The sequence below is a fragment of the Exiguobacterium sp. SH31 genome (assembly GCF_001816105.1).
GTDB classification, from domain to species: Bacteria; Bacillota; Bacilli; order Exiguobacteriales; family Exiguobacteriaceae; genus Exiguobacterium; species Exiguobacterium aurantiacum_A.
Window position 1 is genome coordinate 1 of the sequence record NZ_LYTG01000033.1, and the last position, 50,592, is coordinate 50,592.

At 51.2% G+C, this 50,592-nt stretch carries 51 protein-coding genes; 14 read left to right on the plus strand and 37 right to left on the minus strand.

Translation table 11 applies throughout. The features are described 5' to 3' along the window. Nucleotides 1–1,277, plus strand: a 1,277-nt coding sequence (locus A6395_RS05625; RefSeq protein WP_149038973.1) for a putative bifunctional diguanylate cyclase/phosphodiesterase, incomplete at its 5' end; no start/stop codon positions are given. Between the two features lie 38 nt (nucleotides 1,278–1,315). Here the strand turns inward: A6395_RS05625 and A6395_RS05630 are convergent. The 5 genes from A6395_RS05630 to ganS form a co-directional block, all read right to left on the minus strand. Continuing rightward, a complete protein-coding gene (locus tag A6395_RS05630; protein ID WP_071398254.1) occupies nucleotides 1,316–2,320 on the minus strand; it encodes a LacI family DNA-binding transcriptional regulator in 1,005 nt (334 codons plus the stop codon). A 127-nt stretch (nucleotides 2,321–2,447) separates the two neighbouring features. Continuing rightward, nucleotides 2,448–4,505: a beta-galactosidase gene (locus A6395_RS05635; protein ID WP_071398255.1), complete on the minus strand. Its 2,058-nt coding sequence runs from the start codon at nucleotides 4,503–4,505 to the stop codon at nucleotides 2,448–2,450. Nucleotides 4,506–4,531: 26 nt separating this feature from the next. Beyond that, on the minus strand, nucleotides 4,532–5,374 hold the full coding sequence (gene ganQ / locus A6395_RS05640; protein ID WP_071398256.1) for a galactooligosaccharide ABC transporter permease GanQ: 843 nt from the start codon (nucleotides 5,372–5,374) through the stop codon (nucleotides 4,532–4,534). Continuing rightward, complete coding sequence (ganP, locus tag A6395_RS05645; RefSeq protein ID WP_071398257.1) at nucleotides 5,374–6,630, minus strand: carbohydrate ABC transporter permease; 1,257 nt, start codon at nucleotides 6,628–6,630, stop codon at nucleotides 5,374–5,376. The genes ganQ and ganP overlap by 1 nt, the downstream gene beginning before the upstream one ends. Before the next feature lie 59 nt (nucleotides 6,631–6,689). Beyond that, on the minus strand, nucleotides 6,690–7,955 hold the full coding sequence (ganS, locus tag A6395_RS05650) for a galactooligosaccharide ABC transporter substrate-binding protein GanS (RefSeq protein WP_071398258.1): 1,266 nt from the start codon (nucleotides 7,953–7,955) through the stop codon (nucleotides 6,690–6,692). Nucleotides 7,956–8,146: 191 nt separating this feature from the next. On the opposite strand from ganS, the gene A6395_RS05655 reads away from it, so the two are divergent. Further along, on the plus strand, nucleotides 8,147–9,172 hold the full coding sequence (locus A6395_RS05655) for an aldose epimerase family protein (protein WP_071398259.1): 1,026 nt from the start codon (nucleotides 8,147–8,149) through the stop codon (nucleotides 9,170–9,172). 93 nt (nucleotides 9,173–9,265) lie between these two features. Here the strand turns inward: A6395_RS05655 and A6395_RS05660 are convergent, their stop codons facing one another. From A6395_RS05660 to A6395_RS05685, 6 genes are all read right to left on the minus strand, one after another. Beyond that, a complete protein-coding gene (locus tag A6395_RS05660; RefSeq protein ID WP_071398260.1) occupies nucleotides 9,266–10,750 on the minus strand; it encodes a UDP-glucose--hexose-1-phosphate uridylyltransferase in 1,485 nt (494 codons plus the stop codon). After that, nucleotides 10,747–11,745, minus strand: a complete 999-nt coding sequence (gene galE / locus A6395_RS05665) for a UDP-glucose 4-epimerase GalE (protein ID WP_071398261.1) — start codon at nucleotides 11,743–11,745, stop codon at nucleotides 10,747–10,749. Before galE ends, A6395_RS05660 begins: the two co-directional genes overlap by 4 nt. Next, entirely contained in the window at nucleotides 11,742–12,914 is a 1,173-nt protein-coding gene (locus A6395_RS05670) for a galactokinase (protein ID WP_071398297.1), read from the minus strand. Before A6395_RS05670 ends, galE begins: the two co-directional genes overlap by 4 nt. A gap of 224 nt (nucleotides 12,915–13,138) precedes the next feature. Beyond that, a complete protein-coding gene (locus tag A6395_RS05675) occupies nucleotides 13,139–13,549 on the minus strand; it encodes a hypothetical protein (RefSeq protein ID WP_071398262.1) in 411 nt (136 codons plus the stop codon). A gap of 128 nt (nucleotides 13,550–13,677) precedes the next feature. Beyond that, nucleotides 13,678–15,264, minus strand: coding sequence for an FMN-binding glutamate synthase family protein (locus A6395_RS05680; protein WP_071398263.1), 1,587 nt, complete (start codon nucleotides 15,262–15,264; stop codon nucleotides 13,678–13,680). Nucleotides 15,265–15,366: 102 nt separating this feature from the next. Further along, nucleotides 15,367–16,215 carry a MurR/RpiR family transcriptional regulator gene (locus A6395_RS05685; RefSeq protein ID WP_071398264.1) on the minus strand — a complete coding sequence of 283 codons (849 nt, stop codon included), beginning with the start codon at nucleotides 16,213–16,215 and terminating at the stop codon, nucleotides 15,367–15,369. Nucleotides 16,216–16,345: 130 nt separating this feature from the next. Between A6395_RS05685 and gnd the strand changes: the two genes are divergently transcribed. From gnd to A6395_RS05705, 4 genes are all read left to right on the plus strand, one after another. Then, a complete protein-coding gene (gene gnd, locus A6395_RS05690) occupies nucleotides 16,346–17,230 on the plus strand; it encodes a phosphogluconate dehydrogenase (NAD(+)-dependent, decarboxylating) (protein WP_071398265.1) in 885 nt (294 codons plus the stop codon). An 82-nt stretch (nucleotides 17,231–17,312) separates the two neighbouring features. After that, nucleotides 17,313–18,656 carry a GntT/GntP/DsdX family permease gene (locus tag A6395_RS05695; RefSeq protein WP_071398266.1) on the plus strand — a complete coding sequence of 448 codons (1,344 nt, stop codon included), beginning with the start codon at nucleotides 17,313–17,315 and terminating at the stop codon, nucleotides 18,654–18,656. A gap of 16 nt (nucleotides 18,657–18,672) precedes the next feature. Continuing rightward, nucleotides 18,673–20,172, plus strand: a complete 1,500-nt coding sequence (gntK, locus tag A6395_RS05700; RefSeq protein WP_071398267.1) for a gluconokinase — start codon at nucleotides 18,673–18,675, stop codon at nucleotides 20,170–20,172. Nucleotides 20,173–20,387: 215 nt separating this feature from the next. Then, nucleotides 20,388–20,684, plus strand: a complete 297-nt coding sequence (locus tag A6395_RS05705) for a hypothetical protein (RefSeq protein ID WP_071398268.1) — start codon at nucleotides 20,388–20,390, stop codon at nucleotides 20,682–20,684. Nucleotides 20,685–20,734: 50 nt separating this feature from the next. On the opposite strand, the gene A6395_RS05710 is transcribed toward A6395_RS05705, so the two are convergent. Then, nucleotides 20,735–21,250 (minus strand): dihydrofolate reductase family protein, encoded by a 516-nt coding sequence (locus tag A6395_RS05710; RefSeq protein ID WP_071398269.1) that lies wholly within the window; start codon nucleotides 21,248–21,250, stop codon nucleotides 20,735–20,737. A 66-nt stretch (nucleotides 21,251–21,316) separates the two neighbouring features. On the opposite strand from A6395_RS05710, the gene A6395_RS05715 reads away from it, so the two are divergent. Then, on the plus strand, nucleotides 21,317–22,216 hold the full coding sequence (locus A6395_RS05715) for a helix-turn-helix transcriptional regulator (protein WP_084812961.1): 900 nt from the start codon (nucleotides 21,317–21,319) through the stop codon (nucleotides 22,214–22,216). Nucleotides 22,217–22,252: 36 nt separating this feature from the next. Here the strand turns inward: A6395_RS05715 and A6395_RS05720 are convergent, their stop codons facing one another. Then, on the minus strand, nucleotides 22,253–22,483 hold the full coding sequence (locus A6395_RS05720; protein WP_071398271.1) for a type II toxin-antitoxin system Phd/YefM family antitoxin: 231 nt from the start codon (nucleotides 22,481–22,483) through the stop codon (nucleotides 22,253–22,255). A 172-nt stretch (nucleotides 22,484–22,655) separates the two neighbouring features. Between A6395_RS05720 and A6395_RS05725 the strand changes: the two genes are divergently transcribed. After that, the gene (locus A6395_RS05725; RefSeq protein WP_071398272.1) at nucleotides 22,656–22,928 is read left to right on the plus strand and encodes a hypothetical protein; all 273 of its coding nucleotides are present in this window, start codon (nucleotides 22,656–22,658) and stop codon (nucleotides 22,926–22,928) included. 47 nt (nucleotides 22,929–22,975) lie between these two features. On the opposite strand, the gene A6395_RS05730 is transcribed toward A6395_RS05725, so the two are convergent. Beyond that, nucleotides 22,976–23,386: an Lrp/AsnC family transcriptional regulator gene (locus tag A6395_RS05730; RefSeq protein WP_071398273.1), complete on the minus strand. Its 411-nt coding sequence runs from the start codon at nucleotides 23,384–23,386 to the stop codon at nucleotides 22,976–22,978. Between the two features lie 118 nt (nucleotides 23,387–23,504). On the opposite strand from A6395_RS05730, the gene A6395_RS05735 reads away from it, so the two are divergent. The 3 genes from A6395_RS05735 (at nucleotide 23,505) to A6395_RS05745 (ending at nucleotide 25,703) form a co-directional block, all read left to right on the plus strand. Beyond that, entirely contained in the window at nucleotides 23,505–24,266 is a 762-nt protein-coding gene (locus A6395_RS05735) for an MBL fold metallo-hydrolase (RefSeq protein ID WP_071398274.1), read from the plus strand. A 122-nt stretch (nucleotides 24,267–24,388) separates the two neighbouring features. After that, complete coding sequence (locus A6395_RS05740; RefSeq protein WP_252100517.1) at nucleotides 24,389–24,850, plus strand: GNAT family N-acetyltransferase; 462 nt, start codon at nucleotides 24,389–24,391, stop codon at nucleotides 24,848–24,850. 136 nt (nucleotides 24,851–24,986) lie between these two features. Then, the gene (locus A6395_RS05745) at nucleotides 24,987–25,703 is read left to right on the plus strand and encodes a polysaccharide deacetylase family protein (RefSeq protein WP_071398276.1); all 717 of its coding nucleotides are present in this window, start codon (nucleotides 24,987–24,989) and stop codon (nucleotides 25,701–25,703) included. A 34-nt stretch (nucleotides 25,704–25,737) separates the two neighbouring features. Here A6395_RS05745 and A6395_RS05750 read toward each other — a convergent pair whose 3' ends face one another. The 4 genes from A6395_RS05750 to A6395_RS05765 form a co-directional block, all read right to left on the minus strand. Next, on the minus strand, nucleotides 25,738–26,136 hold the full coding sequence (locus A6395_RS05750; protein WP_016507888.1) for a cytidine deaminase: 399 nt from the start codon (nucleotides 26,134–26,136) through the stop codon (nucleotides 25,738–25,740). Between the two features lie 133 nt (nucleotides 26,137–26,269). Continuing rightward, nucleotides 26,270–26,620: a cyclophilin-like fold protein gene (locus tag A6395_RS05755; protein WP_071398277.1), complete on the minus strand. Its 351-nt coding sequence runs from the start codon at nucleotides 26,618–26,620 to the stop codon at nucleotides 26,270–26,272. Between the two features lie 134 nt (nucleotides 26,621–26,754). Then, nucleotides 26,755–27,315 carry a DapH/DapD/GlmU-related protein gene (locus A6395_RS05760; protein WP_071398278.1) on the minus strand — a complete coding sequence of 187 codons (561 nt, stop codon included), beginning with the start codon at nucleotides 27,313–27,315 and terminating at the stop codon, nucleotides 26,755–26,757. 2 nt (nucleotides 27,316–27,317) lie between these two features. Next, nucleotides 27,318–28,049 (minus strand): SDR family oxidoreductase, encoded by a 732-nt coding sequence (locus tag A6395_RS05765; protein WP_071398279.1) that lies wholly within the window; start codon nucleotides 28,047–28,049, stop codon nucleotides 27,318–27,320. A gap of 104 nt (nucleotides 28,050–28,153) precedes the next feature. Here A6395_RS05765 and A6395_RS05770 point away from each other — a divergent pair, with 104 nt between their 5' ends. After that, complete coding sequence (locus A6395_RS05770) at nucleotides 28,154–28,777, plus strand: LysR family transcriptional regulator (RefSeq protein WP_084812963.1); 624 nt, start codon at nucleotides 28,154–28,156, stop codon at nucleotides 28,775–28,777. Then, complete coding sequence (locus A6395_RS15695) at nucleotides 28,770–29,018, plus strand: type 2 periplasmic-binding domain-containing protein (RefSeq protein ID WP_159429450.1); 249 nt, start codon at nucleotides 28,770–28,772, stop codon at nucleotides 29,016–29,018. The genes A6395_RS05770 and A6395_RS15695 overlap by 8 nt, the downstream gene beginning before the upstream one ends. Here A6395_RS15695 and A6395_RS05775 read toward each other — a convergent pair. Next, nucleotides 29,015–29,572 (minus strand): TetR/AcrR family transcriptional regulator, encoded by a 558-nt coding sequence (locus tag A6395_RS05775; protein ID WP_071398280.1) that lies wholly within the window; start codon nucleotides 29,570–29,572, stop codon nucleotides 29,015–29,017. The two genes, A6395_RS15695 and A6395_RS05775, sit on opposite strands and share 4 nt — an antisense overlap. Before the next feature lie 138 nt (nucleotides 29,573–29,710). Here A6395_RS05775 and A6395_RS05780 point away from each other — a divergent pair, with 138 nt between their 5' ends. Continuing rightward, entirely contained in the window at nucleotides 29,711–30,460 is a 750-nt protein-coding gene (locus A6395_RS05780; RefSeq protein ID WP_071398281.1) for an SDR family oxidoreductase, read from the plus strand. Nucleotides 30,461–30,505: 45 nt separating this feature from the next. Here A6395_RS05780 and A6395_RS05785 read toward each other — a convergent pair whose 3' ends face one another. The 18 genes from A6395_RS05785 to A6395_RS05865 form a co-directional block, all read right to left on the minus strand. After that, nucleotides 30,506–31,537 carry a FecCD family ABC transporter permease gene (locus A6395_RS05785; protein ID WP_071398282.1) on the minus strand — a complete coding sequence of 344 codons (1,032 nt, stop codon included), beginning with the start codon at nucleotides 31,535–31,537 and terminating at the stop codon, nucleotides 30,506–30,508. After that, nucleotides 31,534–32,553, minus strand: a complete 1,020-nt coding sequence (locus A6395_RS05790; protein WP_071398283.1) for a FecCD family ABC transporter permease — start codon at nucleotides 32,551–32,553, stop codon at nucleotides 31,534–31,536. Before A6395_RS05790 ends, A6395_RS05785 begins: the two co-directional genes overlap by 4 nt. A gap of 4 nt (nucleotides 32,554–32,557) precedes the next feature. Continuing rightward, nucleotides 32,558–33,595 carry an iron-siderophore ABC transporter substrate-binding protein gene (locus A6395_RS05795; protein ID WP_071398284.1) on the minus strand — a complete coding sequence of 346 codons (1,038 nt, stop codon included), beginning with the start codon at nucleotides 33,593–33,595 and terminating at the stop codon, nucleotides 32,558–32,560. A gap of 167 nt (nucleotides 33,596–33,762) precedes the next feature. Then, nucleotides 33,763–34,260 (minus strand): hypothetical protein, encoded by a 498-nt coding sequence (locus tag A6395_RS05800; RefSeq protein ID WP_071398285.1) that lies wholly within the window; start codon nucleotides 34,258–34,260, stop codon nucleotides 33,763–33,765. 170 nt (nucleotides 34,261–34,430) lie between these two features. After that, entirely contained in the window at nucleotides 34,431–35,375 is a 945-nt protein-coding gene (locus A6395_RS05805; protein WP_071398286.1) for a glycoside hydrolase family 43 protein, read from the minus strand. Further along, entirely contained in the window at nucleotides 35,372–36,319 is a 948-nt protein-coding gene (locus tag A6395_RS05810; protein ID WP_071398287.1) for a glycoside hydrolase family 43 protein, read from the minus strand. Before A6395_RS05810 ends, A6395_RS05805 begins: the two co-directional genes overlap by 4 nt. Beyond that, on the minus strand, nucleotides 36,316–37,485 hold the full coding sequence (locus A6395_RS05815; protein ID WP_071398288.1) for a sn-glycerol-1-phosphate dehydrogenase: 1,170 nt from the start codon (nucleotides 37,483–37,485) through the stop codon (nucleotides 36,316–36,318). The genes A6395_RS05810 and A6395_RS05815 overlap by 4 nt, the downstream gene beginning before the upstream one ends. Next, nucleotides 37,482–38,471 (minus strand): aldose epimerase family protein, encoded by a 990-nt coding sequence (locus A6395_RS05820; RefSeq protein ID WP_071398289.1) that lies wholly within the window; start codon nucleotides 38,469–38,471, stop codon nucleotides 37,482–37,484. The genes A6395_RS05815 and A6395_RS05820 overlap by 4 nt, the downstream gene beginning before the upstream one ends. Before the next feature lie 15 nt (nucleotides 38,472–38,486). Continuing rightward, on the minus strand, nucleotides 38,487–38,717 hold the full coding sequence (locus A6395_RS15875; protein ID WP_131504895.1) for a DUF6171 family protein: 231 nt from the start codon (nucleotides 38,715–38,717) through the stop codon (nucleotides 38,487–38,489). A 10-nt stretch (nucleotides 38,718–38,727) separates the two neighbouring features. Next, nucleotides 38,728–40,227 carry an alpha-N-arabinofuranosidase gene (locus A6395_RS05825; protein ID WP_071398298.1) on the minus strand — a complete coding sequence of 500 codons (1,500 nt, stop codon included), beginning with the start codon at nucleotides 40,225–40,227 and terminating at the stop codon, nucleotides 38,728–38,730. 68 nt (nucleotides 40,228–40,295) lie between these two features. Next, nucleotides 40,296–41,783 carry an L-arabinose isomerase gene (araA, locus tag A6395_RS05830; RefSeq protein ID WP_071398290.1) on the minus strand — a complete coding sequence of 496 codons (1,488 nt, stop codon included), beginning with the start codon at nucleotides 41,781–41,783 and terminating at the stop codon, nucleotides 40,296–40,298. 33 nt (nucleotides 41,784–41,816) lie between these two features. Next, the gene (gene araD / locus A6395_RS05835) at nucleotides 41,817–42,515 is read right to left on the minus strand and encodes an L-ribulose-5-phosphate 4-epimerase (RefSeq protein ID WP_071398291.1); all 699 of its coding nucleotides are present in this window, start codon (nucleotides 42,513–42,515) and stop codon (nucleotides 41,817–41,819) included. Next, the gene (araB, locus tag A6395_RS05840; RefSeq protein ID WP_071398292.1) at nucleotides 42,509–44,206 is read right to left on the minus strand and encodes a ribulokinase; all 1,698 of its coding nucleotides are present in this window, start codon (nucleotides 44,204–44,206) and stop codon (nucleotides 42,509–42,511) included. Before araB ends, araD begins: the two co-directional genes overlap by 7 nt. 281 nt (nucleotides 44,207–44,487) lie before the next feature. Next, nucleotides 44,488–45,798 (minus strand): arabinan endo-1,5-alpha-L-arabinosidase, encoded by a 1,311-nt coding sequence (locus A6395_RS05845; RefSeq protein ID WP_071398293.1) that lies wholly within the window; start codon nucleotides 45,796–45,798, stop codon nucleotides 44,488–44,490. Between the two features lie 16 nt (nucleotides 45,799–45,814). Next, nucleotides 45,815–47,215 carry an arabinan endo-1,5-alpha-L-arabinosidase gene (locus tag A6395_RS05850; protein ID WP_084812966.1) on the minus strand — a complete coding sequence of 467 codons (1,401 nt, stop codon included), beginning with the start codon at nucleotides 47,213–47,215 and terminating at the stop codon, nucleotides 45,815–45,817. Between the two features lie 71 nt (nucleotides 47,216–47,286). Next, nucleotides 47,287–48,129: a carbohydrate ABC transporter permease gene (locus tag A6395_RS05855; RefSeq protein WP_084812969.1), complete on the minus strand. Its 843-nt coding sequence runs from the start codon at nucleotides 48,127–48,129 to the stop codon at nucleotides 47,287–47,289. Between the two features lie 72 nt (nucleotides 48,130–48,201). Next, entirely contained in the window at nucleotides 48,202–49,098 is an 897-nt protein-coding gene (locus tag A6395_RS05860) for a carbohydrate ABC transporter permease (RefSeq protein ID WP_071398295.1), read from the minus strand. 68 nt (nucleotides 49,099–49,166) lie between these two features. Beyond that, the gene (locus A6395_RS05865) at nucleotides 49,167–50,516 is read right to left on the minus strand and encodes an ABC transporter substrate-binding protein (RefSeq protein WP_071398296.1); all 1,350 of its coding nucleotides are present in this window, start codon (nucleotides 50,514–50,516) and stop codon (nucleotides 49,167–49,169) included. Nucleotides 50,517–50,592: the final 76 nt, after the last annotated feature.

Sequence of the window (50,592 nt, forward strand, 5' to 3'; positions counted from 1 at the left end):
CGCCCGTCTCAATCGGAGTCAGCCGCTATCCGCATGACTCGACCGTCGCCGAAGAGCTATTGCAGTACGCCAACACGGCACTCGGTCGGACGAACTTGCCGGGGATGGACCGATTCGTCTTTTACGCCTCGAGCTTTAATATCGACTCGTATCGGCGACATCAGCTCGGCAACGATTTGCGCCGCGCCATCGAAGAGGACGAACTCTTCCTCGAATTCCAACCAAAAGTCGACGCCTGGTCGGGCCGGATCGTCGGGGCCGAGGCGCTTGTCCGCTGGCAACACCCGGAATGGGGACGGATTCCGCCGAACGACTTCATCCCGTTGTCTGAAGAGAGCGATCTCCACATCCAACTCGCCGATTGGGTGCTCCATCATACGTGCGCCTGTCTTCGGGACTGGCAGGACAAAGATTTACCCGTCGTCCCGGTGTCGATTAACGTGTCGCCGAAACGGCTGTTGCATGGGAACTATGCTGAGACGGTCACACGGGCGCTCCGTCGTTATACGCTCACACCGTCGCTTCTCGAAATCGAGATATTAGAGACCGATGTCTTGAGCGATAATCGGAAGATTCACGACACGCTCGAACAGCTCGACGCCGCCAAGATCCGTATCGCCTTAGACGACTTCGGTACCGGCTACTCGTCGCTGTCATATTTGCAACAGTATCCAATCAAGACGATTAAGATCGATCAACAGTTCGCCGCTGACTTGCATGAGAACAAGAAAACACAGGCGATCGTGCGGACGATCCTGTTCATGGCCGAGGAGTTTGCGATGGACGTCGTCATCGAAGGCGTTGAGACGCTCGAGCAACTTGATGTCGTCCGACGCCTCAACTGCCGCATCGTCCAGGGTTACTTGTTCAGCCGTCCGCTCGGTGCCGAACAATTCGAACAGGCACTCGATTACCGCTTCTTAGCGACGACGGAGACGGTCGGACCAGTCGTCACGAGACAGGCATTCTCACTCGAAGCGAGCGTGACGATCCACAAGTTCCACGACAGGGAGCTGTCGATCGGCTCGACCCCAATCCTCGTAACGAAGAGCGGGCTGCAAATCCTGCATTTTTACGCCCAGGTCCGCCTGCCGGTCACCGATGCCATCGAATTGAAGATCCTATTGCCGCAAGTCGGTGACAAGACAGAAATCCGCGTCCGACTCGTCCATGTGACCGAGCTCGAAAACGGCTTGTTCGAATACGAGGCGAGCTATCTCGATGCACGTGAATCGCACCGCGTCGTGATGGCGCTTCAAGAGCGAATGCAGCCGTAAAAAAACCCTCTGTGGTCTGTACCATAGAGGGGTTACGTTTACGTTTCTTTAACTTTATTGACAACTTGGTGACTCTCTCGAAGCACTAGTTCGCTCGCAAGCGTGACAGTCTTACTGATTTCACGACCGCCTACGCGTTCGAGAAGAAGAGAGACTGCTTCTTCCCCCATCATTTCAGTATGAATACGCACCGTCGACAATCGAGGTGAGACGTATTTCGAGACACTGATATCGTTAATACTGATGACAGCAACATCGTTCGGCACATTGTAACCTGATTCTTGAAGCGCTCGAAGCGCACCGATGGCAAGCGTGTCACTAGCAATGAAAAATGCTTCGGGCAACTCACTTTTCACGAGTTCGTGCATCATTTTATAACCGTCTTCTGATAAAAACACGCCGGTACGGTGCCATTTCTTCTCATACTTCCCCCGAGCTTTCATGAATTCGACGTATGTGGTTTCACGCGGGTCAACAAACATTTCAGCCTTATCTTTAGACGATTCTCGTCCTCCGATGTAACCGATTGTATTAATTCCTTCTGATTCAAGATGAAGTAATACTTTCTCAGTCGCTCGTCTCAAATCTGTCAATACAGCATCAATCATTTCATCTTTCGGATCGTAGTCGACAAAAATCAGATGCGGCTGTAGACCTTTCAAATACTCTACTTCTTGGCGACTATATTTACCGATGACAATCGCTCCATCAAATCCACTTAAATCGTGATCAGCAATTTCAGGAAATGTCATCTTTTGAAGTTGGATATGCTGTTGGCGACAGCCACTCTCAACCCCATGCCGAATCGCCATATAATACAAATCATTTAATTCTTCCTCATCTGTCAGCCAATAAATCATCGCAAATGAGCGCGCCTTCCCTTTTTTAGCGCCTTTTTTCCGATAATCAAGAGCTTCGGCAACTTCAAAAATCCGCTGTTTCGTCTCTTGTGTCACAGAAAGCGTCGGATCCATGTTCAAGACACGTGAAACTGTCGCAATCGATACGTTCGCCCCTTTGGCGATATCTTTAATCGTAGCCATTTTACTCACTTCCTATCTATCTTCCATTTAACGATATATCAACCCCAAATTCAATTGCCATCCAATGAACATCCAGACTTTATAACCAGAAAGGGACTCCAACCCAAACAGGTCGGCGTCCCTTTCATCAACGCTTGGCTTTAAAGACGTGTGAAGCATAACGCTCAAGTTCAAGTTTCCCCATATGCTTGACTCCGGTGATAATATTTTCCATTTCGTATGGTAACTCAATCGCTTGGGTCGATTCAGTAAAGTTCATTACGAAGATGTAGTCCATATCGTCGGCGCGGCGGACTTGAACGGAGACGCCACCACGATGTTTAATTGCGACCGGACGGACGATTTTCAGCTCGTCTAGTAATTGAATGTAAAACGTACGATGGAAAGCTTCGTCAAGTCTAGCTCCGATATAATACGCAGCTCCTTTCCCATGTTTTTGTTTTGTCACGACTGAAGTCCCAGCATAAAACTCATCTTCATATGTCGCTAGTGTATCAGCCGTCCCAATACGAAGTGGAGTTGCATAATCCTTCAATTCAAAACGTTGTTCCCCGTAGCGAATGGATTGACGTTCCGAAGGATAAAGCGTATCGGTTTCGAGCGGCATGATGCCAAATGTTGTTTGAAGTGACTTCAACCAACCATTCGGATGCACCAAATCGTGACGATCGACAAGACCTGACATATATGTCATAACGAGCGTCCCACCCGCTTTAACGAATTGTTCAAAGCGCTCTGCAAGTGCTTCCTCCATCAAATAAAGCATCGGCACGAGAAGAAGTTGATACGATGAAAATTCCTGTTCTTTCGTAATGACGTCGACTGGAATGTCTTGCTCCCAAAATGTGCGGTAGTGGTCTTGAAGTGTTTGAGGATATCTCTTCGAATCGAGACCGAATCCTTGGGCATCGTCGAGCGCCCAATTGCTCTCCCAGTCATATAAAATCGCGACAGTAGCTGGACGGACCGATCCGACGACTTCTTCTAATTTCTCAAGTGTCGCTCCTACATCCGCTACATCTTTGAATACACGATTGTCCGGATTGTTATCATGGTCGACAACGGCCCCGTGGAACTTTTCTGATGACCCTCTCGATTTACGCCATTGGAAATAAAGGACACTGTCAGAACCATGAGCGAGCATCTGTAGAGAAGACAATTTGTGCATACCCGGTCGCTTCGCTTTATTAACTGGGTGCCAGTTGACCGCACTCGGTGTTGACTCCATGAGCAAGAACGGTTGTTGTTTCAAGCTCCGATACAAGTCATTGATCATCCCAACTTTCATCGCAAGATTGGCTGTCGACTCCCAATCGTTATGCCATGCTGGATAGGCATCCCAACTGATTACATCGACATACTTGGCAAATTCGCTATAATCGAGTGATTGAAACGGAATCATATCAAACGTATCTGCCATAAAATTTGTCGTAATTGGGATATCAGGTGTACTTTCCCGAAGTGGAGCAATCTCGTGCTTATAAAAGTCGATAGTCTGGTGTGTGACAAATCGTTTCCAATCGAGATTCATACCATGAACGGCACTCTCACCAATTGGCGATGGAGATTCTACTTGAGACCATTCTGTGTATGTATGACTCCAAAACGGTCCCCACCATGCGTCATTTAATTCTTTTAATGAGCCATATTGCTCTTGTAGCCACACTCGGAATGATTCTTGACACAAATCACAGTGGCAGTCGCCACCGAATTCGTTTGAGATATGCCACATAATGAGTGCCGGATGGTTCCCGTATCGTTTAGCAAGAAGTCGATTCATTTGTTGCGTCTTGTCACGATAAATAGGTGACGTGAAGCAATGGTTGTGACGTGCACCGTGTAACTGTTTGACACGACTCGAATTGGTGCGTAACACTTCAGGGTATTTGGCAGACATCCAAGTTGGACGCGCTCCACTAGGCGTAGCAAGAATGACGTGCCCATCTATTGATGCGATGCGTTCAATAACATCGTCTAGCCACTCAAAATTGTAAACTCCTTCTTCAGGTTCTAGACAATGCCATGCAAAAATACCGATTGAGAACGTATTCGTATGAGCGAGTCGCATAAGACGAACATCATCCTCCAAAATCTCCGGCTGATCGAGCCATTGATCCGGGTTATAGTCACCCCCGTGTAACATTCGCTTCGTTTTCGTTGTATATATTCTCTCGTAAGATGTCATCGCAGTCTTTCCTCCTATATCGCTCTTTATCCTTTCGTTCCTCCTGTCGTAAGTCCTGCCACAAAGTGTTTCTGTAGCATGATAAATATGACAGCAACCGGAATACTAATCAAAATCGCCCCAGCCGCAAACGTCGTATAACTCGCCCCCATCACGTCATTGACAAGGTTGTACAGACCAATCGGGAGTGTATAAGCATCCTGCGTCCGAAGAATTGTCGATGATAATACAAAATCACCAAGCGGTCCTGTAAAACCATTCATCGCTACAACTGCTAGCATCGGTCGACAGAGCGGCATCAAAATTTGTAAGAAAATGCGGGTATTTGAGGCCCCGTCTAGTTTAGCACTCTCATCGAGATCTATTGGAATCGAGTCCATATACCCCTTCATCAAATATGTGTTCATCGGGATTTGTCCTCCGATATAGAGCATAATCAGGAGCCAATGACTGTTCATCATGCCTAGCATTTGAGCAAGGACAAACAGCGCAATTAACGCCGAGAACTGTGGGATCATTTGTAACAGCAAAAACAATGTGAGCGCGCGTTGACGACCTTTAAATCGAAAACGAGAAAATGCATAGGCTGTGAACGATACACTGACAAGTGTCCCGAGCATCGTAAACACACTAATCTTCAACGAATTCATGTACCAATTGACGTATTGAAGATTTTCTTTTCCCGCAAACAACTCTCGGTAATGATCGAGTGTAGGATTCTTCGGGATGAGCGATGTACTGACAAGACTATTTCCCGGGTTAAAACTAGCACCAATCGTCCAAAGAAGCGGATAAACAATGATGGCGACGACCGACAGCAATAGTGCATACGACAGAAAAATTCGTAAGTTGAATCTTCTCATAGCCATCACTTCCCTTCCTTAAATGAGTTGGTTTTTCTGAATTGCCAAAGCGCAATCGAGATGACGAAGATTGACAACAAGATCGTCAACGCTGCCGCAAGTGCGTATTGACCTGATTGCATCGTCAATTTGTAAATCCACGAGACCAAGATATCGGTCCCACCGGCGTTCGACCCTGGCACGGCTGGTCCACCACCGTTAAATAAGTAAATGATATTGAAGTTATTAAAATTGAATGTGAATTGCGTAATAATAATGGGTGCCATCGCAATCATAATCATCGGCATCGTGATATGACGGAACTTTTTATAGGCAGATGCCCCGTCAATCGTCGCCGCCTCATACAAATCTTGAGGAATCGATTGCAATACACCGGTCGTCACGATAAAGACATATGGGAAACCGAGCCAGCCCTGCATAAAGACGAGAGCAACTTTCGTCCAGGCTGCCGACGTTAACCAGGGGATTGGATCAATCCCAAAGGTAGCGAGAATATCATTGTTGATTGCACCGAAACTATCGTTAAACAGTCCAGCGAAGACGAGAATTGTGACAAACCCTGGAACGGCCCATGGTAAGACGAAGAACGTTCGAATCGTCTTTTTGAACCGAATCTCTTTTTGGTTGACGACCACTGCAAGAAAAATCCCGAGTGAGACTTGCAGTGTCGATGCAAGTACCGTCCAGATCACTGTCCACGACAGCACATCGAGGAACGTCGAACGCCAAATGTCGACCGTGAATATTTGCGCGAACGTATCAAACCCAACCCAATCAGCTAAATTTGCTGGAGGCGAATGATATAAGTCATAGTTTGTAAACGCCAAAGCGAAGCTGAATAAGATTGGGAAGATAACAGCAAAAACGAGAATGAACAGCGACGGCGCGCTAATCAAATAAGGATAACCCGCATCTTTCATAGCTAGGTAATCTTGTCGTAGTGAGCCGAGTGAGAATCCATCATCTCGTCTTTGCCCATTTCGATACGCGTCTCGAAGGTTGAATCCGTAGAATGCCACACCGAATGTTAAGACGATAATGGCAATAATTCCTTCTGCGAGTAAGAATATCGAATTGTCTCGCGGAACCTCAGTACCAAGTGTGATAATTCCCCACAGTCCCATATTTAGTAAATCGGCGAATACGACTGCATATGAAATGCTTAGAATTAAAAACAGCCCACCCTTCAGCCACTGACGATTATACAGTTGTCCCAGTCCAGGAATGACAGATAAGAGTGTACTCAGTTGACGATGTTGCACAGTTTTCACCTCACGTTCTAATGTTCAATAAAATCGGCAGGACGAGCCTGCCGATTGCATCATTTATTATGTTTGGCTTCAATTTGACCAGTAATCGTTTCGACCGCTTGTTTCATCGCTTGTTCCGGCTTCGCTTTGCCGGTCGCAATCGTCTGGAGCGCAGCATCGACTGGTTGCCATACTTCATTCATTTCTGGAATGTTCGGTGTCAACTCTGCGAACTGAGATTGCTCAGCAACGGCTTGAGCGACTTCACTTTCTGTAACGGCCGGATCACTCGCGAGCGATTTAACAGCTGGTACTTCTTGCGTCACTTCAAAGCGAGTGCGTGAATTTTCTTCGTCGCCAAGGAATTTAACAAGTTTCTCGGCCATTTCAGAATTCCTACTGTACGAGCTCACGTTATAACTCTTTACACCGAGGAACGAACTCATGTTATCCCCATTTGTCAACTCTGGCAACTTAACGACGCCATAGTCAATACCAGCTTTTTTAAATGGTTCTACGTTCCATGGTCCCGAAATGATAGCGGTGGCTTTCCCTTCAGTAAATAGTGATTCTAAGACATTAATCCCTTGCTCACCGATGATACCAGCTGGGAAAAGTTTGTCCTGATAGAATTTTTGAATAAGCGCGGCGCCCTTTATCGCTCCGTCATTCGCTAATCCGATATCAGATGTGTCATAATTCCCGGCATCATCACGCCCGAAAATGTAACCGCCCGATCCGCTCATCACACTCTGCGCGTAATAGATTTGATCGAACAATGCCAAGAATCCGAATTGCTTGCCGGTTGTCACTTCTTTCGAATAGTCGTACCATTCGTCGAGTGATTGTGGCAGTTCCTCCTCTTTAATTAGCGCTTTATTATAGTAGAGAACGGTCGATTCAACTGCTTTAGGTACGCCATATACTTTCCCATCTACAATTTGTGATTGAATCGCGACGTCTGTATAGATTGACTGCTCGTCCGATGTCAATGCGATTTCTTTAATGAGCCCTTCCGTGACTGCTGTTCCGATTTGATCTCCCGGCATCGTCAATACGTCTGGACCGGTCCCGGCAGGTCCGTCTAAACGTAAATCCTCAATCTGCTGTGCATAGGTTTTCTCAATAACTTTTACTTTAATATCATTCTCTTTTTCAAAACGTTCGACCGCTTCTTTAATGCCTTCACCTTTTTCAACATCTTCCCATACAATCAACTCATTCGAAGCTGCTTCCGTTGACTCCCCTGAAGTCTCTTCCCCCGGTCCGCACGCAACGAGAGCCGAACTCATGACGAGTCCCCCTACTAACAATGAATATTTGCCTGTCGATTTCATAAAACGTTCCTCCCGAAACTGTTATTGTAAGCGCTTTTACAAATCAAATATAGCACCATCGGTAAAAATAGTAAATAAATTTTAGTAAATTTTTATCGTTTTATTTACCTATTTGTTTTGCAACACTCTTTTAGTTTGTATTATGCTAATAGTAAGATTAGTCACCTTACATATAAGGAGAGCGATTCAATATGTATTTTTCCGAAAAATCAGTAAATGGATTGACAGAGTTTACCCTCCTACACCCAAACGGTCTGTCTTTAAAGGCACTTAATCGAGGGGGCATTCTCACCCATCTATTTGTTCCTGATCGATCTGGAACGATGGAAAACGTACTGTTGACATACGAAAACTACAATCAATACATGGATGACCCAAACTATATGGGCGCGCTAATTGGACGTGTGGCGGGGCGGATCCGTGATGCCCGTTACAAAACGGGTAACACCGTTCATCAGCTCGAAGCCAATACTCGGAACCAACTACACGGTGGGAATGGCGGGTTGCATCAAGTTATGTTTGAAGTTACTCCATTTGAAGACAGTGACGACGTCGGTTTGAGACTTCAAGGTTTACTCTCAAACGAAAGCGGACATGTCGGAACAGTTAAAGTGATTATCGAATATCGATTGACGGACACTCACGAGTTCATCATCCGCTATAACGCCACAGTAAGTGAACGCACACCGCTCACTTTAACGAATCATGCCTATTTCAATTTGAGCGGAAACGCTAGAGAAGCGATTCACTGTCACGAACTCGAATTCGATGCCTCTACCTATATCGAACTTGATGAAAGGTTGTTACCGACTGGACGTATAAATGATGTGACAGACACGCCGTTCGACCTCAGGAAATCAAAACGTCTCGCATGTGTTTTATCTCATGACACACAGCAACAACAGTTCGCTTCAGGCGGGATTGATCATTACTTCTTATTCGACACAAAATCCAGTCCTCACGTCACCTTGACGCATCGAAAAAGCGGGCGACGACTTCAGATGACAACGACTTATCCTGGGTTCGTTCTTTATACCGGTAACTCTTTAAGCGCCGAAACACCATTAGCCACTGGTCCGAATGCTGCTCACATGGGAATTTGTCTAGAAACCCAACATCCAGCTGCCGCCCTAGAAATGGAACAATTGCCGCCCATATGGTGCACCCCTACGCAACCATATATCCATCAAACAGTGTATCGATTTGATACCATCTAAAAAACCGCCTGAGTGAACAGTTCCATAAAAATCGGATTTTCATGCCCGACTTTATTGGTTCAGTTCAGAGAGGCGGTTTTTTGTCCACTCTATTCAACTAGTAGTCTTCTGCACTGGTTGACACGTCTCAACAAAGCGGCGAAGTCCCGCATCACCTACATCCGTCAATTTAAAGACGCCACAATCCTCAAGTCCTCGCACAAACTTCTCACCGACCGCTTCATAAACAAGCACACGCGCTTCCGTTATCCCGTCATATCGAGATCGGAGCTCTTCTGCCCATAGTCGATGAACAGAGGCGACCTGATGAGTGCCCGACTCTACAAATGCAATGACTGACTCAAGCTCTTCTTTTAATCGAGCCGGTAAAACGGCAAGACCCATCACCTCAATCAAACCAATATTCTCACGCTTGATGTGATGGATGTCGGCATGAGGATGGAAAATGCCAAGCGGATGATCTTCAGTCGTCCGATTGTTGCGCAGCACAAGATCAAGCTCATAAAAACCGTCACGCATTCTAGCAATCGGAGTGATCGTGTTATGTTGTGCGTCTGTCTCAGCCAATATATCGTTGACTGGGTCCGAGTAGCGGCGCCACGTCTCAAGGATATGCGTAGCACAGGAGACAAGCTCTGTACGGTCAGTCCCTTTCAGACGGATGACAGATAGTGGCCATAGAAGAGATGTTCCTATGACAGATGGATAACCCATGAATGTGAACGATTCCCGCTCTTTTGCATCAGCCATCGTAAATGTATAACATCCTCCTTGATAGTGATCGTGGGACAAGATTGAACCCCCGACAATTGGCAAATCTGCATTTGATCCGGCAAAATAATGCGGGAACTGGCTGACAAAATCAAGTAGTCGGATAAACGTGCCATCGTCAATAACCATGTCCCGGTGTTCCTCAGACAACAAGATGCAATGTTCATTGTAATAAACGTATGGTGAATATTGAAGATACCAACTCTCCCGACCGAGTTCGAGAGGGATGACACGATGGTTCGTCCGCGCTGGATGATCGAGCCGGCCAACATATCCTTCATTCTCCACACAGAGAAGACAAGACGGATAGTGCGTCTCTGATGTTCCCGCTCGTTTCTGGCGAGCGATTTCTTTCGGGTCTTTTTCAGGTTTTGACATATTGATGGTAATATCAACTTCACCATATTTCGTCGATACTTTATACGAAATATTCTTCTTGATTCGTTCCGTCTGAATATAGTTCGAGTCCTCTGACAATTTATAGAAATAATCCGTCGCCGCCTGCTTGTCCTCACGATATTTCGCATAAAATGTTTGTTCGACTACTGAAGGATTAGGGACGAACACGTCCATCAGTTTCGCACCTAACATCTCACGTTCCGCAACGTAGTCTTCAATCAACCCATCGTCCACTGCCCTTTCGACCAGATGATTGAGTAACTGAACGATCGAACCTGACACGAACTCATTAGAAGGTGTCTCTTTCAACAAATCCAGTAATCGATTCTTTGCATAAATTCGGTCACGTACCGTAATCATTCCCGCATCGATAGCCGCATCAACAAGTCCATTAATCCCTCTGCTCATAACGACACCTCCTCATATCCATTTGGCTGTGCCCGATGCCATGCCCACGCATCAGCGATGATACGCGTCACATCTGTTCGTGACGGATTCCATCCTAACACACGTCGTGCTTTCTCAGAGGAAGCAATGAGCGCGGGGGGATCGCCTGCACGCCGTGATTTTATACTTACAGGGATATCCATCCCTGTGACATCACGAGCTACTTGAATCATCTCTTGGACAGAGAAACCTTGGTTCGAACCAAGATTAATGACATCGCTGTCTCCTCCATCTCGTAAATAATCAAGCGCGAGCAGGTGCGCCTCAATCAAGTCTTCGACATGAATATAGTCACGAATACACGTACCATCAGCGGTATTGTAATCATCGCCAAACACCGAAATTTCATCGCGATGCCCGTTGGCAACTTCTAAAATAAGCGGAACAAGGTGGGTCTCAGGACGATGGTCTTCCCCGATAATACCACCTTGGCGCGCGCCAGCCACATTGAAGTAACGCAAAGCGACAAAGCGAATACCATGCGCACGCTCGACCCAGTGCATCATCTTCTCCATGGCAAGTTTTGTCTCCCCATAAGTTGACGTAGGAATTGTGGTCGCCGCTTCCGTAATTGGCATTACCCTTTGATTACCATACGTTGCCGCGGTCGATGAAAAAACGATTGAAGACGTGCCATGTTCTACCATCGCTTCAAGCAGGCATTGAGTACCATAGACGTTGTTAGCATAGTATTTGAGCGGATTCGTCATCGATTCGCCGACAAGCGAATTTGCCGCGAAATGAATGACTTGATCAACCACTTCTTTTGAAAAGACATGCCACAGAAAGTCTTTGTCCCGTATATCCCCTTTGTAAAAGCGGACTTTCGGATGGATTGCCGCTGCATGACCCGTCTCTAAATTATCAATCACGACGACGTCATATCCTTGATCAGTTAATTGATAAACTGCATGTGACCCAATATATCCAGCTCCCCCAACAACTAAAATACTCATCCTGTTTCTCCTTTCACTTGTTCGATGATTTCATGAACACCCGGCCCGATCGAGGCCACATAAAATGTCGCCTCATAGCCAATCGTTTTCAGATACGTTGATTGCACCTTTTCAATAAATCGATCAACGGACTCTTGTTTGACAAGAGAAATCGCACAACCACCAAAACCCGCCCCGGTCATGCGAGCACCAATCGCATGATTTTCCCAAGCTGCTTCAACGAGAGTGTTTAACTCCTTGCCGGTCACTTCATAGTCTTTGTCTAAAGAACGATGCGAATCATTCATCAATCGACCGAACCGCTCGATTTCATTCCCTTTGAGCGCTTCGAGCGCCTCGAGAGTGCGTGCGTTTTCAGTCACCGCATGTCGAGCACGACGATAGAGTGTATCATCTTGCAAGAGATGACGATGATCTTCAAACGTTTCAACATCGAGTTCGCATAGTGCAGTAATTTCAAGTTCTCGTTGCAAATTTAATAGCGCTCGCTCGCATTCGTTACGGCGTTCATTATATTTAGAATCGGCAAGTTCTCGCCGTTTATTCGTATTCATAATGACAATCGACAAACCGTCCAACTTGAACGGAGCGTACTCACATTCAAGCGTCTCACAATCGAGAAGCATCGCGTGATCCTTCATTCCCATCCCAATCGCAAACTGATCCATAATTCCACTATTCACACCAATGTATTCATTCTCAGCTCGTTGTCCAAGTTTAACGAGTTCGAGCGGCGATAGGCCGAAGGCGTACAATTCATTAAAGGCGTACCCGCTTACAAGTTCAATCGAAGCAGAAGATGAGAGTCCGGCACCATTCGGAATGTTACCGTAGTACAAGCAATCCACCCCCTCCGTAATCACTCCGTGTGACATTAAGTAGTGGAGCATCGCTTTCGGATAATTTGCCCATCCGTCTTCTTCCCGGTATGTCAATCGATCGATTGACGTCTCGATAACCCCTTGCGACTCAAAGTTTATCGAATAGAACCGACACATTCGATCGTCCCGCTTGCGAACAAGCATATACGTACCGAAGGTGATTGCTGCCGGGAATACATGGCCCCCATTGTAATCGACGTGCTCACCAATCAAGTTAATTCGTCCAGGGGCAAAAAATTGGTGGGTCGCCCCTTCAAGGAAGCGTTTTCTAAATTCTGTGTGCATCATCTCTCTCATCTTTGAATCGTCTCCTTTTGCTCGACATCTCTTTATAGAATAATTTCTCTGTACAGACCTGCTCTATCACCTTCACAATCTTAGTTTAACTATTTTTTACTAAAAAATAAAGATAGTTTTACTAAAAGTTTTTATTTTTATTCTTTTTGTTAAATTACGAAATATCAAAGCGACAAAAACGACCATCCCTTCGCTCTGAAGGGATGGTCGTTCGTTCATTTCCCGCGTGTCTCTGTCTCGTCGGCTGTCGGAATCACGATTCCGTCGAACTGGTCATCGCGACAGAGCGTGATCGCTTGCATCGCGAGTTGATAGTCCTCTTGCGGCAAGCTGATCAGTTCCGTCGGTAGCACCCATTCTTTATGATTGTACAGATGAATGACGAGTTTGACGAGGACGATTTCGCCCTTCTCAAACGTATTGTCTTCGATGATGGTCGATGTATTGATTCTCCCTGTCTCGAGGTTGATGTACGGCAGCAGAATGTCACGCACCCGTTCGTTCCCCGCGATCACGTACAGCGCCGAGAAATATTCTTTCCCCGCCGCCCCTGGGTCTTCTAACTGACGTGCCAGTTGTTTGAACACGCGATAGTGGTCAGCCGACAAGAAGTCAATGTTATTCATAGTGTTCAGCCTCTCTATCCGTATTTCGCTAGATATGTATCATTTCCACGCTTTGCCAAAACGTAACCCTCTCCGCAGCCTATTCCGCAATCTTTACATTTCGCGATGACGAAAAAAGCGGCAGCCCTTCAGCTGTCGCTCGTCCCGAACAATTCGGTCCCCGGCTTCACCCGTCCATCATCGTATTTGTAGATGATGTGCTCGGCTGTGAACTCGGTCGGTATCGTGAGCCCGGCCGCGGCCGTCAAGTTGTACAGCCCTTCGCGGAGCGAGATGATATAGTTCGTCACCCGGAAGCTCTTCTCGTCGACGACGAGCGCCCGTTGTAGCTTCGGGTCCGTCGTCGTGACACCGACCGGACACCGGTTCGTATGACAAACTTGTGCCTGGATGCAACCGACGTTGAACATGAGGCCGCGGGCGATGTTGACGAAGTCCGCACCGAGCCCTAAGGCGATGGCGACCTTATCCGCCGTCACGAGCTTGCCGGAGGCGAACAGTTTGATTTTGTCGCGCAGTCCATGCTCGACGAGGAGACGATGGACGTACGGCAACGCGGCGTGAAGCGGCAGTCCGACCGCGTCCGCGAGCTCTTGGTACGTCGCCCCGGTCCCGCCTTCCCCACCGTCGACGGTGATGAAGTCCGGATATCTATCGGACGTGGCCATGGCAGCGATCAGGTCATGGAGGTCATCAAGCCGACCGACGACGAGCTTGATGCCGACCGGCTTGCCCCCGACGTCGCGCAACCGGTCGATGAAGGTGAGCATCTCCGTGTTCGTATGGAACTCGTTAAACCGGTTCGGGCTGTCGATGCTGACGCCGACTTTGACGTTGCGGATTTTGGCGATCTCCGGCGTCACTTTCGTACCTTCGATGTGGCCGCCCCGTGTCTTCGCACCTTGGGCGAGCTTCAGCTCGAAGGCGCGCACTTGTTTGATCGCACTCTTCTCCTGGAACGCCTCCCATGAGAACGCCCCGTCCTCGGTCCGGACACCGAACAGCGCCGGTCCAATCTGATAGACGAGGTCGACGTCCCCTTTCAAGTGATAGTCGGACAAGCCGCCTTCCCCGGTGTTCATCCACGTCCCTTTCGCCCGGCCAAGGCCGATCGAAAGCGCGCTGATGGCGTTCTCGCCGAGCGAGCCGAAGCTCATCGCCGACTGACCGATGAGGCCGCGCACTTGGAACGGCTCTTGGCACGTATCTTTGCCGATGACAGGCGCGTCTGCAAGCGGCAACAAATACGGCGACACCTCTTGCTCGACGATGTGCTCTTTTCGCGTGAACAGATTATCGGCGTCGAGATGATACATATGCGTCGTCACCGTCTCGTCACGGGCAATCTTCAAGTCGGCCCGTTGTGTCGGGAACAAGGCGTTCTGGACGTAGAAGCCGTTCGCGTCGAAGTCCCGTTCCGACCCGAAACCGATGAGCCGTGACTTATATTTCCCGGAAATGACGGCCGACTCGTACTCGTTCCGCGAGAACGGCGTCGCCTCGTTGTCGTTCAAAAATAAGTATTGGCGCAACTCGGGGCCAATCATCTCGAGGATATAACGGACCTTACCGAGGAGCGGGAAGTTGCGGAGGACGGCGTGCTCGCGCTGATTGCGGTCTTTCATCCATAAGTAGAACAGCAGCATGAACGGCATCGAAATCAAAAGCACCATCAATATGAGCAGTACGACCAGCATCGTCGTGTTGAGCGACATCGTCCTCTCTCCTCCCGTAGCGTTCGGTTGTCCTTATCCGATACCACGTCGGGTGAACGATGAAACAGCTCCGACCCGTAACGTCCTCGGTCGGAGCTGTCTTCACATGCGACGGCGCGAGATGGCTTCCCGCATCTGACGGAGCGCATCCCGTCCCACTTCCCCGCGTTGCATCATGACGACCGTGAACAGAGCGTCAATCAAACTGAGCTCGGCGATACGCGACGCGAGCGCCTCGGAACGGAACTCGGTCTCTTGCGACACGGTATACAAGGCGACGTCGGCGAGTTTCGAGAGCGGTGATTTGGCGTAGTTCGTGATGGCTATAATCGGCACACCGCGATCCCGACAGACGTGCGCGACGTCGAGCGTCTCTTTCGAGGCACCCGAATGCGAGATGAGGACGGCGACGTCGTCTGTCGTCAGCTGTGACGCCGACATGAGTTGCATATGTGATTCTAAATTCGCCGTGACGAGCAGGCCGCTACGGACAAATTTATGGTACGCGTCAAGTGCGATCACAGCTGAACCGCCACTCCCGAAAAACTCGATGCGGCGGGCCGACAGCAACAAATCGACCGCCTGCTGCATCGTCGCCTCCTCTAAGATTTGTCGGGTCGACTCGATCGTCTTGACGTTCGTCGCGAAAATTTTTTCGGCGATTTGAAGTGGTGTATCGTCTTGCGTGATGTCTTCATGGATATCTTGGAGCGGCGCGACGATATCCGAGGCGAGCGCGATCTTTAGCGCCTGATACCCTTTGAAGCCGACGCGTTGACAGAAACGGAACACGGTCGACTCGGCGACATCTAAGTCGTCGGCCACTTGATTGATCGTATGGTGAATGATCAGTTCCGGTTGTTTCAACATATAGTCGGCAATTCGTTGTTCCTTTTTGCTGAGTGTCGAATAGGCACCGCGGATACGGGCCAGTCCATTCATCGATTCCATCATTTATCACCCTTTCGTCTCTCTTAACGATACCTTTCCGAAAAAAATTCCGCAATCTCTATTGAAAATCGAATTTTATTTGATATTATGGACTAGAGACGGAAAAAAATTCTTTTTTTGAGGTGACGTTATGAAAATCGGTTTGATTGGATTAGGTAAAATGGGTTACAACTTGGCGCTCAATTTGAGCGACCACGGTCACACGGTCATCGGAACGGACGCGTCGAGCGTCGAGGCGACGACAGCGTTTGAAATCGTCCCGACACTTAAGGACGTCGTCGACAAGCTTGAGGCGCCTCGTGTCGTCTGGGCGATGGTCCCGGCTGGTGAAATCACCGAGACGGTTCTCACTGAACTCTTCGAGCGACTCGAACCTGGTGACATCGTCATTGACGGCGGCAACTCGAACTATAAATTGTCGGTCGCACGCGCCGAGCAATTCGCAGAGAAGAATATCTCGTTCTTCGACTGTGGGACGAGCGGCGGGACGGACGGTGCACGCAACGGGGCCTGCACGATGGTCGGCGGTGACGCGAAGGCGTGGCCAACCATCGAGCCGATCTTCAAGGACCTCTCGGTCGAGAACGGCTACTTGTACACGGGTCCGGCCGGCAGCGGCCACTTCCTCAAGATGATCCACAACGGCATCGAATACGGCATGATGCAAGCCATTGCCGAAGGGTTTGATATTTTAGAGAAGAGTCCGTTCGACTACGACTACGAACAAGTGGCCCGCGTCTGGAACCACGGCTCGGTCGTCCGGTCATGGCTCATGGAACTGACCGAGAACGCGTTCAAAAAAGACGCCAAGCTCGATGAGATCCGTGGCGTCATGCATTCCTCAGGGGAAGGGAAATGGACGGTCGAGACGGCGCTCGAACTGCAGGCGGCGGCCCCGGTCATCGCCATGTCTCTCATGATGCGCTATCGCTCGCTCGAGGACGACACGTTCTCAGGTAAAGTCGTCGCCGCACTCCGCAACGAGTTCGGAGGCCACGCGGTCGTCAAAAAATAATGTTCGGGAGAAGGTCAGGGGTGGCCTTTTCCTTTGTAAAAATTTGTAAACGGTTACACATACGGTAAAGGGGGAACTACATATGTCAGGCTCTACACTTATCTTGATCGCCGTCGCCGGCATCTTCTTGCTCTTATTTTTGGTCATGCGGACGAAACTTCATGCGTTCGTCTCGCTCTTGCTCGTCAGCTTGCTCGTTGGGATCGCGGCCGGAATGCCGCTCGGGGATGTCATCACCTCGATTCAGAACGGGATGGGCGGGACGCTAGGTTTCGTCGCCGTCGTCGTCGGACTCGGTGCCATGTTTGGTAAAATGTTAGAAGTATCAGGTGGCGCGGAACGTCTCGCCCAGACACTCGTCAACAAGTTCGGTGAGGACAAGGCACAATGGGCACTCGCCATCACCGGTTTCATCGTCGCCGTCCCGGTCTTCTTCGACGTCGGCTTCATCATTCTCGTTCCGATCGTTTATGGCCTCGCCAAGCGGACGGGTCGCTCGCTGCTCTACTACGGCATCCCGCTCCTCGCCGGCCTCGCCGTCACACATAGCTTCATCCCGCCGACACCAGGTCCGATTGCGGTCGCAAACCTCATCGGTGCCGAGCTCGGTTGGGTCATCTTGTTCGGAGTGATCGCCGGGATTCCGGCAGCGATTCTCGCCGGTCCAATTTTCGGGAAGTACATCGCGAACAAGATTCACGTTACCATCCCGGACTATATGGAATTTGAAGAGATCGACACATCGAAAGAATTGCCAAGTTTCAAAATGATCATCTCGCTCATCTCGATCCCGCTCGTGTTGATTCTTGCGAACACGTTGTCTGCGGTACTGTTAGATGAAGGAAATACGATTCGTACGTTCTTGACGTTCATGGGTCATCCGTTCGTCGCTTTGACGATCGCGACGCTCCTCACGTTCATCTTCCTCGGCACGCGCCGTGGTTACACACGTGACGAAGTGCAAGAGATTGCGACGAAAGCGCTCGAACCGGCCGGGATTATCATCCTCGTCACCGGTGCCGGCGGCGTGTTCAAACAAGTCTTGATCGACTCAGGTGTCGGTGACGTCCTTGGGGAGATGATGGCCGGGTCACCGCTTCCGGCGATCGTTCTCGCCTTCTTGATTGCGACCGTCGTCCGCGTCGCCCAAGGTTCAGCGACCGTATCGATGGTCACGGCGGCAGGACTCATCACGCCGCTTCTCGAAATTCAAAACATCACTGGGGCCGCGCTCGGCTTGATTGTCATCGCCATCGCCTCCGGCGCGACTGTCCTCTCACACGTCAACGACTCGGGCTTCTGGCTCGTCAACCGCTACTTCGGTCTAGACGTGAAAGACACGCTCAAATCGTGGACCGTCATGGAGACGATTATCGGACTGACCGGATTTGCGGTCGTCTTCTTGATCAGCCTATTCATCATTTAACAAAGGAAGTGATTGTGTGTACACCATTGGCGTCGATATCGGGACGACGAGTACGAAAGCCGTCCTGTTTCAGAATCACCAACAACTCGCGGTACATAACGTGCTGTACCCGCTCCTTACCCCGGACACGGAGACGGCCGAGCAAGACCCGGTCGTCATCTACGGGGCGGTGCTTGAAGCAGTCAGTGCCGTCCGGGCGCAAGCCGACGGGCCGATCCGCTTCGTCTCGTTCAGCTCGGCGATGCACAGCTTGATCGCACTCGATGTGTCAGGGCGTCCGCTCACGAACAGTATCACCTGGGCCGATAGCCGGGCCAACCCGTACACGCAGGAGATTAAACGCGACTTTGATGCGAGCGCGCTCCATATGCGCACCGGCACACCGGTCCATCCGATGGCGCCGCTGTCGAAACTGCGTTGGTTAAGAGCGGAACATGCAGATGTGTTCAAGCGTGCCGCCAAGTTCGTCTCGATCAAAGAGTACGTCTTCTATCGCCTGACCGGACGCTTCGTCGTCGACCATTCGATCGCCTCGGCGACCGGTCTGTTCAATTTGAAGACGTGCGACTGGGACGCGGAGGCGTTACATATCGCTGGCGTCACACCGGACCAACTGTCAGAGCTCGTCCCGACGACGGAGATTCTCTCGCTCAAACCGGACGTCACCGAGACGCTCGGCTGGGACTTCCCGCTCGTCATCGGGGCAAGCGACGGAGTACTGTCGAACCTTGGTGTCGGGGCGTTCGAACCAGGCGTCGTCGCTGTCACGATCGGGACGAGCGGTGCCATCCGGACGGTCGTCCGCGAACCGGTCGAGGACCCGAAAGGCCGTATCTTCTGTTACGCCTTGACCGACAAGCATTGGGTCATCGGTGGACCGGTCAATAACGGCGGCATCATCTTGCGTTGGCTCCGCGACGAGTTCGCGGCGAGCGAGGTCGAGACGGCGAAACGGCTTGGCATGGACGCCTATGACGTGTTGACGCGTATCGCCGAGACGGTCAAACCGGGATCGGACGGACTGTTGTTCCACCCGTACTTGATGGGCGAACGGGCCCCGCTCTGGGACTCGAACGCGCGCGGCTCATTCTTCGGTCTGAGCATCCACCATAAGCGTGAGCACTTCATCCGTGCCGTCTTAGAAGGCGTCATCTTCAACTTGTATACGGTCATGCTCGCGCTCGACGAGTTGACAGGCGCGCCGAACCGGATCCATGCGACGGGCGGTTTCGCCCAGTCGAAGCTATGGCGCCAGATGATGGCCGACATCTTCGACGCGCCGGTCGTCGTGCCGGAAAGTCATGAGAGTTCGTGCTTAGGTGCGGTCATGCTTGGTGAGTATGCGTTCGGTGACATCGACGACTTCACGGCCGTGCCGCAAGTGACGCATGAGCACATTCCGGACGTAGAGGCGACGACAATCTACCGGGAGTTACTCCCGATTTATATTCGCTTATCGCGTCATTTCGCCGAAGAGTATGAAGCGATTGCTGCGTTTCAGCGGAAGCATGTATGAGAGAAGCCGAGTCCTTTAGGGGGCTCGGATTTTTGATGAAATTAGTTGGAGATGCTCAAGTCTATTCGTCATCAGAGTATCATCATTCGAACAAATAACCGGATTATGGAAGGGTAATGAATTACATATATAGAAAATATCAATCGTACTGAAGTTGTCGACGCTTATCTGTGAAAAGTTTTTTCATTATAAGTTAACGAGAAGGGAGGAATCCGGTGGCCATTGCGATTGGATATATCATTGCATGTATAGGTGCATTTGTGGCTTATTGGTTTAGTACGGGGGAATCGAGAAAGACAAAATTTAAACTATGGGGCATCGCTCTGATGCTTCCCATTTCACCCGCTTTAGCTTTTTCGATTGGACTCTCCTATGCAATCAGTGTCGAAAATGGTTGGGCCGGATTAATCATGTGGCTTATCTTCCCCATTATTTTCTTAATCGGACTGACTTTGCTGTTAGTTGGCATTTTCAAAAAAGAAAAAGACAATCAAGTCGAACAGAACTTCTAGTACGTAGAAGTTCTGTTTTTCTATAAATGTCTTCGAGAAATTGACCGATTTCACTCGTACGTCACCATGACGAACTGTCCGGACGCGCGTTGACCCGTCAATTTCAACTTCGTCTCTTTCGTGCCTTCCGGGAAGAGCGGGATGCCTTCTCCTAGGACGACCGGTGCGATGGCGATCTCATAACGATCGATCAAATCGTGTTCCATCGCAGCCTTGATGATTTCCCCGCCGCCGATGAGCCAGACGTCTTTGTCGACTTCTCGTTTCAACCGCTCGATCAACTGCTCGATCGGCTCGTCCGTAAACGTGACGTGCTCGGCTTCCCGCTCCGGGCTCCGCGTCAGAATGTAGTTCGGGATGTCCGGGTACGGATAGCGGTCAGGCTCTAACTTCAACACTTCCTCGTACGTCTTCCGCCCCATGATGACCGCACCGACCGTCTTGAAGAAGTCGGCGTAGCCGTTGTCTCCCTCACCAACGACCTCGACCAGCCAGTCGAGATCGTCGTTCGTACGGGCAATCTTTCCATCTAGACTCATTGCGATATATAAGACGACGTTTGCCATGATGTATTCCTCCTTGGTTCGTGATACATTCAGCTTAATCGACAAACACGACAAAACATGACGGGAATGGTTCATTTGAAAAAACGACATTTGCAGTTGATCCGATTGCTCAACCGGGGACGACGCTTCACGGCGGACGAACTGGCGACAGAGACGGGTGCCTCGGTCCGGACGATTCAACGGGACATGTTCACGCTTGAAGAACTCGGCTATCCGATATGGAGCGTCCCCGGCACGGGCGGAGGCTATGAGATGTTGCCGAACCGCTTGCTACCGCCGCTCCAGCTCCGGGAGCAAGAAGCGGTCGCGCTCTACCTCACGCTCAAATGGATGGAACAGATCCCGGACGTACCGTTCGGCGATATGCGCGACACGCTGTCCGACTGGTACGTGAATGAGCTGCCGCACGATCTTGAAACGAAGATTGCCCGGCTCGAGAAAAATATCCTTTGGCTCGGAAACAAGACCGTCCCCTCGGCACCGTTCACGAAAGACGTCTATGAGGCGGTCGAACGAAAACGAAAAATCGAGATAACGTACGCGACGACGAAAGGGAGTCGCACGTTCACCGTCGCACCGGTCGGGATGGCGCTCCTCGACTTGAAATGGTATGTGTTCGGGCAGTCAAGTTATGGACTGCGCCAATATAGAATTGACCGGATTGAGTCACTACGCTTGCTGAATGACACCTTCGAAGCGGATGATTTGGAGACGCTCCTACAGGCGAGCGAGCAACGAAACGGCATGACCGTTCGGCTCAGAATCACCTCGCTCGGTCGACGTCTGCTTGAAGACGTATTACCCGATATCACTGAAAAGAATGAGTGGATCGTACCTGACGCCGAGCTCCCTTTCTTATCGCGGCAGTTGCTCGCGGCCGGCGCGGAAGTCGAGGTCGTAGCACCGCTTGAATTACGGGAGATGATGCGGGAGCAGGCCGAGCGGTTATGGAATATGTATGAATAAAAAATGGACTCATACCAGGAATGGTGTGAGTCCATTTTAGGTCAATTTTTGTTGAAGCTGACGAACAGACTCAAGGAGTCGCTCAGCATTTTTAGGGCTCTGTAGCAGATACATCGTCTCCATCAATTGATTGTAGTCTTGCTCAGGGATGATAACGGCATTACGACCATTCTTTCGGACGATGGTCATCGTTTCACTATTTTCGTGCACTTGATCAAGCACTTCTTTCAAGTTTTTCTGTGCTTTTTCAAAAGAAATAGCGGCCATGTTCATCTCCCCCATTTGAATGATTTTGTATCTATATTATACCCGAATCAGTATAAGGCACACTTGAAACAGAAACTAACACTTTAAAAAGGATGAATCCTTTGGCTCATACGACTTCTGTAATTTAATGGTAAAATTAAATTACTCATTTTAACAGTATAGGAGCGCTATCATGACTAACAAGTTATCGTTCTCCACTTTATTCGTCTCCATCAGTGTCATCTCACTGTTCGTCATCATGATGTACCTCAACGTCTCAACGCTCGAACTGAACGAGACGATCGGTTCTGGACTCTTCTATTTGAAGGGCTACTATGAGGAAGGAAACATGATTGTCAGCGAGCAAGGCATCGGCGTCATCACTTTGCCGCTCGCCATCGGTCTCATTGGATCGACGCTCATCAAAACCGTTCAACATTATAAGACACCGTCTTTCACGAATTAAAAACAAGCCCGTCAATCAAAAGATTGGCGGGCTTTGCTGCGTCCTCATCAGCGGTCGATGACAATCGACAACTTATAATTGACGTACTTGTTGAGCCCGTCCAAAAAGGCGTTCAGCTCTTGGTTCGACGGGAAACGGCACTCCAAGACGTAACAGCCGTCCCCGCTCACCTTGTAGTTATTTCGGACGTACGGCCGGTGCTCCTCGAGGAACATCAGATACGGGTCGTGGAACGTGCTCGACGTGAAGATGGTGATCATCGCGTGGACCGGCAGCCCGAGTTTGTCCTCGTTCACCCGAGTCGTGTAGCCTTCGATGATGCCGAGGTCTTCGAGTTTCTTGACCCGCGTCGCCGTCGCCTGCCCCGTCAAGTGGACGTGCGCCCCGAGTTCTTTCATCGTCATCCGACTGTTCGCCTGAAGCGCCTCGAGGATGAGGCGGTCTGTTGAATCGAGCATAGGTGACTCCTTTCATTATTCAAGCCGATTCGTGAAAACACTTGATTCGTGTTATGTATGGAAGAACGCCTGATTGTTAGACTGTACATACATTATAGCCAAAAGGAGAGACTTTTCTATGCATGTACAATTGATCCGAAATGCCACACTGCGTGTCGAATACGCCGGAAAGACGTTCCTCGTCGACCCGTTCCTCGGGGAAAAAGGCGCCTATCCCCCATTCCCGAACTCAGCACGACAAGATGAGAACAACCCGTTGGTCAGTTTGCCGATTCCAATCGAGGACGTCTTGACAGGCGTCGACGCAGTCATCTTGACGCATCTACATCTCGACCATTACGACGAGGTCGCGAAACAAGTGCTGCCGAAAGCGATCCCGCTGTTCGTTCAAAACGAGGACGATTTGAACGTCATCGAAGGCGACGGTTTCACGAACGTGAGCGTGTTGAACAATACGACAGCGTTCGAAGGAATCAAACTCACGAAGACAGCCGGTGAGCATGGACGCGGGCCGATTTTGGAAATGGTCGGTCTCGTCTGCGGTGTTGTCTTCACCCACTCTTCAGAACAGACGCTCTATATCGCTGGGGATACGGTCTGGTATGACGAAGTCGCCAAAACGATTCAAACGCATCAACCCGAAATCATCGTCGTTAACGCCGGCGACAACCAATTCGTCGAAGGCGGGTCGCTCGTCATGAACGAAGACGACGTCCGCCACGTCCACGAGGCTGCACCCGAGGCGACAATCATCGCGGTCCATATGGAAGCGGTCAACCATTGGAACTTGTCGCGTATCGACTTACGCACCTATGCGACGGAACATGGATTCGCCGAGCGACTCATCGTTCCTGAAGACGGAGAGATGACTTCACGATAAGCACCTGAGTCCGGTACCCCTACCGGATTAAGGTTTTTTGTCATGTTGATTCGCATCCCGTGTAAACTGAAAGTGAATCGTTCAGAAAAATGATACAGGAGGTAGACACTCTAGTGAAACTGATGACAGCCCGTTGTCGTGTTCGTCCGTTCGAAACATCAGACATCGAATCGTTTATGGCATACCGCAACGACATGGAATGGATGCAGTACCAGTCATTCAAAGGTTTGTCCTACGAAGACTATCAACGTTCATTGCTAAAGCCCCCATCCATCGCAAACGGGATGCAGCTCGCCATCCTCCACAAGGCGACGAATGATCTGATCGGCGATTTGTATGTGCACCAAGACGAGACGACGTATTGGATTGGCTATACGATTTCACCCCGCTACTCGCGCCAAGGCTATGCCTTCGAAGTGGTGTCGGAGCTGATTGGTCACTTGTCCGACCAAGGGGCTGAGACAATCAAAGCCGGTGCCCTTGCGACGAACGAGGCGTCCATCGCCCTCTTGAAAAAGTTGAACTTTGAGTACCTCACGACAGAGGACGATGAACAGATTTATGCGCTCAATGTAGCGGAATGAACCGACTTACATTCCCGTCCCTGATTTTCAATTTCAGGGGCATTTTTAGCTTCATTTTTAAATCAGATATGTGGTAATCTATGCTTCATACCGTTGCCATGTCACCCTATTTTTGCCTCGAGGGAGTTTTGTTAGGATGATGAAACGCGTCATTTTACTCATGTCCATCTTTTTGTTCATCGGCTCCCTGTCACAGGCAACGATTCCAAAACCGAAAGCCTACAACGACCGCAGCTTCATCTATTTGACGCTCGATGACGGACCGAACCGGAAAACCGGAAAGTTGCTCGACGTCTTGAAGAAGCATCAGGTGAAAGCCACCTTCTTCATTCTCGGGAAAAATATCGAGGGCAATGAGCATCTCATCCGACGTATCGTCGCCGAAGGCCATCTCATCGCCTTGCATGGGATGACACACGAGCGCGAGGAGTTTTATGAGTCGCCGATGACGGCCGTGCGCCAGATGAAGGACGTGCAACGCCTCATTTATGAAGTAACAGGCATTCATACGAATATGGCCCGTACGATCTATGGGAGTGACGCAGGTATGACCTCTGCACACTGGCAAGCGATGGACGAGGCCGGTTTTGAGATTTGGGATTGGAATGTCGGCAGTCTCGATCATATCTATAAAAAGGACAACGCCCCAATCGAGCAGCGGGTCTTCAACCGGCTCGAGGCGAACTACGAGGCGAATATCGCTTCCATCATCTTGGCGCACGATCACTCGATGACACCGAAAGCGCTCGATACGATTATCCGCTATGCGAAAGAACGCGACTATGAGTTCCGGACGTTAGAAGGGGTGCATCCACCGTACAACTTCTCTGACCCATGGGAAGCGAATGAATAAGAAAACGCTGAGTCGCGCGACTCAGCGTTTTTGTTTACATCTCTAATTCTGTGAACGCAAGCGGAACGAGTTCTTCAAGCGTCACTTCTTTCACGTCGGCGTTGCCGTTTGTGAGCAACACTTTAAAGTCCGGATCACCGAACTCGACGAGCACTTGGCGGCAGATGCTGCACGGCGGTAAGAAGTCGACCGTGTCACCTGACACCGCGACGGCTTCGAAGTCGCCTTTTTTATAGCCTTGCGCGATTGCCGTGAACACAGCCGTGCGCTCGGCACAGTTCGTCGCTCCGAACGAGACGTTCTCGACGTTGACGCCGTCGATGACCGTCCCGTCCTTCATAAGAAGGGCTGCTCCGACGCGGAAATTCGAATACGGGGAGTAGGCGTTCTCTTTTAATTGACGGGCGCGTTCGACTAATTGTTGTTGGTTCATGGGATCATTGTCCTCTCTGACTCAAAATGAACTGATGCCAGTTCCCGTGCCTCGATTTTTGGGCAGGATTTTTAGCATACACCTCACTATATAGAGAAGTCAATGAAAAGTTGAAAGCGGTCACACGACCTCCTCATCTCATCTGAAACGTGATGTCAATCGTTCCAGTTCCAAGCAGCGGCTCAAGCATCGAAAAATCTTCAACCTGCCCGATTCGCGTATACGAATAGCTCGTCTCGACATCTTCATAGAATAAGACGAGACAGTCATCTCCGTACAACATAACGTCACCAGCCCGAATCGAACCGACGCGTTCCGGATTCGCGGGTAGCGGTTCGCCAAAATAGAAAAACTTCTCGTTTTGATGCAAGTCCTGCATCGACAGCGTGAGCGGCAACCGCTCCTGTAGTGCGACAGCCGTCGGACTGTTCTCGAGGCGGATGACGGCCTGTTCGCCGTCAATTTGGAGCGTGATTTCGCTCATCTCGATCCCTCCTTCACTCGGTTACTCGGACGATGGCTCTTCCGGTTGAGATTTGCTTTCGAACACATCGCCTCCGCACCCACTCAGCAACAAAAGCGAGACGAACATACTAGTCAGTACGGGTTTCATAACAATCACTCGATCGCTCCGACGATGCGGGCCGGGGTGCCGGCGACCGTCACATTGTCCGGGACATCTTTCGTCACCGTCGCGTTGGCCGCGACGATGGCGTTCTCGCCGATCGTGACGCCAGGCAAAATCGTCGCCCCGGCCCCGATCCAGGCGTTCCGTTTCACACGAATCGGTTTCGTGATTAAGCCGCGCCGTTCGTTCGGGTCGGTCGGATGGTTGACCGTCAACAGCTTGGCGAACGGACCAATTAAGACGTGGTCTTCGATGCCGATGCCCCCGAGGTCGGTGAACATGACGCCTCGATTGATGAAGATGCCCGTCCCGAACGTGATATGCTTCCCAAAATCGGTGTAGAACGGCGGTAACACCGTGACCGAATCGTCGACCGGGTCCCCAATCAAATCCGAGAGTGTCCGCTGAAATTCGTCTTTCTGTAAAAGTTGATAGTTCAAGCGCATGAGCGTCGGCTCGATGGTTCGTTGAATGCGATGGATTTCTTCAAAGACGGCTTCCCCAGCAGCGATATATCGGTCAGACACACGGTCTTTCAATTCGGTATCCATCGTCACACCTGTTGTTTCGTCGGACGAATCACAAGATCGCTGATTGAGACCCGGTCCGGCGTATCGATGGCGTAAACGACCGCTTCGGCCACATCCTCGCTCGTCAATCCCCATTCGGTTTGTGCTTCATGGAGCGCCTTTGCGGCTTTTTTGTCACTGATCGTGTTGTACAGCTCGGTCTGAACGGCTCCAGGCGAAATAATCGTCGACTTGACGTTGTTCTCTCGCTGTTCTTGGCGCAAGCCTTCCATGATGGCACGGACCGCGAACTTCGTCCCACAGTAAACGGCCGACTCCGGATAGACGACGTACCCGGCTACCGAATCGGTCGCGATGATATGACCCGACTGTTGGCGTTCCATGATTGGGAGTACAGCCGCGATCCCGTTCAGCACACCGGTCACGTTCACATCCAGCATAGCCTGCCATTCGTCACGGCGCCCGTCAACGAGCGGCGCGGTCGGCATGATCCCGGCGTTATTGAACAAGACGTCGATTGTCCCGAACGTGTCGAGTGCCGTCTTTACAACCTCCTCCACAGCGGCATAATCGGTAACATCAGCTTGTTTCACGATGATATCGGCCTCGGGGTGGTTCGCTTGGATGGCTTCTAACCGATCAAGACGACGGGCGGCGAGCACAAGTTTCGCGCCCCGTTCTGCTAAGCGATTAGCTGTTGCTTCCCCAATCCCGCTCGACGCCCCCATGATGATGACAACTTTATTGATGGTCATAATCCATTCCTCCTTTGTTTGACTCCAGTATAGGAACGGACAAGCGTCATGTCTAATGCTACTATTTGATTAAGAACCATAACAAAAACGCATGGAGGGATGACATGGAGCTCCAACAATTGCGATACTTCCTCGCCGTCGCAAGCGAGAAGAATATCACGCGCGCCGCCGAACACTTACGGTTATCCCAACCGGCCCTGTCCCGCCAGATCCATCAGCTCGAGGACAGTCTCGGGGGACCGCTGTTCGAACGAAGCCAAGGCGGGGTCACATTGACCGAACGGGGTTACTATTTGGCTGAACACGCCAAGGAGATGGTCCGCCTTGCCGATAAGATTTCGGCGAACTTGAACACGGCGACACCCGTCAGCGGAGAACTATATATCGGCGGTGGTGAGACGAGGACGCTCACCTCGGTCATCACAACGTTCAAACAGATGAAACAGCTTCATCCCGACGTCAAGTTGCGCTTATATAGCGGTAACGGCGACGACGTGATCGACAAGTTGGACCGGGGCATCCTCGACTTCGGGGTCGTCATCGAACCGGTCAATCTAGCCGCATACGCCTCGCGCGAGCTCCCTCATGTCGACCGTTGGGGCGTGTTGACACGGCGTGATAGCCAGATTGGGAACCGTACACATCTAGAGACGGCAGATTTGTTGGATTTGCCGCTCATCTTGTCGGAACAGTCACTTGTCGGACCGGCTCAGCGTCGATTTGGGTGAAGCGGATGTCGTCGCGACGTACAATCTGCTCTATAACGCCTCGCTCCTCGTCCACGCAGGCATCGGCCACGCTCTATGCCTCGACGGGATCATCAACACGAATGGGACCGAGTTGGTGTTCGTTCCACTCAATCCATCGCTCACGTCTTCCGTTCATTTGATTTGGAAGAACGAGAGTCATCTGTCGAACGTCGCCTCGACATTTTTGGATATGTTCGATGAACGAGAAAAGACCACCTAAACGAGGCGGCCAGAATCGAGTCGTAATATGTTTGCCAACTGCTCGTTCATCTCACTCGGATCGGTCTGGAAATCACGTTCGGCCCAATAGATGATCATCCCGACGATGGCATTCGCTTGATACGAACACAGCAGGTCGTGATCGATGTCGTTCCGTTTGAGCGCCGCCGTATCACGGAGAAGCAGTTTCCGTACCTCGTCGAATAACATGTAGTAATACGCGAGTGGTACGTTTTTCGAGAAGACGATGCGGTAAAATTCGACGTAGGTCTTGATGTGGTGAAAGATGCGGATCGTCCGCGGGTTGAGCAACTTCACATGACGGTACGGCTCCTCGTACGACTTGGCAAGGTCGGCCGTAATTTCTTGGAAATACTCTTCGAACACATCCTCGATTCGACCGTAATGAAGATAGAACGTCCCTCGATTGACATTTGCCACACGACAAAGTTCTGAAATCGTCACTTGTTCGAGCGTACGATCCCGCAATAATTCGACGAGCGCCTCATGGAGCGCTCGTTTTGTTTTGACGACACGCAAATCCGGCTTCATCATTTGCACGTTCCTTTCAACAGTTATCTATCTACTTGTTGATTATTCAACAGTTCATCAATCTTTTGATTATTGTAAGCGTTTTCTAAAACTCATTATAATAGTTATTGAACACATGTACAATAAAAGGAGGAGACAGGTATGCGGTTAGCAGGCAAAGTGGCAATCGTCACAGGAGCAGCATCAGGCATGGGGAAAGCGATTGCGGAGTTGTATGCGAAAGAAGGCGCCAAAGTCGTTGTCTCAGATATGAACATCGATGGAGCGCAGCAAGTTGTCGAGAACATCTCAGGGGAAGCACTCGCGATCCAGACAGACGTGACGTCAGAAAAAGCACTACACAACTTGTTCGATGAGACGGTGAAGACGTTCGGACGCGTTGACATCCTCGTCAACAACGCCGGCATCATGGACGGAATGGAGCCCGTCGGTGAAATCTCGAATGAACGCTGGGAGAAAATCTTTGCCGTCAACACGGTGTCAGTCATGAAAGCGATGCGGATTGCTGTCGATTTGTTCACGAAACAAGGGCACGGTGTCATCGTCAACAACATCTCGGCCGGCGGTTTGTATGGGGCCCGTGCCGGTGCGGCCTATACGGCGTCGAAGCATGCCGTCGTCGGATTGACGAAGAACACGGCGTTCATGTATGCCGATCAAAACATCCGCTGCAACGGGATCGCCCCTGGTGCGGTCGCGACGAATATCGGCTCGACGATGACGAACATGAGTCAGGCCGGATTTAATCGCCAACAACTCGGGATGGCCATCAATCCGCGCATCGGGCAACCGGAAGAAATCGCCCAGCTCGCCCTCTTCCTTGGCTCGGACGAGTCAAGCTTCGTCAACGGCCAAGTCGTCGCCATCGACGGCGGATGGACTGCCTACTAACAGCAAGAAGAGCCACATCCGACGCGGGATGTGGCTCTTCTCTCGTTATAACTCCCCTCTCCGGTTCATTCGGATCAAGAGGTAAATCAAATACGGTGCACCGACCATGCCGGTGATGACACCGACCGGATAGCGGACTGTGAAAGCGAACTGTCCGATCAAGTCGGCGGCGAGCACGAGAATGACGCCGACGAGTCCGGCCGGAATGATCGTCGAGCGTCCATCCCCGACGAGCCGTTTCGCGATCGGTCCGGCAAGGAAAGCGATGAAAGCGATCGGTCCGGTCGTCGCTGTCGCCAGTGCGAGCATGAGCACCGAGGCGATGATCAAGAGGATCCGGGTCTGGTTCGTCTTGATGCCGAGCGACGTCGCCGTCATCTCCCCGAGCTCTAAAATCTGCAGCTGCCGGCTGAGGCGGAGGATGACCGGGAGACAGAGGGCGACCGCGAGCATGAGCGGCGGCAACGTCTCCATCTTGACCCCGTTCAAACTGCCGCTCAACCAACGCATCGCCGTCCCGACATCGTTTTGGCGACTGATGAGCAATAAGTAGTTGATGACCGCGGTCAGCATCGCTTGGATGCCGATCCCGACCAAGACGAGACGTCCGATCGAGAAAGCGGCGCCTTTTGATAAGACGTAGAGCACGATGACCGTCGCGAGTCCCCCGATGACCGAGATCACCGAGACGAACGTATTGCTCGCCTGCAAGACGACGATGCCGAACACGGCGGCCGCACTCGATCCTGTCGTGATGCCGATGACGTTCGGGTTGGCGAGCGGGTTTCTGAGCATCGTCTGGAACACTGTCCCGGCGATACCGAACGCGAGTCCTGAGAAGACGCCGGCGAGCATGCGTGGCAGACGGATCGTGCCGACGGCGAACGAGGCACCCGGTACTTGTTCCCCGAACAAGACACGGATGACATCCGCGACCGGATAGATCGTATTGCCGAGCATGAGCATCAATGCGCTCAAGGCGAGCGCGAGCACGAATAGCACGAGCGTCACGAACACCGTACGTTGCCGGCGCTTGCGACTATTGTGAATGATAGGTTGAACTGACTGTTTCATCATAGGCCACGCACCTTCACTTTCATCGTCAAGGCGATCAAGATCGGCGCCCCGACGAACGCGGTGACGATCCCGACTTCAAGTTCGCCCGGACTTCCAAGCAAACGCCCGACCACGTCGGCGAACGTCAACAGGATGGCGCCCGATAAGGCTGACATCGGAATGATATACCGTTCATCCGGGCCGAGCACGAGACGGATCAAGTGCGGGGCCAACAGACCGATAAAGCCGATCGGACCGGCCAATGCCGTCGCTGCGCCACACAAGATGACGCCGGCGAACGAAGCGATGATTTTTAACGAACCGATCCGGACCCCGAGTCCCGTCGCCATTTCTTCGCCGAGCGCCATGATGTTGAGTGACGGGGCCGCGAAGATGGCGATAAAGATGCCGGCGATAAAGAACGGGAGGAACGTTACGATCGAGTCCATCGTCCCCGCCCCGACGCTGCCGACTTGCCAGAACCGGAACTGGTCCATGACGTTCGAGCGCGGGATCATGATTGCCATGACGAGCGAGGACAACGCCGCACTTGTCGCCGCCCCGGCCAAGACGAGCTTGAGCGGGGTCGAACCGCCTCGTCCGAGCGAGCCGATGCCGAACACGAACGCGGCCGTCAAGAGTGCACCGACGAGGGCGAACCAGATGTAGTCGCCCGCCGTCGAGATGTTGAAAAAGGCGATCCCGACGACGACGAACAGCGCCGCGCCCGTGTTCACCCCGAGAATGCTCGGGTCAGCAATCGGATTACGTGTCACCGACTGCATCAAAGCACCCGACACACCGAGCGCCGCGCCGCACATGAGACTGAACAGCGTCCGCACGACCCGTTGCCGGATAATGTCCGCTTCATACGACTGAACAGCCGGACGGAATAAACCGTCAAGCAGTTCATCCCATCCGACTGTCCGTGAGCCGAAAGCAAGTGAAGCGAGCATACAGACGACGAGCAGGACGATCGACCCTACGAGCAGGAGCGGGAAATGTCTCGGCGTTTGCAACTTCTTCAGCGTATTCATATGATTACTCGACTTTCCCGAGTGCTTCTGAGACGAGCTTCAAGTAGTCGTCGATCGTGTATTCGATCGAGAGCGGTGACGGTGTCCCGGCAGCCGCGAGTGGCGTGTTGTCTTCAATCATGACGACCGATCCGCGCTCGATAGCCGGTACTTTGCTGTAGAGCGGGTCAGCTTGAAGTGCTTTCAACGTCTCTTCGTTGCCGTAAGCGACGAAGATGTCGACATCGTTCAAGATGTCAGCGTTCTCTGAGCTGAGCTCGAGGTAGAAGCTGTTCTCATCTTTAATTTGATCTGTGATGTTTTTTGGGTATTCCATGCCGAGCTCTTCGATGAAGGCGCCACGTGGGTCACCTGTCGTGTAAATATAGAATTTTGAAAGGTCATCCGGGCTGAGCGCGATGAAGGCCGCTTTCTTGCCAGCCATGCCTGGTACTTCAGCAGCTTTATCAGCGATGAGTTTCTCTGTGTCTTCGATCAACTGTTTGCCTTCTGCTTCCATGCCCATGGCGATCGAGTCGTAGAGGACTGTGTCCTGCCATGATGAGACCCAAGGCGTTTCTTGGTAAGCGACGACCGGTGCGATCTCGCTCAACGTGTCGTAGTCTTCTTGTGTGATGCCTGAGTAGGCAGCCAAGATGACGTCCGGCTGTGAGTCAGCGATCGCTTCGAAGTCGAGACCGTCTGTGTCTTGGTAAATGTTCGGGTTTTCTTCCCCAAGGTCTTTTAGCTTCTCAGCCGTCCATGGCAACATGCCGCTGCCGTCTTGGACACCGTAGTTCGCAGCCGAGAAACCGACTGGGACGACGTCAAGCGCAAGGGCGACGTCTTGGTTCGACCAAGCAATTGTTGCGACGCGTTCCGGTTTCTTGTCGATGACCGTCTCGCCTAACGCATGTTTAATCGTGATCGGATAGCCTTCTGCCGTTTCGGCAGACTCATCTGTCGTGGCCGCATCTTCATTGTTCGAGCCGCATCCTGCGAGCACGAGCACGAAAGCAGACATGATGATGAACATATGTAGCAATTTCTTGTAACTTTTCATGTTCGAATCCCCTTTTCCTATGACAATGTCTTTGTATCGACATTGATAATCATTATCATTAATGAGTATAGGATGAATTCAGGAGCGCTGTCAATCTGAACTTCAAGATATTTGAGGAGAAAATAGAAAAAGCCCGCTGCTCTCGATTAATGAGATGCGGGCTGACGTCATAACGTTTGATTGGCCAAGTTGATCAATTGTTGGACCGACAAGCGGTTCTCATCGTCGAGTTCAACGGAGTTACCGTCGATGTAATAGATGATTCGGGCTGTGAAGCCGTCTCGATTTTGCCACCATAATCCTTGTGACGTCGACTCCGTTTCATCGAAATAGGCCGTTGTCCCGTCAGCAAGCTCGTATTGGTCTCCGTATAATGAGATGTCCTCCATCTCATTGGGTTCATCGACGATTTTATGGACGATATAGTGCAGTTCTTGTGTCGTCTCCTCATTCACATAATGAAACACGAATTGGTGCATGTGGTGCGGCTTTGCGATATCGATTTCACTGTAGCGACGCGTGATATCGAACGGAAACGCCGTCGGTTCTTCAAATTCGTGTTCAATCGGTGGGTTCGGTGGCTCAGGCCGGTCCGTCGCCAATTCGAATAAGGCCAAGCCGACAATCAGCCAACCTAACGTTCGCACAATCCATTTCATCTTCATTGATCATCGCTCGATTCTTTCAAGATTTACTTTCTCTTTCTAACTATAAACCTCTTCATACCTTGTTTGGCGATAAGTTTTTATGTATAATCACCAATCGATTATACCAATCGTTTGCATACACGTAGAAAACAGACGCCCACAACGTGTGAACGTCTGTTGCTGATTGATTAGAGCGGTTTCCCGAATTCCGGGCGCCCTTCCTCATTCCATATAAACACTTGGGCCCGCGCATGACGATTCGGATCGTACAGTGGATCACCTTCGATCTCTGTATACGTCCGTGCATGGTAAACGATGACGTCTTCACCGTTCTCGTTCACCGTGAAGCTATTGTGTCCGGGCCCGAATTGATTGACTGCTTCATTCGTTTGGAACACCGGCCGAAACGCTTTCGACCATGACGCCGGGTTCAACACATCAGATTCGCTTGATGCACACAACATGCCCAAACAGTAATTCTCATCGGTCGCACTCGCAGAGTACGTGATAAAGATGTGACCGTTCCGCTTCAATACTGCTGCTCCCTCATTGACGAGGAAACCACGAGTCTCCCAATCATACTCCGGCTTCGTCAGCATGACTTGCGGTAATTTGATGGTCCATGGATTTTCCAGTTCGGCGATATATAAATTTGAGTTTCCGTCGATGGCGGGATCTTTTTGCGCCCACACAAGATAATGTACGTCTTTATGTTCAAATACGGTCGCATCAAGGGCGAACGAATCCCATTCGGTCTGGACTTGACCTTTTTCGACCCATTCCCCGTCAAGCGGGTTCGCCGATTCGTTCTCTAACACGAACATGCGGTGGTCGAACAAACCATTGACGATGTCACGTGACTTCGCGGCAGCAAAGTATATATACCATTTACCGTGAATGTGATGTAGCTCAGGCGCCCAAATTAAGTCGCTCATCGGGCCCGTCTCATGCTTCACCCATGCGGTCACCGGCTCGGCCGTCTTAAGCGCTTGAAGTGATTTAGCCCGACGTAGCTCAATCAAGTCATATTCAGGCACTGACGCCGTGAAGTAGTAATAGCCATCGGTATGCAAATACACCCACGGGTCGGCCCGTTGTTCTAAAATCAAATGTCGATCTTCTACTTGCTTCATCGTACAGCCTCCTCGTCACGAATCGGTCGGCCGAACACTGGGCCGACTTCATCCCACATGAACGGTTGGACACGCGTATGTCGGTTCGGGTCCCATAGCGGGTCCCCTTCAATCTCTTTGTAGTTGCGGGCGTGATAGACGAGGATGTCCGTCCCGTCATCTAGCGTCGTAAAACTGTTGTGACCCGGTCCGTACTGGCTTGCCGTTTCATCGGTTCCGAAGACCGGTTCGGGATGTTTCGTCCAACTCCGAGCGTCCAATAGAGTACTCGTCTCCTCGGCGCGCAGTAGACCCATGCAGTAGTTGTGGTCCGTCGCACTCGCAGAGAACGTGATGTAAATGTGACCATTCCGCTTCAACACGGCGGGTCCTTCGTTCACAAGGAACCCGACCTTCTCCCAGTCATACTCCGGAGTCGCAATCATCGTCTGTGGACCCGTGAGCGTCCACGGGTTCTCCATCTCCGAGATGTAAAGGTTCGAGTTGCCGTCGATTGCCGGGTCTTTTTGCGCCCATATATAATAGAGACGTCCCTCGTGCTCGAACGTCGTCGCATCAAGGGAAAACGACTCGCACCATGTCCGGACTTGCCCTTTCTCAACCCATTCTCCTTCTAACAGATTCGATGAGCTATTCTCGAGCACGTACATCCGATGATCGAAAATGTCGTCTTCCCGCGCGGCCGCGAAATAAAGGTACCATTTCCCATGGATGTGATGTAGTTCCGGAGCCCAAATATTAGCGCTCATGATTCCTGTCTCATGCTTGTTCCAAACGACTCGTTCTTCCGCCTCTGTCAAGCCTGCGAGCGTTTTCGCTCGACGGAGCGGAATGCCAGTGAAGTCAGGCAATGAGGCCGTGAAATAATAATAGCCATCTGGATGGCGTGTGATCCATGGGTCCGCCCGTTGTTCAACTAACGGATTCGTGATCGTCTCTCTCATAAAGAACGCTCCCCTACCTCAGATTGTGTTCGGTTCAAGCTCATATGTTTCAATAACGTATGTCGTTCTCTCAAGCGGTATGCCTCTCTCCGACTGCTCGCTAACAGAAGTGAGGAGACCCCGATCTCTTCGGGTCGAAGCGGCGCCTGTAACGCGCGGAAGATGTGTTCGAGCTCTTCCCGTGTCGGCATCAGCTCGGCCCACGTCCGTAACGAGTCCGGTGTGTTGGGCCAGTCAAGCATCGTCGTTTTATACGTATCGATGAGCTCCATCGTGGCGATGGCGACTTTCGTTCCATGAAGGACCGCTGGACGATGGTTGGCGATAAAGTCCATCTCCCAATAATGGGACAAGTGATGTTCACCGCCGGAAGCTGGATGTGAATGGCCAAAAATCAACATGGCGATCCCCGACAACAGTAGGGACTCCATCAGTTGATCCAACCCGTCCGCGTCTCGTTCATAGATGGCAGGCAAGTTGTCCACACACGATTGTAACGCCTGTTCTGTCAGCGATGCGGCGACCGGACAAAACGGTTCACCACCGTCAAACGCTCCAAACCGCCAGTCCAACAAGGACGTGTACTTCCCAAGCATATCGCCGACCCCTGCTGCAATCAATGCATCGGGTGCCTTCCGAATCACCTGGTTCGGGACGAATACCGCAATCGGAGAAACGAGTTGGTACGTGATTTTTTTGCCTCTTACAATGAGCGGCGCCCCTTTTGACGTAAAACCATCCACTGATGGTGCGGTCGGCACCGAGATGAATGGCACTTTCGTTTTGGCCGCACAGAAACGGGTGACATCGTGAATCGTACCTGCTCCTAGCGCAATGAGCGCATCTACGGTTGCCTCTTGGGCAAGCAACACTTGAACGACCGAGCGTTCATTCGCCAAGACGTCACCTTGCTCGTCCGCTTGGAGCGAAACGAGCGACGCATCGACTCCGATTTTCATCAAGGCTTCTCGTAGCGGGAGAAACCCGACGCGCTCGGTATTGGCGTCGGCGACGACAAGGACACTTGTCCATCCTTTTTCTTGTACAAATGCGGCCAATTCGTCCCAGACGTAATCTGACGCGACCATCCGTTCAATTGTGATCGCGTGATGAGGATTCCCGCAGTCACAGGCTTGCACACGTTGGTTGATCTGTTCGAGGTTCATCGGCTGACTCCTGTCTCGACTCGGTACGTCGTTTGCCAGCGGTACGTGTCTTCCGCCTTCAAACGAATCGACGGGAACGTCTCATGGTGCACCGCATCAGGGAGGTGTTGCGGTTCCAGACAGACGCCGTAGTAACGTCTCGACGTCCCTTCACGCAATGAAGTCGTCTCGTTCATCTGATTCCCTGAATAGAGGACGATGGCGGGGGCGGTCGTCGACAACGTCAACTCACGCTGTGACTCTCGGTCATACAATCTCGCTTCACGTCGATCAGTGAAAATAAACGGATGATCGTAGCCGTCGACCAATTCATTTTGCGGATGTGTCGAGGCGACACCATCGGACAAGGCGCGACCTGTCCGGAAGTCGAACGGTGTACCGTCCACTTCAAGCAAGCGTCCCGTCGGAATCAAATCGTCACGCAGTTCAGCGAATGTGCTAGCCGATAACGTGAGTTCGTGGTTCAAAATATCACGCTCGCCCCCACTCAAGTTAAAATACGTATGGTTTGTCAAATCGCATATCGTGTCTTTGTCACACGTTGCCTCGTACGTGATGATGACACCTTGGTCAATCAGTTCGAACATAGCACGGACATCGAGCGTGCCACCATACCCGTTCGCTCCGTCCGGACTGACGTAATGAAGCAACACGCGATCAGACGTCACCTGCTCGACCGTCCAGACGCGACGATGTAAACCATCCCCGCCGTGCAGATGATGCATTCCATCATTCGCAGGTAAGCGATAGGTCGTGCCGTCAAGTTCGAACGTGCTGTTGTCGATCCGTCCGGCAACTCGACCGATTGTCGCTCCTAAATAATACGTGTCCTTCATGTATTCCTCGACCGTGTCGTATGACAAGATGATGTTTTTCCAACCTTCGTCTTGAATCGAGAATTCTTGCAGCGTCGCACCGTAAGTCAATATGTTCAAACGACACGAGTCATTTTCGAGTACGATTGTTGACTCTGTTTGCTGCTTCATGACATCTACTCCTTTTTACCAAACGTTCAATGGGCAGTGCTTCGTCGCGAGTCTGGCCCGATATGAGACGTAGCACCCACATTTTAAACAGGTGTCTTGTTGGTGGAACGGACAAGCCGCACAATGCGTGAGTCGTGCCTCATATTCGGCATCTGGGACTTGGTCCATGACTTCCGCATCGATGGTTAACAGCCAGTCCGTATCCGTTTCCTGAGGCAGACACGTCCGGCATCGTCGCGTCTCCACCACTGTCATCTCAGCGGACCGCGATCGTGATGACGCTCATCGCCGGGACGTCGAAAACGAGCTTCCCGTCTTCCGTGACAGTCACATCATGATTGCGTGGTGAGACGAGATCCGGCTGTTCGAACGTGTTATGGGCGTTCAAGTGGTCCGCCGTCAAGATTCGGGCCGACACGTCAGAGATGGCGCCGATGCCCCGTAAATCGATTTCGACCGTATCGCCTTGCTCATGGTCGAGTTGGCACAAGCTAATATGGAGCACCCCGTCCGCATTTCGCGAAGCAGTGGCGTTCACCGCCGGGATGGCTTCATCTTTGGCCACATAGTTACGTGTATGCGCGGCGAGTTCGACGCGCTCTGCGTCTTGGTGGACGCTGTACATCTCGAACACATGATACGTCGGAGTGAGGACGAACTGGTCTCCTTCTGTCAAAATCATCGCCTGCAACACGTTGACCATTTGGGCGATGTTCGCCATATGGACGCGGTCGTTATGGTTATGGAAGATGTTGAAATGGATTGCAGCCACGAGTGCATCCCGAATCGAGTTTTGTTGATACAAGAAACCTGGGTTCGTCCCTGGCTCGACATCGAACCAAGTGCCCCACTCGTCTACAATCAACCCGACGCGTTTCTCCGGGTCATACTGGTCCATGATTTGGCCGTGCTTCGTGATCAACTCATCCATATGGAGAGCGCGCTTCAATGTGATGAACCATTCGTCCTCCGTGAAATCGAGGGCTGATCCTTTGCCCAACCAGAAGTCGCCGGGGATCGTGTAGTAATGGAGACTGAGTCCATCCATCATCGTCCCTGCTTCCCGCATGAGGACCTCTGTCCATTTATAGTCATCGATATTCGCTCCACCAGCAATTTTATAGAGTTTGTTGCCGTCATAGTTGCGGACGTACGTCTGGTAGCGGCGATACAGATCCGCATAGTATTCCGGGCGCATGTTTCCGCCGCAACCCCAGTTCTCATTCCCGACGCCGAAGTAGGTGAGTTCCCACGGCTCAGTCCGACCGTTCTCTTGACGCCAGTTCGACATCGGTGACTCGCCGCCGAACGTCATGTATTCCACCCATTCCGACATTTCTTGGACCGTCCCACTTCCGACATTCCCGCAGATGTATGGCTCACACTCGAGCAGTTCACAGAGGCGCATGAATTCATGGGTACCGAAGTGATTGTTTTCGACTACCCCACCCCAGTGCGTATTGACCATCCGTTTACGATTCTCGTTTGGACCGACTCCGTCCTTCCAGTGGTACTCGTCGGCAAAACAGCCACCCGGCCAGCGGAGAACGGGAATATTCAATTTCTTCAGGGCAGCGAGCACGTCATTTCGAATTCCGTCGGTGTTTGGAATCGGGGAGTCAGGACCGACCCAGAGGCCTTCATAAATACAACGACCTAAATGTTCAGCAAAGTGCCCATAAATGTGCTTGCTGATTTTCCCTTTCGATAAGTCGGCATTGACGATGATCTGCGTCGTTCCTGTCGCCTTGTGCATCGGTTTAATGAGTTGGTTGTTCATTGTATCTCCTCCATGAAGAAGGGCCATCAAAGTGGCCCTTTAGATTATGGTCGATAGTAAAGTTCGTTCCACCGCAGCTCGTTGTTGAACTGGACCGTCTCGGTCTTGGCGTTGATGACTGCGATTTCAACGTCGAGCAGTTCCGCAAAATCACGCAATTGATCGGTCGTCACTTCATAGGAGTAACATGTATGGTGCGCGCCGCCGGCTTGAATCCAGTTTTCGACCGCTTGCGCCATCGAAGGCTCTGTTTTCCAAAGAACGCGGGCGACCGGTAAGTTCGGCATCGCTTCTTCCGGCTGGATACCTTCAACTGTATTGACGAGAAGACGGAAGCGATGTCCGAGATCGATGATACTCGCATTCAACGCCTTGCCGCTCTGTCCTTCAAAGACGATACGTGCCGGTGCTTCCCGGTCACCGATCCCGAGCGGATGGACTTCGATTCTTGGTTTATCGACAGCAATCGTCGGACAAATCTCAAGCATGTGGGCACCGAGCACCATTTCGTTACCCGGTTCAAAGTGGTACGTATAATCTTCCATGAACGACGTCCGCTCGTTGTTCGCCATAATTTTCATGAGACGGACCAACGCCGCCGTTTTCCAGTCGCCTTCTCCAGCAAAGCCATACCCTTGTTCCATCAAGCGTTGGACGGCAAGACCTGGCAACTGCTTCATGCCATGCAAGTCTTCAAACGTCGTCGTGAAGGCGGTATAGCCGCCTGCCTCGAGGAAGGCTTTCATCCCAAGCTCGATGCGACCTTGATAACGGACGGATGCGAGGAATTCATCTTCAGCCATCCCTTTATTCGCGAGCTCATAGCGAGACGCGTATTCATTCATTAACTCATCGAGGTCAGCGTCTGTCACGGCGTCCATATATGTGACGAGATCGCCGACCCCATACCCGTCAACCGTCCAGCCGAGGCGAATCTGCGCTTCGACTTTATCGCCTTCTGTCACAGCGACGTTACGCATATTGTCACCAAAACGCGCCACTTTTAACGCCTTACTCTCCGACAACGCATGCGCCACTTTCATCCAATTCGCCATCTTGCCGCGTGTCGCCTCATCTTGCCAATGGCCGACAATCACTTTGCGTTTGACGTTCATGCGACTCGTGATAAAGCCGTGCTCCCGGTCGCCATGTGCCGATTGGTTCAAGTTCATGAAATCCATATCGATTTCATCCCACGGGATATCGCGATTGAACTGTGTCCCGAAATGGAGCAACGGTTTTTGCAGGACACGCATGCCACTGATCCACATTTTCGATGGCGAGAACGTGTGCATCCAAGTGATGACACCCGCACACGAGTCGTCCGCGTTCGCTTTTAACATCATCTGACGAATTTCTTCTGAATTTTTAACGACGCCTTTAAATACGACTCGATCCTTGAATGCGTCGTCCGCATCGAGACCGACCACCATGTCTTTTGAGTTTTGTTCAACTTGTCGGAGCACGTCTTCGCCGTAAAGCATTTGGCTTCCTGTCACGAACCAAAATTCGTATGTTTTCGCTGTCAACATTCAAAGTCCCCCTAATATCAAGGCGAGTGACGGTCATTTTTGGCCGTAGTATGCGTTCGCCCCGTGTTTTCGCAAATAATGTTTATCTAATACGCTCTGTTTAATCGGTGTCAGGCCTGGATTTAAATTCAAGGCATGAAGGCCCATCTTCGCGACTTCTTCGAGGACGACCGCGTTATGGACGGCTTCATCCGCGTCTTTGCCCCAGCAAAACGGTGCGTGGTTCGCCACGAGCACACCGGGTACGGCGACTGCTTCAAGCATTAACTCATCAAGCGTTTCCAAGATGACATGTCCCGTCTCGAGTTCATACGCCGTTTCGATTTCCTCGTCTGTCAATTCACGGGTGCATGGGATCTCGCCATAAAAATAATCGGCATGTGTCGTTCCAAACGCCGGGATGGCCCGCTTCGCCTGTGCCCAACTTGTCGCCCATGGCGAATGTGTGTGCACGACACCACCGATCTCAGGGAGAGACCGGTAGAGCGCGAGATGGGTCGGTGTGTCTGATGAGGGACGCAGTTCACCTTCGACGATGTTACCTTCGAGATCGACGACGACCATATCCTCCACGGTCAATCGTTCGTACGGAACGCCGCTCGGTTTGATGACGACCAAACCGGCGTTGCGGTCGATGCCACTGACGTTGCCCCAGGTGAACGTGACCAAACCGTGCTTCGGAAGAGCCAAGTTCGCTTGTAACACTTCTTCTTTCAAGCGACGGCTTACCATACAGGCTCCTCCTTCACACGTGAGGCTTCAGCTTTTATTTTTTTCAAACGTTTCATCACGTCATTCTCGCCGCGACCGAAGTAATCGTATAGTTTCGTGTATTCGGCGAACAAAGCGTCATACGTCGCGACGTTTTCCAAGATCGGCTTATACGTCTCTTCTTTGACGCGGCCCATCTTCGCTGCAGCTTCTTTGATCGTGGCATAACCTCCCCGCTCCACGCCGGCAGCTACTGCTCCGAACATGGCGGAGCCTAGAGCTGGTGTTTGTGAAGAGGCTGAGATTTTGATCTCCATGTTCAAGACGTCCGCATAAATTTGCATCATGAGTGCGTTCTTTTCGGCAATCCCACCTGCGGCATACACTTCATGCACGGGGACGCCGCTGTTGCGGAACGCTTCCACGATCGTCCGCGTCCCGTATGCTGTCGCTTCGATTAACGCCCGATAGATGTCTTCCGGCTTCGTGAGCAATGTCGCTCCGAGAAGGACACCCGTCAAATTCGTATCGACGAGCGTTGACCGGTTTCCGTTCCACCAGTCGAGAGCAACGAGTCCACTCTCACCGACACGTTGACGGGCTGCTTTCTCCGTCAACAGCTGATGGATACCGATACCTTTCAAGGCGGCCTCTTCCACGTAATGCCCTGGGACACATGTCTCGGTGAACCATTCAAAATGGTCCCCGACACACGATTGACCAGCTTCATAGCCCATCAAGCCTGGAATGACACCGTCTTCGACGACGCCGCACATGCCTGGGACGACTTGTTCATCTTCACCGAGCAGGATGTGGCACGTCGATGTGCCCATGACCATCAACATCTTGCCAGGTTCTGCAATCCCGACGGCCGGCACCGCCACGTGGGCGTCGACGTTCGCAACCGCGACGGCCGTGCCCGGAAGGAGTCCGATGCGCGCGGCAAACGCTTCTGTCAGTTCGCCTGCTTTGGCTCCAATCGGCGCGATGTCACGCGATAGTTTCTCTTCGACGACGTTCTCCAACCGAGGGTCAAGCGCTTTGAAGAACTCGTTTGACGGATAGCCGTCTTGTTTATGCCACATGGCTTTATATCCAGCTGTACAACTGTTTCGAACGACACGGCCCGTCATCTGAGAGACGACCCAATCCGTCGCCTCTAGAATCTGATCCGCTTCCTCATAAATCGCCGGGGCCTCGTTCAAGATTTGCCACACTTTCGGGATCATCCATTCCGATGAGATTTTACCGCCGTATCGTTTCAAGAAATCCTCGCCCCGCTCGGCCGCGATGCGGTTCAACTCATCCGCCTCGTCCTGAGCGGCGTGGTGCTTCCAAAGCTTCACGTAGCTGTGTGGATTCTGTTGATGTTCCTCACGGAAACAAAGTGGATTCAAATGTTCGTCTATCGGTAAGATCGTGCATGCGGTAAAGTCGATGCCGATCCCTATGACTTGCTCCGGCGTGATCCCTGCCTCTTTCACGACGGCCGGGATGGTGATTTCCAGTACTTCTAAATAGTCTTGTGGATGTTGGAGCGCCCAATCATGCTCGAGACGGGTCGCCCCGTCCGGTAAATATTCATCCATCACGCCGTGTGTGTACGGTTTGACCGCTGTCGCCACTTCTCGACCTGTCGCTACGTCGACGAGGACCGCGCGTCCTGATTGCGTCCCATAGTCGACACCGATTGTATAATTGGTCATATTCATCACCCTACCTCCAAAAGAATACGCTTACATAAAGGATGAAAAAAATAAAGTGTGTGGGCACTCCTCTCCCTTTCATCCGTACAACTATTCAAATAACGTACCTAATTCATACAGAAAACAAAAAGATACAATCAAGTTGTACGTATAACTTACACCTTGATTGTATCAACTATTTTAAATTAATCAACTGTTTTCAACATTTCATTTGAACATTTTTGTAATGTTTCTGAGTAATTTGTGACAAGCCACTTAAAATGAATCGACAGAAGTTGTACGGATATTTATAACTTTTTGCCGATAAAGACATGACCTTGGTCAGACAATCCGGCAAATACGAGCGTCTCTCGCCAATTCTCCCAATCCCAGCCCGGTAACACATACCAAGTGATTCCTTCGGGACCGTAGAGCTTGATGCTCGCATCCGCCAGTTTTTCAAACCGTCCTCGTTCGCCATGCTCCGTCACGAACGTCCCGTCAGCCAGGAGTTCAATCTTACTCGAATGCAGGACGCCATGGTACGTCCGGTCCATATAAATCCACTCCCACTCTCCGAAGAGTTCTTGCACCTCGACAGGACGTTCCGCTTCCCCGGCATATCGTTCCGGAGATACGAGCGGCCAACCCGACTCCGTCCAGATGATTTTCCGGATATGCAGCTCGTGCCAATGCGGATCTTGCTCACCTCTGACGTGATGGACGAGATAATCATCGCCCCCGTCTTGTAAGACGGAGTTATGCCCAGGCCCGACCCAGCCCTCATTATCCCCGAACCGATAGCCGCCTAAAATCTTCATGCCAACTTGTTGCGGGTCGATCTCGAGGTCGGTCATGACGTTCCCATCAAAATCGACGTACGGTCCGGTGATCGAAGTCGATCGGGCCACACGGATGTGATAGTCCTTGAACAGGGAGTCGTAAGAGACGAACAAGTAGTAGTGACGATCTGTCTCTCGATAGACGATGTACGGTCCCTCGACCGCCCCTTCGACACGTTGATCTCGTTTCGCGATCAACGTCTCTTCACTCCCCGGACGTTTCTTCCCCGTCTCCGGGTCGACCGGGAACACGTACAGCCCACCGAAAAAACTACCGTAGACGAGCCACGGATCCCCATGCGCATCGAACGTGATATTCGGGTCAATCGCGTTCGGTCCCGACGTCCCGGCCTCACTTTTCACCACGAGCCCGTGATCCCGCCACGGTCCATCGATCGTTTCCGCGCTGGCGACACCGATATAAGAACGCGTCTGTCCGAACTGTGAAGCTGCATAATACATGACGTAGCGGCCACCCATGAATACGACTTCCGGCGCCCAAAGTCCCGGCGCCCCGGTCCATTCCACAGCCTCGTGCGGAAGCTCTTCAAGCGCCAAGCCGACATATTCCCAGTGGATCAAGTCCCGCGAGCGACGCACTTGAATCCCGCCGTTGATTTGATGCCCATGGGCAGCGTCCGTCGAGAACACGTAATACCAGTCCTCGACTTTGATTGAGGCCGGATCGTGGGCGTTGTGCGTGCCCCACATCGTTTCATTCGTCAATCGTTCCAACACATAGCGTTCTTCTCGGTTTGGACTGTTCAATTTTTGCATGGTCCCTCTTCTCCTCTTATCGTTTTTTGCCCCATACGGCGGTGCCATCCTCGCTCAGGCCAGTGAAGATGATTGTCGGTTCCCAAGTCTCCCAGTCCCAAGCCGCTCCGACTTGCGCCTCATACGTCTCCTGTCCGACTTGGACCTCGAGGACCGAATCATTCAATTCCCACGACCCGTCCCCGTCTTCGAGCGTTCCGCCTCGTTTCAACGTCAATACACTCGAGGTTTGCTGTCCGTCGTCAAACCGTGGGAACGTGATGACGTCCCAATCCCCGACCAGGTGCGTTTCGTCGACCTCGATATCGCTCTCCCCCGCATAGCGTTCGGGCGAGACGACCGGCCAACCGTCTTTCGTCCAATACACTTTCCGGACGTGCAGCTGTGACCAGTAGATATCTTCACTCGGCCGCGCCTGATGCAGCACGAACGTATCGGTCCCATCTTGTAAGAATGCGGAGTGACCGGTCCCGACGTATCCGTCATCTCCTTCGAAACGATACGGCCCAACGATTTTCATGCCCGTATCAAACGACTCATCCGACTCGTCTCGTAAGTCCCGGCCAACCGAATCGACGTACGGTCCCGCAATCGATTTCGAGCGACCGATCCGGACGTTGTACGTATCCTCCAACCATCCATACGACACCATCAAATAGTAATAGCCCGTCTCGCCGTTATATAAAATTTCCGGTCCTTCGATACCCATCGACATGTCTTTCCGCTTGGCGAGCAGTGTGCCTTCTGACGATTCATCCACTCGTTTTCCTGTGTCTGGGTCAATCTCCGTCAAAAAGATTCCGCCAAAGTACGAACCATACGTCATCCACCATTTGCCTTCCGCATCTTGCGTCACGTGAGGATCGATTGTATTGGCTACACCCCCGTCACCTTCTTTCGATGCGATGACGGCGCCCTCATCTTCCCAAGGTCCTTCAATCGTTGTCGCAGTCGCTAGCCCGATATACGACGTTCGACTCCCGACCCCTGAGACAGAATAGTATAAGTGGAATCGATCTCCGATTTTCGTGATCGCCGGGGCCCAAAATGTGTTCCCGCCGGCCCAAGCGAACGCCTCCTCAGACACTTGATCAAACACACGACCGACGAATTCCCAATGAACCAGGTCGGTCGATTTGCGGATTTGAATGCCGGGCGTCGGAGGACTTCCTACCATGTAATCCGTCGAAAAGACGTAATAGGTGTCTCCGTCTTTCAAAATCGCCCCGTCATGCGTGAAGTTCGTCGTCCACTCACGCTCTTTGTTGAGCACCTCCGGCGTCACATCGTCCACTTTCTTTTCAAACGGTGCTTTCGGGAGTGCTAAATCATTGATTGACGCACTCGTCGTCCGCCAGAAAAAGATTCCTCCGATTGCTACGGCGAGTAGTGTTAGCCATACCATCATTTTTCTCATGTTAAATCCCCTTTCTCCATCAAAAAGGCACCCGCCTTTTTAAAAGACGGGTGCCTCTGTCCTGTCACACCTCAGCCCTTCACACCAGAGATCGCAATCGACTCGATGATCTGTTTTTGGAAGATCATGAAGACGAGCAACATCGGGAGTAATGCCACGACAGACGCGGCCATGATTAACGGATAATCACTTTGAATTGCATAAGATGCGTTAAAGTTCGCGATGACAAGTTGAAGCGTCTGTTTCTCCGGCGAGTTCAAATAGAGAATCGGCCCAAGATAGTCGTTCCAAATTGCCATGAACCAAAGAATCAACTGCGCGGCCACGGCCGGCTTGATTAACGGGAAAATAATCTTGTAGAAGATTTGGAAGTACGAGCACCCATCAATCTTCGCTGCTTCGATAATCGAGTTCGGGATGCTGTTCAAAAATTGGCGCAAGAAGAAAATCATAAAGATGTTCCCGAATAACCCAGGCACAATTAACGGTAACAGCGTATCCACCCAGCCGATGCTCGAGAACATCATGAACTGGGGAATCATGAGCACCGGGTATGGGATCATGACAGAAGCGAACAAGAGAAGGAAGATTTTATTCTTGCCTCTGAAGTTCAACTTCGCGAAGGCGAACGCCGCCAAGCTTGACGTGAACGTCCCGACAATCGTGACGGATAATGCGACAATCAAACTGTTTGATATCCCTGACAACAGCGGACCCATACTCCAAATTTCCGTGTATTTACTAAACGAAATATCAGTCGGGATCCATACCGGCGGGAGCGCGAATACATCTTCTTTTGATTTTAGTGACGTCGACACCATCCAGAGCAGCGGTGCGATCATGACGACCGCTCCGATGGATAGGAAGATAAAAATGAAGAAATCCGTGATCCGATCCTTCTTCTTCACCGACATTGTTTCCACGTTCTCTTTTTTCCGTGAGAGAGCTAATTGCATGGTTATTCTCCTTTCCTATACGCGAATCGCTCAATCAAGATCGAACGATGATTTTTCATTCATCCGGAATTGGAGCAACGTGACGATGAAAATGAAGAGCCCAAGAACGAGCGCCATCGCCGAAGCGTAACCGAGTTGGAAGTTCCCGAACGATTTTTGCCAAATATAGAAGACCGCAGAGGCAGACGAGTACTCCGGACCCCCGGTTGGTGTCATGACGTTGATTTCCGTGAAAATTTGCGCTCCACCGATGATGTTCGTCACGATGATGAAGAACGTGACCGGTTTGACCATCGGAAGCGTGATGTGCCAAAAGCTTTGCCAAGCGTTGGCTCCATCCAGTTTTGCCGCTTCATAAAATGATTTCGGAACACTTTGGAGCGCCGCCAAATAAAGGAGCATCGTATAGCCGAGCCCTTTCCAAATTGCCATGAGGATAAGCGCTGGCTTGACGGTATCGGTATTTTGGAGCCAGTTCGGCCCATCGATGCCGATCAAAGCCAAAAATTGGTTCACCAATCCGTAGTCTCCGTTGTACGCCCATTGCCATAAAATCGATACGGCGGCAATCGACGAAATGACGGGAATGTAGTAAATCACGCGGAAGGTATCCGTCCCAAAAATCCCTCGATTCAACGCAAGAGCGAGCATGAGCGCGAGGGCGATTCCAATCGGGATCCCAATCATCATAAAGAGCGTGTTGTACATCGATTTATAAAAATATTCATCTTGGAACAAGTTAACAAAGTTCTCAAACCCGATAAATTTCATTTGACCGAGACCGTTCCAATTCGTGAAGGCGCCGTAAACAGAGTACATCAACGGGACGAACGCGAAGAGGAAAAACCCAATGACCGGTGCCGCAACGAACAGATAGGCGTATCGTTGCTCTGTTCGATATAACTTAGAAATCGATTTTGTCTTCATTGTTCTTCCATCCTTTCAACGTCAGAGACGCGGGTGGCGAACATCGCCACCCCGTTTCGACTCTCTGATCAGTTCGCCTGTTTCTCTTGTTCGATCGCCGCATCGAGCAATTTCTGCATCTTCGGCTGCGCCGTCTTCACATAGTCTTCAACCGACGTTTTGCCGTCGAGGACAGGCTGGATGTTTTTGAAGAACTCGTCATACCATTCTGCCGTGTATGTTTTCTCAGCTGGGAAGCCGCGGCCATAGTCATTGATCAAATCAAGGAACTCTTGTTTGTTTTCTGGTTTGATCGACGTGTCAGCCGCCCAGTTGTCTGCAATTTCCATACTGTTCGGCAATTGGACTTGCGCATCTACGAGCGCCTGTTGTCCTTCTTGGTCGGCAGACAAGTACATGGCTAGTTCCGCTGCTTCTTCTTTATGTTTCGTCGTTGAACCGACACCGATGCCGAGCGAACCGACCCATCCTGATGCTTTACCCGTCGAACCGGCTGGCCACGGAAGTAAATCATACTCAAATTTCAGCTGTTCTTTAAATGCCGCCATGTCCCAAGGACCGACCGGGAAGAAGGCAAGTTGTCCTTTCAACCAACGTTGGTACGTGTCGAGCGTCTGTGTTTCCCCGATCGACGGTGTGATACCATGTTTCAACTGCTGGTCGACGAAGAACTGTAACGCTTCGATGAATTTCGGATCATCGATCGTCACTTTCGTGCCGTCCTCGTTGATCCAGTCCGCCCCATTGCTCCAAACGAACGGCTGAAGGGCCCAGTTTACGTTGAAGCCAGTGCCGTATTGATCCATTTTTCCGTCACCGTTCGTATCTTTCGTCAACTGTTTGGCAACGTCCACGAACTCATCCCATGTGTACGGTTTGTCTTTATCCGGAAGCGCAATGCCCGCGTCTTCGAACATCGTCTTGTTGTAGCCGAGTGCGAACGGTCCTAAATCTTTCGGCAGTCCGTAAATTGCACCTTCTCCAAGCGTCTCACCATCGAAGCGATACTTGTCGACACCCTTCTCCCAAATATCGTCCAACTTGACGTCTTCTGAATTTTCAACCGCCTCTGTGATATCGAGTAGCACACCCGAGTTTACATAGGCTTTCACTTGGGCAGGATTATAGAAGAAGACGTCCGGAATCTTCCGACCCGCGATGGCCGACTTGAGTTTTGTATCGTACTGATCAGGGGCCGTCTGGACCATCGTCACCTTCACGTCTTTGTTGGCTTCTTCAAAACGTTTCACCGTCGCTTGATAGGCTTTTAACTCTTCTGGATTTCCACGGAACATAAATGTCAGTTCAATTTTTCCATCAGCGCCTGCCTCATCTCCCGAACAGCCGGCGAGCGCCAAAGAAGTTGTCATCAGTGCTGACATCGTTAACGCAAACATTTTTTTCGATTTACGATTCATTGTGAATTCCTCCATCACTTTATGTTCATGTGCAAAGCATGATAAAGATGTACGTACATGTTGAGTTAAATAAAAA

What these genes read in the sequence shown, in the direction of transcription:
- A6395_RS05630 (WP_071398254.1), bottom strand. Translation starts at nt 2,320, where the DNA reads ATGGCTACGATTAAAGATATCGCCAAAGGGGCGAACGTATCGATTGCG.
- A6395_RS05635 (WP_071398255.1), bottom strand. Translation starts at nt 4,505, where the DNA reads ATGACATCTTACGAGAGAATATATACAACGAAAACGAAGCGAATGTTA.
- ganQ (WP_071398256.1), bottom strand. Translation starts at nt 5,374, where the DNA reads ATGGCTATGAGAAGATTCAACTTACGAATTTTTCTGTCGTATGCACTA.
- ganS (WP_071398258.1), bottom strand. Translation starts at nt 7,955, where the DNA reads ATGAAATCGACAGGCAAATATTCATTGTTAGTAGGGGGACTCGTCATG.
- A6395_RS05655 (WP_071398259.1), top strand. Translation starts at nt 8,147, where the DNA reads ATGTATTTTTCCGAAAAATCAGTAAATGGATTGACAGAGTTTACCCTC.
- A6395_RS05660 (WP_071398260.1), bottom strand. Translation starts at nt 10,750, where the DNA reads ATGAGCAGAGGGATTAATGGACTTGTTGATGCGGCTATCGATGCGGGA.
- galE (WP_071398261.1), bottom strand. Translation starts at nt 11,745, where the DNA reads ATGAGTATTTTAGTTGTTGGGGGAGCTGGATATATTGGGTCACATGCA.
- A6395_RS05670 (WP_071398297.1), bottom strand. Translation starts at nt 12,914, where the DNA reads ATGATGCACACAGAATTTAGAAAACGCTTCCTTGAAGGGGCGACCCAC.
- A6395_RS05675 (WP_071398262.1), bottom strand. Translation starts at nt 13,549, where the DNA reads ATGAATAACATTGACTTCTTGTCGGCTGACCACTATCGCGTGTTCAAA.
- A6395_RS05680 (WP_071398263.1), bottom strand. Translation starts at nt 15,264, where the DNA reads ATGTCGCTCAACACGACGATGCTGGTCGTACTGCTCATATTGATGGTG.
- A6395_RS05685 (WP_071398264.1), bottom strand. Translation starts at nt 16,215, where the DNA reads ATGGAATCGATGAATGGACTGGCCCGTATCCGCGGTGCCTATTCGACA.
- gnd (WP_071398265.1), top strand. Translation starts at nt 16,346, where the DNA reads ATGAAAATCGGTTTGATTGGATTAGGTAAAATGGGTTACAACTTGGCG.
- A6395_RS05695 (WP_071398266.1), top strand. Translation starts at nt 17,313, where the DNA reads ATGTCAGGCTCTACACTTATCTTGATCGCCGTCGCCGGCATCTTCTTG.
- A6395_RS05710 (WP_071398269.1), bottom strand. Translation starts at nt 21,250, where the DNA reads ATGGCAAACGTCGTCTTATATATCGCAATGAGTCTAGATGGAAAGATT.
- A6395_RS05715 (WP_084812961.1), top strand. Translation starts at nt 21,317, where the DNA reads ATGGTTCATTTGAAAAAACGACATTTGCAGTTGATCCGATTGCTCAAC.
- A6395_RS05720 (WP_071398271.1), bottom strand. Translation starts at nt 22,483, where the DNA reads ATGGCCGCTATTTCTTTTGAAAAAGCACAGAAAAACTTGAAAGAAGTG.
- A6395_RS05725 (WP_071398272.1), top strand. Translation starts at nt 22,656, where the DNA reads ATGACTAACAAGTTATCGTTCTCCACTTTATTCGTCTCCATCAGTGTC.
- A6395_RS05730 (WP_071398273.1), bottom strand. Translation starts at nt 23,386, where the DNA reads ATGCTCGATTCAACAGACCGCCTCATCCTCGAGGCGCTTCAGGCGAAC.
- A6395_RS05735 (WP_071398274.1), top strand. Translation starts at nt 23,505, where the DNA reads ATGCATGTACAATTGATCCGAAATGCCACACTGCGTGTCGAATACGCC.
- A6395_RS05740 (WP_252100517.1), top strand. Translation starts at nt 24,389, where the DNA reads ATGACAGCCCGTTGTCGTGTTCGTCCGTTCGAAACATCAGACATCGAA.
- A6395_RS05745 (WP_071398276.1), top strand. Translation starts at nt 24,987, where the DNA reads ATGATGAAACGCGTCATTTTACTCATGTCCATCTTTTTGTTCATCGGC.
- A6395_RS05750 (WP_016507888.1), bottom strand. Translation starts at nt 26,136, where the DNA reads ATGAACCAACAACAATTAGTCGAACGCGCCCGTCAATTAAAAGAGAAC.
- A6395_RS05755 (WP_071398277.1), bottom strand. Translation starts at nt 26,620, where the DNA reads ATGAGCGAAATCACGCTCCAAATTGACGGCGAACAGGCCGTCATCCGC.
- A6395_RS05760 (WP_071398278.1), bottom strand. Translation starts at nt 27,315, where the DNA reads ATGGATACCGAATTGAAAGACCGTGTGTCTGACCGATATATCGCTGCT.
- A6395_RS05765 (WP_071398279.1), bottom strand. Translation starts at nt 28,049, where the DNA reads ATGACCATCAATAAAGTTGTCATCATCATGGGGGCGTCGAGCGGGATT.
- A6395_RS05770 (WP_084812963.1), top strand. Translation starts at nt 28,154, where the DNA reads ATGGAGCTCCAACAATTGCGATACTTCCTCGCCGTCGCAAGCGAGAAG.
- A6395_RS05775 (WP_071398280.1), bottom strand. Translation starts at nt 29,572, where the DNA reads ATGATGAAGCCGGATTTGCGTGTCGTCAAAACAAAACGAGCGCTCCAT.
- A6395_RS05780 (WP_071398281.1), top strand. Translation starts at nt 29,711, where the DNA reads ATGCGGTTAGCAGGCAAAGTGGCAATCGTCACAGGAGCAGCATCAGGC.
- A6395_RS05785 (WP_071398282.1), bottom strand. Translation starts at nt 31,537, where the DNA reads ATGATGAAACAGTCAGTTCAACCTATCATTCACAATAGTCGCAAGCGC.
- A6395_RS05790 (WP_071398283.1), bottom strand. Translation starts at nt 32,553, where the DNA reads ATGAATACGCTGAAGAAGTTGCAAACGCCGAGACATTTCCCGCTCCTG.
- A6395_RS05795 (WP_071398284.1), bottom strand. Translation starts at nt 33,595, where the DNA reads ATGAAAAGTTACAAGAAATTGCTACATATGTTCATCATCATGTCTGCT.
- A6395_RS05800 (WP_071398285.1), bottom strand. Translation starts at nt 34,260, where the DNA reads ATGAAGATGAAATGGATTGTGCGAACGTTAGGTTGGCTGATTGTCGGC.
- A6395_RS05805 (WP_071398286.1), bottom strand. Translation starts at nt 35,375, where the DNA reads ATGAAGCAAGTAGAAGATCGACATTTGATTTTAGAACAACGGGCCGAC.
- A6395_RS05810 (WP_071398287.1), bottom strand. Translation starts at nt 36,319, where the DNA reads ATGAGAGAGACGATCACGAATCCGTTAGTTGAACAACGGGCGGACCCA.
- A6395_RS05815 (WP_071398288.1), bottom strand. Translation starts at nt 37,485, where the DNA reads ATGAACCTCGAACAGATCAACCAACGTGTGCAAGCCTGTGACTGCGGG.
- A6395_RS05820 (WP_071398289.1), bottom strand. Translation starts at nt 38,471, where the DNA reads ATGAAGCAGCAAACAGAGTCAACAATCGTACTCGAAAATGACTCGTGT.
- A6395_RS05825 (WP_071398298.1), bottom strand. Translation starts at nt 40,227, where the DNA reads ATGCACAAGGCGACAGGAACGACGCAGATCATCGTCAATGCCGACTTA.
- araA (WP_071398290.1), bottom strand. Translation starts at nt 41,783, where the DNA reads ATGTTGACAGCGAAAACATACGAATTTTGGTTCGTGACAGGAAGCCAA.
- araD (WP_071398291.1), bottom strand. Translation starts at nt 42,515, where the DNA reads ATGGTAAGCCGTCGCTTGAAAGAAGAAGTGTTACAAGCGAACTTGGCT.
- araB (WP_071398292.1), bottom strand. Translation starts at nt 44,206, where the DNA reads ATGAATATGACCAATTATACAATCGGTGTCGACTATGGGACGCAATCA.
- A6395_RS05845 (WP_071398293.1), bottom strand. Translation starts at nt 45,798, where the DNA reads ATGCAAAAATTGAACAGTCCAAACCGAGAAGAACGCTATGTGTTGGAA.
- A6395_RS05850 (WP_084812966.1), bottom strand. Translation starts at nt 47,215, where the DNA reads ATGAGAAAAATGATGGTATGGCTAACACTACTCGCCGTAGCAATCGGA.
- A6395_RS05855 (WP_084812969.1), bottom strand. Translation starts at nt 48,129, where the DNA reads ATGTCGGTGAAGAAGAAGGATCGGATCACGGATTTCTTCATTTTTATC.
- A6395_RS05860 (WP_071398295.1), bottom strand. Translation starts at nt 49,098, where the DNA reads ATGAAGACAAAATCGATTTCTAAGTTATATCGAACAGAGCAACGATAC.
- A6395_RS05865 (WP_071398296.1), bottom strand. Translation starts at nt 50,516, where the DNA reads ATGAATCGTAAATCGAAAAAAATGTTTGCGTTAACGATGTCAGCACTG.